The sequence below is a fragment of the Pauljensenia sp. 27098_8_83 genome (assembly GCF_041432695.1).
Classification (GTDB): domain Bacteria; phylum Actinomycetota; class Actinomycetes; order Actinomycetales; family Actinomycetaceae; genus Pauljensenia.
In genome coordinates this window covers 1-57,671 of record NZ_JAPWAD010000014.1, presented here as the reverse complement: position 1 = coordinate 57,671, position 57,671 = coordinate 1, and the positions used below count along the sequence as shown (strand labels likewise).

General features: G+C 65.0%; 42 protein-coding genes and 1 pseudogene (1 of these 43 running past the window's edge). 14 read left to right on the top strand and 29 right to left on the bottom strand.

The window, feature by feature from the left end; translation table 11 throughout:
* Window positions 1–853, bottom strand: partial view of a UPF0182 family membrane protein gene (locus tag O3656_RS06605; protein WP_500063193.1) — the 5' portion only. Its footprint begins 2,189 nt before the window's first position; only the first 853 of its 3,042 coding nucleotides appear in the window; its start codon is at window positions 851–853; the stop codon falls past the left edge of the window.
* Between the two features lie 176 nt (window positions 854–1,029).
* Between O3656_RS06605 and O3656_RS06600 the strand changes: the two genes are divergently transcribed.
* Window positions 1,030–1,599 carry a PPA1309 family protein gene (locus tag O3656_RS06600; RefSeq protein WP_500063188.1) on the top strand — a complete coding sequence of 190 codons (570 nt, stop codon included), beginning with the start codon at window positions 1,030–1,032 and terminating at the stop codon, window positions 1,597–1,599.
* Window positions 1,600–1,706: 107 nt separating this feature from the next.
* On the opposite strand, the gene O3656_RS06595 is transcribed toward O3656_RS06600, so the two are convergent.
* The gene (locus O3656_RS06595) at window positions 1,707–2,885 is read right to left on the bottom strand and encodes a YlbL family protein (protein WP_500063192.1); all 1,179 of its coding nucleotides are present in this window, start codon (window positions 2,883–2,885) and stop codon (window positions 1,707–1,709) included.
* 136 nt (window positions 2,886–3,021) lie between these two features.
* Between O3656_RS06595 and O3656_RS06590 the strand changes: the two genes are divergently transcribed.
* Both O3656_RS06590 and O3656_RS06585 read left to right on the top strand, forming a co-directional pair.
* Window positions 3,022–4,488, top strand: a complete 1,467-nt coding sequence (locus O3656_RS06590; RefSeq protein ID WP_500063187.1) for a zinc-dependent metalloprotease — start codon at window positions 3,022–3,024, stop codon at window positions 4,486–4,488.
* A gap of 110 nt (window positions 4,489–4,598) precedes the next feature.
* Window positions 4,599–5,501: a hypothetical protein gene (locus tag O3656_RS06585; protein WP_500063186.1), complete on the top strand. Its 903-nt coding sequence runs from the start codon at window positions 4,599–4,601 to the stop codon at window positions 5,499–5,501.
* Here the strand turns inward: O3656_RS06585 and O3656_RS06580 are convergent.
* Together O3656_RS06580 and nudC are read right to left on the bottom strand one after the other, a co-directional pair.
* Window positions 5,479–7,494: an ATP-dependent DNA helicase UvrD2 gene (locus O3656_RS06580; RefSeq protein WP_500063185.1), complete on the bottom strand. Its 2,016-nt coding sequence runs from the start codon at window positions 7,492–7,494 to the stop codon at window positions 5,479–5,481. The genes O3656_RS06585 and O3656_RS06580 overlap by 23 nt on opposite strands.
* 26 nt (window positions 7,495–7,520) lie before the next feature.
* Window positions 7,521–8,456, bottom strand: a complete 936-nt coding sequence (nudC, locus tag O3656_RS06575; protein ID WP_500063184.1) for an NAD(+) diphosphatase — start codon at window positions 8,454–8,456, stop codon at window positions 7,521–7,523.
* 36 nt (window positions 8,457–8,492) lie between these two features.
* On the opposite strand from nudC, the gene rph reads away from it, so the two are divergent.
* Together rph and rdgB are read left to right on the top strand one after the other, a co-directional pair.
* Window positions 8,493–9,260, top strand: a complete 768-nt coding sequence (rph, locus tag O3656_RS06570; protein WP_500063183.1) for a ribonuclease PH — start codon at window positions 8,493–8,495, stop codon at window positions 9,258–9,260.
* Window positions 9,257–9,871, top strand: a complete 615-nt coding sequence (rdgB, locus tag O3656_RS06565) for an RdgB/HAM1 family non-canonical purine NTP pyrophosphatase (RefSeq protein WP_500063182.1) — start codon at window positions 9,257–9,259, stop codon at window positions 9,869–9,871. Before rph ends, rdgB begins: the two co-directional genes overlap by 4 nt.
* Before the next feature lie 75 nt (window positions 9,872–9,946).
* On the opposite strand, the gene O3656_RS06560 is transcribed toward rdgB, so the two are convergent.
* Together O3656_RS06560 and O3656_RS06555 are read right to left on the bottom strand one after the other, a co-directional pair.
* Window positions 9,947–10,069 (bottom strand): hypothetical protein, encoded by a 123-nt coding sequence (locus tag O3656_RS06560; RefSeq protein WP_016460073.1) that lies wholly within the window; start codon window positions 10,067–10,069, stop codon window positions 9,947–9,949.
* Between the two features lie 272 nt (window positions 10,070–10,341).
* A complete protein-coding gene (locus O3656_RS06555; protein WP_048677472.1) occupies window positions 10,342–10,674 on the bottom strand; it encodes a CBU_0592 family membrane protein in 333 nt (110 codons plus the stop codon).
* Between the two features lie 86 nt (window positions 10,675–10,760).
* On the opposite strand from O3656_RS06555, the gene O3656_RS06550 reads away from it, so the two are divergent.
* Window positions 10,761–11,678 (top strand): LysR family transcriptional regulator, encoded by a 918-nt coding sequence (locus tag O3656_RS06550; RefSeq protein WP_500063181.1) that lies wholly within the window; start codon window positions 10,761–10,763, stop codon window positions 11,676–11,678.
* Window positions 11,679–11,724: 46 nt separating this feature from the next.
* Here the strand turns inward: O3656_RS06550 and O3656_RS06545 are convergent, their stop codons facing one another.
* From O3656_RS06545 to clpS, 4 genes are read right to left on the bottom strand one after another with little or no spacing between them, the layout of a single operon-like run.
* Window positions 11,725–12,525, bottom strand: a complete 801-nt coding sequence (locus tag O3656_RS06545) for an MBL fold metallo-hydrolase (RefSeq protein ID WP_500063180.1) — start codon at window positions 12,523–12,525, stop codon at window positions 11,725–11,727.
* A complete protein-coding gene (gene murI / locus O3656_RS06540; protein ID WP_500063179.1) occupies window positions 12,522–13,352 on the bottom strand; it encodes a glutamate racemase in 831 nt (276 codons plus the stop codon). The genes O3656_RS06545 and murI overlap by 4 nt, the downstream gene beginning before the upstream one ends.
* A gap of 17 nt (window positions 13,353–13,369) precedes the next feature.
* Complete coding sequence (locus O3656_RS06535) at window positions 13,370–13,942, bottom strand: DUF2017 family protein (RefSeq protein WP_500063178.1); 573 nt, start codon at window positions 13,940–13,942, stop codon at window positions 13,370–13,372.
* A gap of 3 nt (window positions 13,943–13,945) precedes the next feature.
* Window positions 13,946–14,233, bottom strand: coding sequence for an ATP-dependent Clp protease adapter ClpS (clpS, locus tag O3656_RS06530; RefSeq protein WP_500063177.1), 288 nt, complete (start codon window positions 14,231–14,233; stop codon window positions 13,946–13,948).
* 81 nt (window positions 14,234–14,314) lie between these two features.
* Here clpS and O3656_RS06525 point away from each other — a divergent pair, with 81 nt between their 5' ends.
* Window positions 14,315–15,658 carry a nicotinate phosphoribosyltransferase gene (locus O3656_RS06525; protein WP_500063176.1) on the top strand — a complete coding sequence of 448 codons (1,344 nt, stop codon included), beginning with the start codon at window positions 14,315–14,317 and terminating at the stop codon, window positions 15,656–15,658.
* Between the two features lie 106 nt (window positions 15,659–15,764).
* Here the strand turns inward: O3656_RS06525 and O3656_RS06520 are convergent, their stop codons facing one another.
* From O3656_RS06520 to O3656_RS06490, 7 genes are all read right to left on the bottom strand, one after another.
* Entirely contained in the window at window positions 15,765–17,507 is a 1,743-nt protein-coding gene (locus O3656_RS06520) for a DEAD/DEAH box helicase (protein WP_500063175.1), read from the bottom strand.
* Window positions 17,504–17,827, bottom strand: a complete 324-nt coding sequence (locus tag O3656_RS06515) for a DUF3039 domain-containing protein (protein ID WP_500063174.1) — start codon at window positions 17,825–17,827, stop codon at window positions 17,504–17,506. The genes O3656_RS06520 and O3656_RS06515 overlap by 4 nt, the downstream gene beginning before the upstream one ends.
* Before the next feature lie 134 nt (window positions 17,828–17,961).
* A complete protein-coding gene (gene nagB / locus O3656_RS06510) occupies window positions 17,962–18,735 on the bottom strand; it encodes a glucosamine-6-phosphate deaminase (RefSeq protein WP_007590223.1) in 774 nt (257 codons plus the stop codon).
* Between the two features lie 75 nt (window positions 18,736–18,810).
* The gene (locus O3656_RS06505) at window positions 18,811–19,491 is read right to left on the bottom strand and encodes a copper homeostasis protein CutC (RefSeq protein ID WP_500063173.1); all 681 of its coding nucleotides are present in this window, start codon (window positions 19,489–19,491) and stop codon (window positions 18,811–18,813) included.
* Window positions 19,488–20,420 carry an ROK family protein gene (locus tag O3656_RS06500; protein ID WP_500063172.1) on the bottom strand — a complete coding sequence of 311 codons (933 nt, stop codon included), beginning with the start codon at window positions 20,418–20,420 and terminating at the stop codon, window positions 19,488–19,490. The genes O3656_RS06505 and O3656_RS06500 overlap by 4 nt, the downstream gene beginning before the upstream one ends.
* A complete protein-coding gene (locus tag O3656_RS06495) occupies window positions 20,417–21,874 on the bottom strand; it encodes a M81 family metallopeptidase (protein ID WP_500063171.1) in 1,458 nt (485 codons plus the stop codon). The genes O3656_RS06500 and O3656_RS06495 overlap by 4 nt, the downstream gene beginning before the upstream one ends.
* Window positions 21,871–23,019: an ROK family protein gene (locus O3656_RS06490; protein ID WP_500063170.1), complete on the bottom strand. Its 1,149-nt coding sequence runs from the start codon at window positions 23,017–23,019 to the stop codon at window positions 21,871–21,873. Before O3656_RS06490 ends, O3656_RS06495 begins: the two co-directional genes overlap by 4 nt.
* Before the next feature lie 249 nt (window positions 23,020–23,268).
* Between O3656_RS06490 and O3656_RS06485 the strand changes: the two genes are divergently transcribed.
* From O3656_RS06485 to O3656_RS06465, 5 genes are all read left to right on the top strand, one after another.
* Window positions 23,269–23,421 (top strand): hypothetical protein, encoded by a 153-nt coding sequence (locus O3656_RS06485; protein WP_500063169.1) that lies wholly within the window; start codon window positions 23,269–23,271, stop codon window positions 23,419–23,421.
* Window positions 23,422–25,065: a peptide ABC transporter substrate-binding protein gene (locus O3656_RS06480; protein ID WP_500063191.1), complete on the top strand. Its 1,644-nt coding sequence runs from the start codon at window positions 23,422–23,424 to the stop codon at window positions 25,063–25,065. It abuts the gene before it with no gap.
* A 79-nt stretch (window positions 25,066–25,144) separates the two neighbouring features.
* Window positions 25,145–26,104 carry an ABC transporter permease gene (locus O3656_RS06475; protein WP_500063168.1) on the top strand — a complete coding sequence of 320 codons (960 nt, stop codon included), beginning with the start codon at window positions 25,145–25,147 and terminating at the stop codon, window positions 26,102–26,104.
* Entirely contained in the window at window positions 26,101–27,000 is a 900-nt protein-coding gene (locus O3656_RS06470; protein ID WP_500063167.1) for an ABC transporter permease, read from the top strand. Before O3656_RS06475 ends, O3656_RS06470 begins: the two co-directional genes overlap by 4 nt.
* A gap of 10 nt (window positions 27,001–27,010) precedes the next feature.
* Window positions 27,011–29,062 (top strand): ABC transporter ATP-binding protein, encoded by a 2,052-nt coding sequence (locus tag O3656_RS06465; protein WP_500063166.1) that lies wholly within the window; start codon window positions 27,011–27,013, stop codon window positions 29,060–29,062.
* 212 nt (window positions 29,063–29,274) lie between these two features.
* Here O3656_RS06465 and O3656_RS06460 read toward each other — a convergent pair whose 3' ends face one another.
* On the bottom strand, window positions 29,275–29,556 hold the full coding sequence (locus tag O3656_RS06460; protein WP_003790058.1) for an HU family DNA-binding protein: 282 nt from the start codon (window positions 29,554–29,556) through the stop codon (window positions 29,275–29,277).
* A gap of 593 nt (window positions 29,557–30,149) precedes the next feature.
* Here O3656_RS06460 and O3656_RS06455 point away from each other — a divergent pair.
* A complete protein-coding gene (locus tag O3656_RS06455) occupies window positions 30,150–32,090 on the top strand; it encodes a solute carrier family 23 protein (protein ID WP_500063165.1) in 1,941 nt (646 codons plus the stop codon).
* A gap of 974 nt (window positions 32,091–33,064) precedes the next feature.
* On the opposite strand, the gene O3656_RS06450 is transcribed toward O3656_RS06455, so the two are convergent.
* From O3656_RS06450 to O3656_RS06425, 6 genes are all read right to left on the bottom strand, one after another.
* Window positions 33,065–36,973, bottom strand: coding sequence for a S8 family serine peptidase (locus tag O3656_RS06450; protein WP_500063164.1), 3,909 nt, complete (start codon window positions 36,971–36,973; stop codon window positions 33,065–33,067).
* Between the two features lie 444 nt (window positions 36,974–37,417).
* Entirely contained in the window at window positions 37,418–41,329 is a 3,912-nt protein-coding gene (locus tag O3656_RS06445; protein WP_500063163.1) for a S8 family serine peptidase, read from the bottom strand.
* Between the two features lie 201 nt (window positions 41,330–41,530).
* On the bottom strand, window positions 41,531–44,146 hold the full coding sequence (locus O3656_RS06440; RefSeq protein WP_500063162.1) for a leucine-rich repeat protein: 2,616 nt from the start codon (window positions 44,144–44,146) through the stop codon (window positions 41,531–41,533).
* 521 nt (window positions 44,147–44,667) lie between these two features.
* A complete protein-coding gene (locus O3656_RS06435; RefSeq protein WP_500063161.1) occupies window positions 44,668–47,721 on the bottom strand; it encodes a leucine-rich repeat protein in 3,054 nt (1,017 codons plus the stop codon).
* Between the two features lie 187 nt (window positions 47,722–47,908).
* Window positions 47,909–51,340, bottom strand: a complete 3,432-nt coding sequence (locus O3656_RS06430; RefSeq protein WP_500063160.1) for a S8 family serine peptidase — start codon at window positions 51,338–51,340, stop codon at window positions 47,909–47,911.
* Between the two features lie 437 nt (window positions 51,341–51,777).
* Complete coding sequence (locus tag O3656_RS06425) at window positions 51,778–52,095, bottom strand: YbjQ family protein (protein WP_500063190.1); 318 nt, start codon at window positions 52,093–52,095, stop codon at window positions 51,778–51,780.
* A gap of 213 nt (window positions 52,096–52,308) precedes the next feature.
* Between O3656_RS06425 and O3656_RS06420 the strand changes: the two genes are divergently transcribed.
* Entirely contained in the window at window positions 52,309–53,094 is a 786-nt protein-coding gene (locus O3656_RS06420; protein WP_500063159.1) for an alpha/beta fold hydrolase, read from the top strand.
* Here the strand turns inward: O3656_RS06420 and O3656_RS06415 are convergent.
* The 5 genes and pseudogenes from O3656_RS06415 to O3656_RS06395 form a co-directional block, all read right to left on the bottom strand.
* Window positions 53,078–53,680, bottom strand: a complete 603-nt coding sequence (locus tag O3656_RS06415; protein ID WP_500063158.1) for a class I SAM-dependent methyltransferase — start codon at window positions 53,678–53,680, stop codon at window positions 53,078–53,080. The two genes, O3656_RS06420 and O3656_RS06415, sit on opposite strands and share 17 nt — an antisense overlap.
* Before the next feature lie 272 nt (window positions 53,681–53,952).
* Window positions 53,953–54,318 (bottom strand): iron ABC transporter, encoded by a 366-nt coding sequence (locus O3656_RS06410; protein ID WP_500063157.1) that lies wholly within the window; start codon window positions 54,316–54,318, stop codon window positions 53,953–53,955.
* 123 nt (window positions 54,319–54,441) lie between these two features.
* The gene (locus O3656_RS06405; protein ID WP_500063156.1) at window positions 54,442–54,621 is read right to left on the bottom strand and encodes a DUF8730 family Cys-rich protein; all 180 of its coding nucleotides are present in this window, start codon (window positions 54,619–54,621) and stop codon (window positions 54,442–54,444) included.
* A 214-nt stretch (window positions 54,622–54,835) separates the two neighbouring features.
* Window positions 54,836–56,512: an FAD-dependent oxidoreductase gene (locus O3656_RS06400; RefSeq protein ID WP_500063155.1), complete on the bottom strand. Its 1,677-nt coding sequence runs from the start codon at window positions 56,510–56,512 to the stop codon at window positions 54,836–54,838.
* 101 nt (window positions 56,513–56,613) lie between these two features.
* Window positions 56,614–57,671, bottom strand: a pseudogene (locus O3656_RS06395) (hypothetical protein); the annotation flags it as partial.

The following is a 57,671-nucleotide window of genomic DNA, read 5'->3' as shown; positions in this document are numbered from 1 at the left end:
CGAGGGCGGCGACGACGGTGACCGCCACGCCGGTGACCGGCAGGCGCCACGTGCCCTTGAAGGCCGCGACGACGAAGAGGACCGCGACGAGGCCGGAGATGACCGCCAGAATCGAGTGCGCCGGCAGCGTCGCGTTGATATCGGAGTACATGGCACCGTGAATGGAGCCGGAATCCGAGGTGAGCAGCTCGTAGCGGCCCAGCCAGTAGTTCACGCCGATAAACAGGGACAGGCAGGCGGCCATCATGCCGGTCTGCAAGCGCGCCTGCTTGGAGGCGTGAGGACGCGGGGTGAGGCGAATCGTCCCGTACAGGTAGGACACGATGATTGCCGCAACCAGGCCGATGGCGGTGACTGTCATGAGGAAGGAAACGAGCACCTTGAGTGCGGGCAGGACGAACACGAAAAAGGAGATGTCCAGCCCGAACTGGGGGTCAACCTGCCCGAAGGAGGAACGGTTGAGGAACTGCAGGAGCGTGCGCCATTCGGTGGCCAGGCGCGCGCCGTTGGAGAAGCCAAAGAAGAGGGCCACTCCCCAGAACGCAAGGCGACGCATAGGTTCGAGCGCCTCCTGGTAGCCGCGCAGGGCAGCCGAGGCCTCGCCGCGGGTCGAGGACGCACGATGCCGGTAGGCGAAGGACATCGAGAAGAAGATAAGGGCCGTCGCCACGACGAAGCCGACGACAAATAGGCCGATGTGCGCTCCCCACTGCGTGAGGATGACGCGTGTGGCGCTCATCTGACGGAACCACAGGATCTCGGTCCACACGATGGATGCCGCGTAGATGATGGCTCCGATGATCGCCAGTGCCACGATTGTGATGCCGGCGGGACCCGGCTTGCGGATGGTCAGCTGCCTGGGCGCACGATCAGGGTCTCGCGGAGCGCGCGCTCCGCCCGGCGGAAAGACTGAAAAATCGAAGCTCACGGCATTCCTCTCTGTCAAACCGATAGCTTCAATCCAGTGTAGCGGCGCACAGGTCTAACTTCGCCTCGGTCTAATTCGCTCTCCGTGAGATTATGGGAGGCATGACTGTTGAGATGATGCCGAGTGCGCGCGAGATCGCGCTGGCCAACGTGGTTGTCGATATCGAGAAGGGCGCTGCCCGGGTGGGCTGGGATCACGCGCCTTCCATCTATGCGCTGGTTCCCACGGCGACGCTGTTGGCCGACCCGAATCTGCCCGCCGACATCGCCGCACAGCTGCGCGCTGGCTGGGATGGCAGCGATGATCACCTGAGCGCCATCATCCAGGAGGATCTGGCCGACGACGACATCGAGCAGGTCCTGGCGCACCTCGCATGGCCCGAGACGGTGCCCGGTGCGGCGATCACGGTCGAGCGCATCGTCGTCCCCCCGGAGGTCGAGGACGAGGCCCCCGAGGACCCCGAGGAGGCCCTCGCATTCGTAGCCAACCACCCGCTGCGCACCGATGTGCGCCTGGCGGTGGGCGTCATGCGCACCGGTGAGTCCTGGTGTGCGCTGCGCACCCGCGCCTTCGACTCCGATGACAAGGTCGGGCAGGGCTCGAACCTCGTTCCCGCCCTGGTTGACGCCCTGCGCGCGTCCCTCGAGCCGGTGACGGACGAGCAAGCCTGAGAAGAAGAGGAGGCCCCGGCCTCGTCCCGGACCACAGTTCACACAAGGACGAGGCCGGGGCCTTCTCACACCCACCTGACCGAAGGCGGTGGGCGGGCTAACGAGCGCTACTGGCAGGTCGGCAGGCTATCCCCGGTGCCATCGGCGATCGAGTGAACGGCGGAGACGGCCTCGTCGAGGGTGGACACCGAGACGACGCGCATGCCGTCGGGGACGTGCCCGACGACCTCGTCGCAGTTGGTGGAAGGGGCGAGGAACCACTGGGCCCCATCGCGGTGTGCGCCCCACAGCTTCTGCTGGATGCCTCCGATGGCACCGACCTGGCCGTCATAGGACATGGTTCCGGTGCCCGCGATCGAATTGCCGCCGGTCATATCTCCGGGGGTGAGGCGATCGATGATGCCCAGCGAGAACATCATGCCGGCGCTCGGGCCTCCCACGCCCTCGATGTTGACGCTAATGGTGACGGGCAGGGAAGGATCGACGGAGAGGTAGATACCCAGCTTCGAGCCGCTTTCCGTCGCCGAGGCTGCCACGGAGTCGAAGGTGAGCTCCTGGGTCTCACCGTTCCTCTCGACCGTCAGCGTCATCGTCGATCCCGCGGGGACCGTGCGCATGAGCGAAAAGGGCGTCACTGCGTCCGCGACCTCGTGGCGGGTCCCGTCCGGAGTGGTGATGGCACGCAAGATATCGCCCTGCTCGACGATCCCCTCAGCGTTCGATCCCTCAACCGCCCCCTCGATGGTCACGGTCGCGGGAACGTCCCATCCCAGGTACTCGAGGGCCGCGACCTGGGACGTCGTCTGCGAGTTACGCATCATGGACAGCTGAGCGTCGCTCACCTGCTGGCGCGTGGTTCCTTCGGGATACACCGACTCGTAGTCCATGATCTTGCTGTGAGGGTCGAAGTACGCGGCGATGAGCTGAGCGAAATTCAGACGGGAGTCCGGACTGCCCGACTCGGAGACCGTCACCATGCGCAGCTGCCCCTGCCCGGGCTTCGCCGGATCGAGATACGAAGCGGACTCGGGCTCATCCTGTTGAATGGGTTCCCCCGTCGCTGGGTCAGTCCCGTCGATCTCGAGGACCGGGACACCCTTGTCCGACCCCAACACGTTGAACGTCGGGCCGGGGCTATTGACCACGAAGGGAACGGGGATCACAAAGAGGATCACGACCATCGCGAGGGCAGCCAGGATGGCTGTGAGGATACGCCAGCTGATGATCGGTCTACGTTTCGTCGGGGTCTGCTCGAAGGGCAGGATATTGTCGACTGACGAGGTCATGCGTGTGTCACTCACCGTGTCATTGTGTCCCACGCAGCGCGCGGTTGCACGCCCGCCGGGCCCAGCGCGTTCAGCTCTCAGCGTTTTCGCAGGGATTTGCCAGCTGAGTTGCACGAGCGCTCGCTAGGCTGAGCTCATGAACGAGAACGAGTCCGGCACCCCCTTTGAGGATTTCCTGCGCTCCGTGTTGGGCGACGAGGCCGCGGCCGAGGCCGCTCGCGCGCTACAGGCTCAGGGCTTTGACCCCGCGAACCTGCCCGCAGAGTTTTCCGATCCTGCGCGCATGCGCGCCGCGATGGGCCAGTTCCAGTTCCTCATGAACACGACGGCCGGCCCGGTCAATTGGCGCCTGGTGGAGGACGGCGCGAAGCAGGCCGCGTACGCCAGCGGCGACCCTGCCCCCACGGCCACCGAGGCTGAGGCTGCACGTCAGGCGATGACGGTCGCGGACCTGTGGCTCGACGCGGTCACGGATTTCGCGTCGGGCCCGGTGGATCGGGGCGTGTGGAGCAGGGTGTCGTGGGTCGAAAACACGATCCCCACCTGGAAGCGCATCTGCGAGCCGATTGCCCTGAACGTGTCGCGCGCGCTGTCTGCAGCGCTGTCTGAGCAGTTCGGGCAGGGCGGCCTCGACGATTCCGCTTCGCTTCCCGACGGCATGGCGGCGATGCTCGGCAAGACCCAGGAGATGATGCCGCGCCTGTCGGCGATGATGTTCTCCGCTCAGATTTCCCGCGTACTGGCTGCCCTGGCGGGCGAATCTTTCGGCACTTTTGACACGGGCATCCCCCTGTCGGATACCTCACACGCGGCGCTCCTCCCCCACAACATCGCCCAGTTCTCCGAGGGGCTCGACATCCCCTTCGACGAGGTGCGTCAGTTCCTCGCCGTGCGCGAGGCCGCGCACCGGCGCCTCTTCGCGTCCGTTCCGTGGCTGGAGGGCGACCTTGTGCGCGCCGTCGAGCGCTACGCCTCTCAGATCGCGATCGACACGGAGGCAATTACCGAGGCCGCCCGTTCTGTTGACCCCTCGGATCCGCAGTCTGTGGAATCGGCGCTCAGCGGCGGCGTGTTCGCGCTGTCCACGACGCCGGACCAGCGCCGCGCCCTCACGCGCCTGGAGACGATGCTCGCCCTCATCGAGGGCTGGGTCGAGGTCGTTTCGGCCCAGGCCACACTGCCCTACCTGCCCCACGCGGATGCGCTGCGCGAGATGATGCGTCGTCGGCGTGCCTCGGGCGGTCCCGCCGAAGAGATCCTGGGGACTCTCATGGGACTGAAGATGCGCCCGCGTCAGGCTCGCGGTGCAGCGTCCATCTTCACCTTGGTGGAGGCCGACGGCGGTCGCGAGGCGCGCGAAGCCCTGTGGTCACATCCGGACATGGTGCCCTCCGAGACAGAGCTGGCCACGCCCGACACGTTCCTCACCCTGCGCCGTGCGGCTGCGGAGGAGGACGCGGATATCGACGCTGCACTGACCTCTCTTCTCGACGGGACGCTCGGTTGGGCGGACGGACTGCAGCCCGGGGACGAGGCCTCGGCCGGCTCGGACGAGTCGTCCTCGGACACCGGGGAAGCGGACGAGCCAGGCGAAACGAACTGAAACGTTCTCAAGAGATCTGACAAGTTTTCCACAGATTTTCTAAACGCCCTCGCGCGAGCGCTCTATAGGTTCATCATGACTCCATCAGGTACAAACCGAAGGAGACTGATATGAACCTGGCACACAATACGGCGATCCTCTGGCGCGGACCGGGCAGCGTGCAGATCGGTGGCGACCGCAGCCGACACATCCTGCTCGACAACCTGCACGCGGGCGACCAGATCTGGCTCAGCAACCAGGCGCACCCCGCCCGCGAGCGTGAGGAAACCCAGGCCTCGCCGGAGCTTCTCGCAGCCCTGGCCGAGGCGCGCCTGACGGATCGAAGCGAGGCACTCCCCCACCTGGCACTCGGCATCGTTGGGGCAGTGCCCGCAACCCTCCTCGCCCTCCACAGCCTCGTCGACACATTCTCACTGTCGCTATCGATCGAGACCCACACCCTCGTCGACGAGGATTGGGACCGCGTGTTCGGAGGCCACTACACGGGTACACCGCGCCATCGGGCAGTGCGCCGCACCCTGCGCGATCTCATCCCACTCTCGCAGCTCTACGCACAGGGCGCACCCGAGCTTTCGATTGTTTCCGCGGACAGGGTCGTCGACCCGGGAATCCCCTTCGAACTGACCGCGCACGATGCTGCGCACCTCATCGTCACGCGCGGTGAGCACTCCTACGAAGTGGGCCCGTTCGTCATCCCGGGCGTCACCCCCTGCTACCAGTGCTCGCAGCACGCACGCGCTGCAGCGGACCCGTTCCATCTGGCACACCTGCGCGAGCTGGAAAGCTGGCCGCTCGCACCACTGGCTTTGCTCGCTCACTTTGCGGCCGCTCAACGCGTGGGTCAGCTGGTCATGGACTTCGTCTCAGGGGCGCTCACTCAATCGCAGTGCGCGCAGGTAGCCACGATCGGCGAGGACGGGTCGGTGCGCGTCGAAGAGGTGGAGCCCGCAACCGACTGCGTGTGCGGCATCAACGGGCTCGCGTCCTCGCTCACGCGCCTTCGTCGACGATGACCTCTTCGCCGCGCACAAGCGCGAGAACGGGAGCGGCGAAGCGCTGCACCTTCACGTCTCCGATGCCGCGGATGACGCGCAGCTGAGTCGTGTTCTTTGGCATGGCCTGCGCGATGTCGCGCAGCGTCTGATCCGTGAAGACCGCGAAGGGAGGCACCCCCGCCTGGCGTGACACCTCGAGGCGCCAGGCCTTCAGGCGCCCAAACAGCTCGATCGCCTGCGGTGAGGCCTCCTCTTCGAAGGCCTGATTGAGGGCACGCGTGGAGGCACGGGCCCTCTTCTTGGGGGCGCCCACGCGCGCCTCCTCGGGCCAGATGCCGTCGAGCAGGCGACTGCGCTTGCGCTTGCCGCGTCCATCGGCCCCCCGCGAGCGCGCCCACGACAGGGTGAGCAGGTCGCGCGCACGCGTGACGGCCACGTACAGCAGGCGGCGTTCCTCCTCGCGCGCCGCGGCAGTTTTTGCGTACGAGATCGGCAGCAGGCCCTCGGCGACGCCAACGAGGAAAACGGCGTCCCATTCGAGGCCCTTGGCCGCGTGGATGGTCGCGAGCTCGACACCGGCCTTATCCGGCTCGACCTGATAGGCGACGCGCTCGTCGAGTTCGGCGACGAAGGTCGACAGCGTCTGCGCCTGACTGTCATCCGCCCAGCCGACGATCGCGTTCATGTTCGACCAGCGCTCAGAACCCGCCTGACCGGAGGGGGCCTCGGGAGCCCAGCCGACGCCCGACAGGACGTCGCGCACGATCTCGCCCACGCTCCCGTCGTCGGTGGCGGCTGCTGCTGCGGCCCGCAGGCGCGAGATGGCGGTGCGCACGTCGTCTCGGGCGAAGAAGGGCTTCCCGCCCGCGACAGCTACGGGGATACCGCGCGCGCCCAGGGCTTCCTCAAAGGCCTGCGACTGGCCGTTGGTGCGCATGAGGACAGCAATGTCGTGGGGTTGGACGCCGCCAGCGATGAGGTCCGCAATCTGAGCTGCAACGCCCTCAGCCTCAGCATGATCATCGTCGTAGGTGCAGTAGCCGACGTGCGCTCCGCCGTCGCGCTGACTAGACAGGCGCACCGTGCCCTCGCGCTGGGAGGAACGAGCCAGAACGTCATTCGCCAAGCTGACGATCTGCGGAGTCGAGCGGTAGTCGCGAGTCAGCTCCACGATGCGAGCACCCGGATGCTTGCGCCCAAAACCCGTCAGGTAATCCGGAGATGCCCCCGTGAAGGAATAAATGGTCTGCGCGACATCGCCGACGACGCACACGTCGTGGCGCCCGCCCAGCCACAGGTCGAGCAGACGGGCCTGGAGGAGGTTAACGTCCTGGAACTCATCGACCACGAAGGAGCGGTATTGCTTGCGCACGATGGAGGCGACGTCCGCGCGTTCCTGCAGCATGCCGCACAGGTAGATGAGAATGTCCTCGAAATCGATGACGCCGCGCTCGTTCTTCGCGTCCTCGTACACGTCGAGGAGGCGCGCCATATCCCCCGCGTCCAGACCGGCAGGCACGTCGCGGCGCAGGCGCGCCACGCGCGACGCATAGTGCGCGGCGTCGATCATCGACACCTTCGCCCATTCGACTTCGGCCGCGATGTCGCGCACGTTCGTGCGGTCGATCGTGATCCCCAGGCGCGCGGCTGAGGCCGCAACGAGGGATGCCTTATGCGGGATGACGTCGGGCAGCGGCCCGCCCACGACGGTGGGCCAGAAGTGGCGCAGCTGGCGCAGCGCCGCGGAGTGGAAGGTGCGCGCCTGAGCCTTCGGGACCCCCAACTGCGCCAGGCGATGGCGCATTTCAAAGGCAGCGCGTTGCGTGAAGGTCACGGCCAAGACGTTCGATGGATCGAAGGCCCCGACGGCCGCCCCGTAGGCAATGCGGTACGTAATCGCGCGGGTCTTACCCGTGCCCGCGCCGGCCAGCACGGCTAGCGGGCCCGCAACCTGCGTCGCGACGGCACGCTGATCAGGATCCAGGGCGTTCAGCAGTTCCTCGGGGTTCATGGCCCCCATTCTTTCATCGCCCACGCTCACTTGCGTCCCGCACCCTCGGGCCCGCTCGGCAGGTCGATGCCATACCATTCCCGAAGGAGCGCGTAAGCGATTGAGGCGCGACCGGGCGCGCTAATCTCCCCGGATTCAAGCGCGCGCGTCAGCTCCTCGCGGCTGTAAAAGCGTGCCCACTCGATTTCCACGCCGTCCGCCTGCGGTGCCGGGTGCGCCTCGAGGGTTCGCGCGCGGTATCCCATCATCTGCGAACGCCCGAAAGGCCAGGGCTGCGTCGCAACGTACGTGGGCGTCTCGATATCGACGCCGACCTCTTCGGCGACCTCACGCGCAACCGTCACGTCCGGAGATTCTCCCGCCTCGACGTATCCGGCGATGATCGACACGAAACCGGGCTGCCACAGCGCGTTATGCGCCAGGAGCACGCGTCCATCGTGGTCCTGGACCAGGACGATGATCGCCGGATCCTGGCGCGGATACTCGAGGCGGTCACATGCATCGCATCGCGCGGCCCACCCGCCGGACACCAGCTGCACCGGTGCCCCGCAGCGCGAGCAGTGGCGGTAATTCGCATGCCAGAGCGCCAGAGCGAGCGCGGTCAGCGCCAGGGCCGCATCGTCGCCGTCAAGCTGCCAGCCAACCGCGCGCAAGTGCTCCCAGCGCCCCCAGGCCTCGTCCCGGCTGGTCTCGATCGCGATGACGCTGCGTCCACCCGCCACCCCGATGAACGAGGCCGTGGTTCCCTCGAGGCGGCGCGCGGCTTCATCCCCACTCAGGCGCCGCAGGGACGGCGTACCCGCACGCTGCGCCCCGGCCTCGTCGAGGAGGACGAAACCGGCAGCGTCAACGACGATGACATCGGCCTCACCGGCGCGCACGAGGGCGGCGGGAGCCACGGAATCGCGCAGCGCGACCGCCGGATCGACGTGACCGCGAACGAGAGGTAGATCAAGACTCATAACTCCACGGTAACGCGGTGGGCTACCCTAGGCACTATGACAAATACTCCCCTGCGCGCCGATGGGCGCACCCCGTCCCAGCTCCGTCAGGTCTCCATTACCCGCGGCTGGTCGGGTACCGGCGAAGGCTCCGCCCTCATTGAGTTCGGCAACACCCGCGTCCTGTGTGTCGCCTCTTTCACTGAGGGCGTGCCGCGTTGGAAGCGCGACTCCGGCGAGGGCTGGGTGACCGGCGAGTACTCGATGCTCCCGCGCGCGACCGAGCAGCGTTCCTCCCGCGAATCTGTCAAGGGCAAGGTGGGGGGTCGCACCCAGGAGATCTCCCGACTCATCGGGCGTTCTCTGCGCGGCATCGTGGACGTGGCCGCTCTGGGCGAGAACACCATCGTCCTGGACTGCGACGTCCTGCGCGCCGACGGCGGCACCCGCACCGCGGCCATCACCGGCGCCTACGTGGCCCTGGCCGACGCGGTGTCCTGGGCGAAGGACCAGGGCATCCTCAAGCCCTCCGCGAAGGTCCTCACCGATTCGATCTCCGCGATCTCCGTGGGTGTCATCGACGGCACCCCGATGCTGGACCTGCCCTACGTCGAGGACGTGCGCGCGCAGACCGACATGAACGTCGTGCAGACCGGCGACGGCCGCTTCATCGAGGTGCAGGGAACCGCCGAGCACGCGCCCTTCAACCGTGATGAGCTGGGCGAGCTCCTCGACCTGGCGACGCTGGGCAACGCCGAGCTCGCCCGCGCACAGCAGCTCGCACTCGAAGCACCCCTCATGGAGCGCGTCGAGGTGCGCCCGTGAGCGCGCGCCTGGTCTTCGCGACCTCCAACGCACACAAGGTCAGCGAGCTCGAGGCCATCCTGGCCCCCGCATGGGAAGGATTCGAGGCGGGCTGCGTGGCACGCATGAGCGACTTTGACGTGGCCTCCCCCGTCGAGGACGGGGTGACCTTCGAGGAAAACTCGCTGATCAAGGCCCGCGCCCTGGCTCGCGCCACCGGCCTGGCGGCCATCGCCGACGACTCCGGCATCACGGTGGACGTGCTCGGTGGGGCACCCGGCATCTTCTCGGCGCGCTGGTCCGGCTCCCACGGGGATGACGAGGCGAACCTTCATCTGCTCCTCGATCAGCTCTCCGATGTGCCCGACCGCCACCGCGGCGCAGCCTTCGTATCGGCCGCCGTCCTGGTCACCCCCGACGGGCGCGAGTTCGTCAAGCGCGGCGAAGTACGCGGCACTCTGACGCGTTCCCCCCGCGGCGAGGGCGGATTCGGCTACGACCCGATCTTCGTCCCCGAGGGCTTTGAGGTCACGACCGCGCAGATGAGCGCCGAGCAGAAGAACGCGATCAGCCACCGTGGCATCGCCTTCCGCGCGCTCATGCCCCACATCGTGGAGTATCTGCGCGGCTGATACGTAGCGCAGACACAATCGTGCCGGGCACCCGAGGGTGTCCGGCACTTGTGTGATGCGCCCGCAGGCGCGCCATCAACGGGCGACGAGGTTACCGAAGATGGGGCGGTCCATCGAGAACTGCAGGGGATTGGTCTCTTGACGCACCCTGAAGTGATGGGCGAAGCGACGAAGGATATCTGCGACAAAACGAGACATGGTGTGCTCCTCTTTGAGTACCGTGCGATGGATCTGTCACCGCATCGTACTTTTATGGTGCGCTTAAAATCGCGCATTTTCCATCGATATTTTCTAATTTTTCTGTGAAGTGTAACTTACAGACTTTTCCTTGAAACCACTTGATAAAGTCTTGACTATGAAACGCTGATCACCTTAATTAATCCGACGGTGGATACAGGCCCATAACAATAGACACAGTGAGGGGGCAGGCCCTGGGCCTGCCCCCTCACTACCCCCAATTCAACGTCGAGTCAGCGGGCGCGCGCCAGTCGCACACGGCGCGGCAGGTAGCGGCGCACATCGAAGAAGCGAACGACCTGCATGATGCGGCGCGCGAGACGGTCGCGCACACGCCAGATCATGGTGCAGCCAACGCCGATGAAGATGGCGTTCGTCAGGAAGGAGGGCCATGCGCCGGTCGATGCACAGGCGATCGCCAGCAGGATGCAGCTGGAGACATTCAGGGAGTGGTAGCGCAGCGAATCAGGTGCGAAGCGCTTGGAGGAGACCAGGTAGTAGGCGGCGATGGAGGCGGCCGCGCCAACCCATCCGAGGATCGTGATTGCGAGAGAGAAGATCGTCATGACTCATATGATGCACCTTCCGCTAGTCAAGCACAATTGAATGGTTCTATAGTTATCTTACAGTTTCGCTTAACAAAGGAGTTCGCGTGGACATCGACCCTCGCCGCCTGCCTTTCCTGCTGTCCGTCGCACGTGAGGGCGGCATCGTTGCCGCCGCAGACATCCTCATGGTCTCGCCCTCAGCAGTATCCCAGCAGATCCAAAAACTCGAGGAAGAAGTCGGCCTCAAGCTCGTTGAGCGCACCACCTCGGGAGCCATCCTCACCCCCGCCGGCACCATCGTCGCCGAGGCCGGGGAACGCATCAACGCAGACATCGCTGAGGCCCTCAAGGCCCTGCGCCCCCTGACGGGACAGGTCACAGGAACGGTCACTATCGGCGCTTTCCTGACGATCTGCCGCTCCACCCTGATTCCCGCACTCCCCGACCTCGTCGAGGCCCTCCCAGGCGTCGACCTGCGCATTGAGGAAACCGAAGAGACCCCCGGCATGGCGGCGCTACGCACCGGCCACTACGACATCCTCGTCATCGAACGAGACGAGGACCCGGGCCTACCCCCGCGCGGATACACAGACATCCCATTCCTCGACGAACCCTGGGTGCTCGTCACCCCCGACTCCGCTCCCCCGATTGGTTCAATCGAAGACCTGGCCGACCTGACATGGCTACGCGTCAATCCCGGGACCAGCGGCGATCACGTCATGCGCCGTATCACCAAGGCATTCCCGGATACACGCTGGGCACCGCACCTGTACACGACGTACGAGGCCGCACGCTCCCTCGTGCGGGCACGCACAGGCTCGACAATCCTTCCCGCGATGGCGCTGGCGGGGGCACACACGGAGGGGATGCGCATCACGCCTCTTCCGTCGCTGGGCACACGCAAGATCCTGCTGCGGCACAAGAATCACGGCTGGTCCACGGCCGGCGGCCCCGCACGCGTCGCCGCCTACCTTGCTGAGTGGAAGCGCCACAACGCCACCTACTCAAAGCCCTCGGACTGATGCCTTCGGAGTCCGCGCCCCGCCGATCGACGGGGCGAAGGACTGCTCAGAGGCTGACCTCCATGCCGGACGTCGCGAATTCGAGGGGCCCCTGCCATGCCTGGCGAATCTCCGATGCAACCCGCTCACGAGGCGTCCACGGCTGAATATGGGTGGCGATCATGCGCTCCACCGCAGCCCTCGTCGCGAGAGTTCCCGCGCGCAGACCATCCATGTGCATGTCCGGCTCAGTTTCGTCGCTCGTAAAGCCAACCTCACTGAGGAGCACGTCGACACCGCGCGCCCCCTCGATGATCGTGTCGCACAGGTCGGTATCACCCGTGTAGAACAGGGACACACGGCGGGACGGATCGTCCTCGGCAGGCCCCTCGATGCGCAGGCCGAAAGCCTCGACCGGATGCAGGGCACGGAACGGACGAATCGTCATGGGCCCCACAGCATACGATTCACCCAGCTGCATGTGGGTGAAGGCGAACTCAGCCTCATAGCTCTCATCATCGGCCGCACCCTCGATCTGACGGACGCGACGAATCGTCTCCTCGGGACCAAACAGCGACACTGGCCGGAGGGCGCAGGAGCCGGGACCCCACTTGCGGTAGACCTGCAGCGAGATGATGTCACCCATGTGGTCGGCGTGGCAGTGAGACAGTACCAGGGCGTCAAGCTCGCACGGGCACACGTGCGTCCACAGCGCCCCAAAAGAACCAGGTCCCAGGTCGCACACGAGCGAAAACACGCGTTCCCCGCCCGATTGGGGGTCGATGCCGCGCGCTTGAATGAGGTAGGAGGATGCGGGGGACTCGGGCCCCGACATCGAGCCTGTCGCACCGATGACGGTCAGCTTCACGCGATACCACCGCCGGTGCTCACGCGAACGACGGACCCCACCTCGGGCCCGAGGAAGCGCCTGGCCAGGCGCGGGAAGGCGTCGGACGCGCCCGTGGCCAGGAACTGATGCTGCGGCCCCTGCCCAGCGGGCCACGGGTCATGCAAAAGCCCCCGGTCCACCAGCTCGTTGTAGGTCACGTTCGCAGTCGCCTCCGAGGAGGTGACCAGGGTGACGCCCTCACCCATGACGCGTCCGATCACGCCGGTGAGAAGCGGGTAGTGCGTGCAGCCGAGGATCAGCGTATCCACGCCCGCCTCCTTCAGCGGGGTGAGGTACTCGCGCGCCACGGACTCGATTTCTTCGCCCGTGGTCACCCCGGCCTCGACGAAGTCGACGAAAGCGGGGCACGCTTGCTGGCTCACCGTCAGCCCGGGGACCGCCGCGAGCGCACGCAGGTAGGCCTCGGACTGGATGGTCGCCTTCGTTCCGATGACACCGACATGGTGGTTGCGCGTCGCGATGACGCTCTGTCGGGCGGCCGGAGTAATGACCTCAATGACGGGGATGCCGGCGTCGATCCAGTAGCGTTCGCGAGCGTCCGCGAGCGCTGCCGCTGTCGCAGTGTTGCAGGCAATGACAAGGGCCTTCACGCCGCGCGAGGCCAGCTCGTCGAGAGCGGAGAGCGTCAGCGAGCGCACCTGCGCGATAGCGCGAGGGCCGTAGGGCGTGTGCTCGGTGTCGCCCAGGTAGATGATCTCTTCGTCGGGCAGTTTATCGATGACTGCGCGCGCCACCGTCAGCCCACCTAGGCCCGAGTCGAAAATTCCGATCGGGGCGTTATTCATATATCCGACTTTATGCGTTACTGGGAATTATTGACGGCTTCAAGAAGTGAGTCCTGCCACCATGTGACGAGCATATAGATCGCAGCAACAGTCTGTGAGCGCTCCCCCGTCGGCTCGCGCATCGCCAGCTCTTCGATCCGCTGCGCGTCGCTTTCATCGGATAGGTCCAGTTCACCCGCCAAGCCGAGCCGAATGTCGTTGAGGGCACCCAGCCACGACCACACGTCGCCGGGCCGCACAACGAGGGTGTTCGTCTCCCCGTGAACGATGTGGTCAAGATCGCTGACGATTGAGCGCAGCCGGACCGACTTCTCGCTGCGCAGGAGGTCCTCGGTGAGGGCACGCATCCGGGCAGCATCGTCCCCGTCCTCACTCATGGAGGGGAGCAGCATGCGCAGCGTGCGCTCGCGCGGAGCCTCCCGGCGCTGTTCGGTTTCCGTGAATGCGCTGAGCATCGACGAGGTCACACCGAAGTCGCCCGGGTCGTCGAGGACGACGAGGACCTCGGTGGCCAGCTGGCGCAGGAGAAGCGCTTCGCCGCTACTCATCGACGAAGCGAAGCCGCCGTCTCGAGGAGCGAAACCTTCCATCTTTTAGTCTCTGTCCTCTTCAATGGTGGCGCGCAGCCCATAGGAGTGCATCGCCATGACGTCGGCCTCGATACGTTCGCGCACTCCCGTGGAGACGGTGGCGCGCCCGCGCGTATGGACGGCCATCATCAATTCCTCCGCGCGAAGTGCGGAATAGCCGAAATATTGCCGAAAAACGGCGCTCACGTAGCTCATGAGATTGACGGGATCGTCCCACACGACGGCACGCCAGCGCGGCACCGCAGTGGGTGCTTCCTGCGCGCGGGACGCTGGCTGGAGGATCGTTGTCATATGCCAACAGTACGGTGAAAGGATGTGTCTGGGAAGCGAAATCGCACCGCGGTGACACGCTTCTCAGGGTAGGCTCACAGTATGCCTGCATCGACATCCACTTCATTGCTGACTGATATGTACGAGCTCACGATGCTCGACGCCGCCCTCAAGGATGGCACCGCGCATCGTCGCTGCACGTTTGAGCTGTTTGGCCGCCGCCTTCCGGCAACGCGTCGCTTCGGCGTCGTGGCCGGGACCGGTCGCATTCTCGAGGCCCTGGAACGCTTCGAGTTTGACGCTGAGCAGATCGATTGGCTGCGCGACCAGGGGATCATCTCCGAGGAAGCCGCGCAGTTCCTGTCCTCGTGGCGTTTCACGGGCGACATCTGGGGCTACGCCGAGGGCGAGTGCTACTTCTCTGGTTCTCCTCTGCTCACCGTCGAGGGCACCTTCGCGGACTGCACCCTCCTGGAGACGCTGCTCCTGTCGGTCCTCAACCACGACTGCGCGGTTGCCTCGGCTGCCTCGCGTATGACAATCGCGGCCCACGGCCGCCCCTGCATGGACATGGGTGCGCGCCGCGCCCACGAGCGCGCTGCGGTCTCCGCCGCTCGCGCCGCCATCATCGGTGGTTTCCAGGGCACTTCCGACCTCGAGGCTGCGAAGCGCTACGGGATCCGCTGCATCGGCACGGCCGCCCACGCTTTCACGCTCCTGCACGACACCGAGCGCGATGCCTTCGATTCCCAGGTCGCCAAGCTGGGCGCGGGCACGACTTTGCTCGTGGACACCTATGACATCACGCAGGGTGTCATTAACGCCGTCGAGGCCGCGCGCGCTGCGGGCGGCGAGCTGGGCGCGGTGCGTCTGGACTCGGGCGACCTGGTCGCCCAGGCGTTCAAGGTGCGCGGTCAGCTCGACGCGATGGGCGCGACGACCACGAAGATCACGGTGACCTCCGACCTGGACGAGTACGCGATCGCCGCCCTGGGCGCGGCCCCCGTGGACTCCTACGGCGTGGGTACCAAGCTGGTGACGGGCTCGGGTGTGCCGACGGCTGCCCTGGTCTACAAGGTCGTCCAGCGCGAGGATTCCAACGGCGAGACCGTTCTCGTCGCCAAGAAGGCCGAGTCGAAGTCCACGGTCGGCGGGCGCAAGGTCGCCGGCCGCGTCCTGGGCGAGGACGGCTACGCGACCGAGGAGCTCCTGCTCGTCGGCACCTCCTTCGAAGAGGGCCAGGCCCTCCTCGCCGAGCGTGGCGCCCGCCCGCTGCAGGTCCAGCTGGTTCGCGGCGGCCAGATCGACGCCGCCGCATGGGGTTCCGAGGCGCTGTCCCGTGCCCAGGAGCACCACCTGCGCGCCCGCAACGAGCTGCCCTACCAGGCGTGGCGCCTCTCCGAGGGCGAGGCTGCGATCCCCACGCGCTACGAGAAGGTCGACTGACCGCTTCACACACTGCGGCCAGGCCCCGGCCTCGTCCTTCGCTGCGAGGGACGAGGCCGGGGCCTCGTGATATGTCAGTGTGCGCCGAGTGCGACGCGGCCGCGCGTCAGTGGCGGCCAACGAACCACTCGCGCAGCAGGGCGATACGCGCCTCAATCTGCTCGGTCGTGGCCTGGGCGACCTCGGGGCCGCCGCAGCGCGAGCGCAGGCGCGAGTGGATGGTCGCGTGGGTCTCACCGGATCGACGCGACCACGTGGAGACCAGGTGCTGGAGTTCCTTGCGCTTGGCGGCACGCAGCTTGTGAGCCGGGATGCCGGCGTTCTCCTCGCGCATTTTCTGGGCGGCGCGGTTCTTCTTCTGGGCGGCAACCTGGTCGGCCTGGCGAGCGCGCAGCAGGGTCGTCACCTGGTCGGCGTCCAGCAGGCCGGGAATACCCAGGTATTCCTGCTCTTCCTCGGATCCAACCTCGGCACCAGCGCCCCATGCGGCACCGTCGAAGAGGACACCGTCGAACTCGGCATCCGCGCCCAGGACCTCGAACTGGGAGAGCAGGTCGGAGGACGCCTTGTCCTCGCGGTTCGCGGCAGCGACGAGGGCATCCTCGGGGTTCCACATGTCGTCTTCGCTGGCTTCCTCGCGCTTGGGGCGATCCAGCGCGTGGTCGCGCTCGATCTCCATGCCACCGGCGAGGGTCAACAGGGGTACGACGGATGGAATGAAGACGGTGGCCGTCTCGCCGCGGCGGCGCGCTCGCACGTAGCGACCGATCGCCTGGGCGAAAAACAGGGGCGTGGATGCATTCGTGGCGTAGACGCCGACAGCCAGGCGCGGAACGTCAACGCCCTCGGACACCATGCGCACGGCGACCATCCACCTGTCGGCGGAGTCCGCAAACTCGGAAATGCGGTCGGAGGCGTCCGCGTCGTCGGACAGGACGATCGTTGGGGCCTTGCCGGTGATGAGGCGCAGGTGGCGGGCGTAGGCGCGCGCGTGCTCCTGGTTCGAGGCGATAACGAGGCCGCCCGCGTCCGGCACGGCTCGGCGCACCTCCTCGAGGCGCAGGTCGGCAGCGCGCAGGACGGCGGGGATCCACTCGCCCTTGGGGTCCAGCGCGGTGCGCCAGGCCTGCTTCATCATGTCCTTGGTGAGGGGCTCGCCCAGGCGGGCGCTCACCTCGTCGCCGGCGTTGGTACGCCAGGCCATCTGCCCCGAGTAGGACATGAATAGAACCGGGCGCACGACGCCGTCCTTGAGGGCGTCACCGTAGCCGTAGGTGTAGTCCGCGCGCGAGCGACGGATGCCCTCCTCGTCCTCCTCGTAGGTGACGAAGGGGATCGGAGAGGTGTCGGAGCGGAAGGGCGTGCCCGTCAGGGCCAGGCGGCGCGTCGCGTCCGTGAAGGCCTCGCGCACGCCGTCGCCCCAGGACAGGGAGTCGCCGGCGTGGTGGATCTCGTCGAGGATGACGAGGGTGCGGTAGGCGCGGGTGCGCGCCGCGTGGACGGCCGGGTTGGAGCCGATCTGCGCGTAGGTGACGGCCACGCCGTCGAAGTGCGAGCCGGCCACGCCCTGAGAGTTCGTGAAGTCAGGGTCGATGTGGATGCCAAAGCGCGCCGCGCTCGAGGCCCACTGCCCCTTGAGGTGCTCGGTGGGGCACACGACGGTCAGCTTGTCGACGACGCCGCGCGCAATCAGCTCGGTCGCAAGGGTCAGGGCGAAGGTCGTCTTACCTGCACCCGGGGTCGCGACCGCCAGGAAGTCGCGCGGGGAGGCAGCCATGTAGCGATCCAGGGCAGCGGCCTGCCAGGCGCGCAGCCTGCCAACGGGTGCGCGCCGGGTTGTCTCGCTCACTTGTCGGAGCCCTTTCCTCCGTCCGAGAAGGGCCAGTGACGCCCGTTCTTACCCATCGAGTCACGCAGCTCCCTGCAGGTAGGGCACACCGGGTACTGCGAGGCGTCACGGGTGGGGATCCACACCTTGCCACACAGGGCGACGACGGGCTGGCCCGTCACCATGGAGGAGTTCGCCTTGTCCTTGCGCACGAAGTGGGCGAAACGATCGCCGTCCCCGTCCGTGCGCTCCTTGCGGGTCTCGGTACGCTCCAGCAGACCGGTCGAGGACGCGGTGGAGGGACCGGAGGGGCCGGTAGGTTCGTCGAGGGCATTACGCATGGTTCCTATTGTACGTGCCTGGGGATGCTTCCAACGGGTGGCACGCGTGCGCCGGGAGCGAAGAAGCGACGCTCACAATAAGGCCCCGACCTCGCATTCACGAGGCCGGGGCACGGTCGGATGGGGAACCTATCTCACAGGTGTTCCTTCTCCCAGACCTCCTTGTAGAAGTCTGCGAGCTCGAGCTTGGAGGCGGCGGCCTCGTCGAGGAGCACGGTGACGTCGGGGTGGTGCTGGAGGATGGACGCGGGCCAGCGCTGGGTCACACCGCCCTCGATCATGGCCTTGACCGCGTCGGCCTTGCCCTCGCCGGTGGCGATGAAGATGTGGGCGCGCGAGTCCATGATCGTGCCCAGGCCCTGGGTCACGCAGTGCGTGGGGACCTGGTCGATGTCGCCATCGAAGAAGCGTGCGTTGTCGCGGCGGGTCTGCTCGGTCAGGACGCCCACGTGGGTGCGCGAGGCGAGGGTGCCGCCGGGCTCGTTGAAGCCGATGTGGCCATCGCTTCCGATGCCGAGGACCTGGATGTCGATGCCACCGTCGGCCTTGATGGCCTCGTCGTAGGCGGCAGCGCCGGCCTCGAGGTCATCGCACCAGCCGTCGGGGCCGTGTGCCGCACCCTCGGGCATGTCGACGAGGTCGACGAGGTTGCGGTGGATGAAGTTCGCGTAGCCCTCGTAGTGATCGCGGGGCAGGCCCACGTACTCGTCGAGGTTGTAGGAGCGAACCTGGGCAAAGGAGATCTGACCGGCCTCGTAGCGGCGCACGAGCTCTGCGTAGAGCTTCAGCGGCGAGGAACCGGTGGCCAGGCCGAGCACAAAGTTCGGCTTAGCGCGGTAGACCTCGAGGATGCGGTCCGCTGCGAGGGATGCGATCTGATCTTCGTCGTTGAAAATTCCAATTCTCATGTGTTTAACCTTACACTGTCGACGTCGATTTGTCAGACGAATCAGCGATGATTTTTCAGAAATGTGTGAGCTGGGTTATCCGTGCAGCGCAGCGACGATTCGCTCGACCTCCGCCTGATAGGTCCCGGAGGTCCCCGGCGCACGCATGTGGACCTCGCGAGCACCCGAGGCTGCCACGACCTCGGCGACGTTGTGGGCACGCAGACCGCCCGACACCAAGATGATGATGTCGTCTCCCCCGCGCTCAACCAGCCGGGCGAGAGCCTCCGGCTGCGCGACCGCCGGATCGCCGCCCGTCGTCAGCACTCGGTCGTAGCCGAGCTCCATGAGCACGTCGAGCCCACGATCCTGGTCCACGACCTGGTCGAAGCCGCGGTGGAAGGTCAGCGGCGCATCCTCGGCCACGTCGCGCAGGCGGGCGGCCGCATCCACGTCGATCTGCCCATCGCGCGTGATGATGCCGACGACGAAGCCGAGGGTCACGGGCGCTCCGCGACCGATCGCCGCCAGGGTCACGATATCCGAGGCGATACGGTCGACCTCCTCGCGAGAATGGACGAAGTCCCCGGGGCGCGGGCGCACAAGCACCTGAACGCCGCCAGCGGGCGCCACCGCGAGGGCGGCCGCCACCTCGTCGAAAGCGGGAGTCAAGCCGCCGCACGACAGGTCGGTGCAGATCTCGATGCGATCCGCTCCCCCGTCGCGTGCACGGCGCACGCCGAGCGCATCTTCCACGCAAATCTCAACAACGGTCACGGCTGCCACCTTTCGTAGCACGTCGAGCCGCCCACGCGGGCGGCCAGGATCGCCGCACCCCAACGGCCGCCCGCTCCCCCGAGGGAAGCGCGGACGATCTCGGGGGCGTCACGGAATGTCAGCATCGAGGCAAATTCCTCGCGCAGCGGCGCCAGCAGATGCTCGCCCGCGTGCGACAGGCCGCCGCCGATGATGATGCGCTCAACGTCGATGGTGAGCGTCATGTGGGTCAGCGAGAGGGCGAGGGCGCGCACGGCCGTGTTCCACACCTCGGTCGCGACCGGGTCGGTGCCGATGCCGGCCTCGACAGCCTTCGCGCCGATATTCTCGCCGGTCGCCTGCTCATAGCGTCGGGCAATCCCCTTCGCCGAGGCATAGACCTCCAGGCACCCGCGCGAACCGCAGCGGCAGGACTCACCGCCCGGGAAGACGGGGGCGTGCCCGACTTCTCCGGCGCTGAACGTCGCGCCACTCCACAGGCTATCGCCCAGCATGAGGGCCACGGAGATACCGGTGCCGATGGGCATCATCAGGAAGGAGGAGGCCCCACGGCCCGCGCCGAGAAGCCCCTCGGCCAGGCCGGCGGCGCGCCCGTCGTGCATGAGCGCGGCGGGCACTCCCGTGGCTTCCTCGACCGCGCGGGCCAACTGGACGCCGCGCAGCTCCAGGTTGGCCGCATACACGACGGTCCCACTCTCCTCGTCGACGAGGCCGGGGCAGATCAGGCCGAAGCCGACCAGTCCCGGGTAGTCGCTGGCAAGCCGAGCACCGATGCGCCCCACCTGCTCGGCCACGGCCTCGCGATCGGTGGGCTCGTTGCCCTGCGTGAGGATCGATCCCGCCTCGTCGACGATCATCCATTTGATGGACGTACCGCCGATGTCAATGCCGGCGAATACCGGACCCTGGGAATCCTTCACGGCACTCATGGTTCGACGACCTGTGCATGCAGATCAGGATCTGCCATGTCGGGATCGAAGGGGAACATCGGGCGGTCGATCTTGTGGTGCCCGAGGCGGATGAGATCCTGATCGACACCACCCGGAGTCAGCGCCATGAGCCAGCCCTTCTGGGTCTCGTACAAGTCGGGCTCCAGGTAACCGATCTTGACAACGACGACGTCGGCGGCCGTGATGTCCACGCCGAGCAGCTCAAACTGACAGAACATCGTGTACTGGTTGCGGTTCGTGGTGACGATGAAGCGCAGGCCACCCGTGCGCAGCAGCGCGGTGTGGCCGCCCATCGGGTCGTCGGCGAGGGCCTCGACAGTCGCGTGCACGCTCAGGGTTCCGGGCTCGCGGGTGTCAATGTGTCCGCCGACCTCGAGATCCACCTCGGCACCCACGCCGGCCTCCCATGCGACCGCGGCCGCGGCGGGGTCGATGATCGAGGCGTAGATGACGTCGAGCGTCGCTTCCTGGACGGGCTTCCACGCGAGGAGGGCCGCGAGCGCAACCGTCACGTCGTCGGCGCCGCCGGCACCCGGGTTGTCGCCGGAGTCAGAGATGAAGAAGGGCTTGGGTCCCACCTCGGCAGCGGCCAGGCACTCTTCCATCGAGGCGACGGGGGCGACGAACTCGAAGCGGTCGTGGACATCCCAGAAGTACTGGCCAATACGCTCGGCCTGCTCCTTGACGAGTTCCGCATCGTCGCCGGTCACGACGACCGCGCCCTTGCAACGCGGCTGGTCCGCCCACGCGAAGCCGATCCAGATCGCGGCATCCAGGATGCCATCCATCGCTTCGATGGGGTCGATCATCTTGTACAGGGACTTGGCGGGCTCGATGCGGGTCGAGGTCTTCTCACCCGGCAGCAGGACGGGGACATGCACGAGGGCCTTGACGGGCTTGGGCTGCCCGTTTAGGAGGCGCATGCCCAGGTTGTAGGCGGCGCGACGGCGCGACTCGAGGGCGTCCTCGTGGGGTGCGAGGCGGTAGCAGGTGAGCAGGTCGCAGCCGTCGAAGAGGTCCTGAGAGACGTTTCCGTGCAGGTCCATCGAGGCGCTGACCATGGGCTCCGGGCCGATGACATCGCGGATAGCGTTGATAAGGTCGCCTTCCGCATCGTCCATGCCCTGGACACTCATGGCACCGTGGATGTCGAAGAAGAGGCCGTCGAGGGGACCGGCAGCGGCGAGCCCTTCGAGGATTTCGGCCTTCCAGGCGTCGTAGGCGCCGCGCTCGACGACGCCGCCGGGCAGGGCGCGCGAGTGCAGGACGGGGATCCACTCGATCTGGGTGGCCCAGTCCTCATCGCGCCAGTAGAAGCGGTCCATCAGTTCCTCGCCACGCGTGACGATGAAGTCGTCGGCAGTCGAGATGTAGGGGGTGAACGTCGAGGATTCGATGTGAATGCCGGCAACCGCGATGCGGGGCTTGGTCATGAGCGATTCTCCTTTGAGATCTTCGAGGGGGTAAGTGTGGAGAGCCCCCAGAGCGCGGCTTCGCGCCCTGATCGGGACGATTCGATCACGAGGTGTTCCATGATCGAGGGGAGGCAGGATTGGTGGAGTGCGGCGCGCACTCCCGCGGTGAAGGCGTCGACGGCGGAGAGGGCCCCTCCGACGATGACTCCCTGAGGTGCCAGGAAGGACACGAGGTGGGCGACGCTGTGGCCCAGAAGGGTTCCCGCCTGGCGGATGGCCGTCGCAACTTCGGGAATACCGTCGCGTGCGGCGGCGAGAAGCTGTGCGTTGTTCTCATAGACAAGGCCTGCGGCGGCCAGGTCCGCGCGGATCGAGTCGGCGGACGCGATTGTTTCGAGGCAGCCGACGTTACCGCACTTGCAGGGGCGACCAGAGGCGGCCTCAACGGGGATGTGCGAGATATCCCCGGCCAGCCCACCCTGGCCCACCTGGGGCACGCCCTCCACGAGGTAGGCACCACCGATAGCGGAGCCTGCCTTGATATAGATGAGCGTGTCGATGGGGGCAACGCCCTCCAGCCGACGCCGGTAGACGGATTCGCCGACGGCTCCCGCGCGGGCGTCGTTTTCGATGAGGGCGGGCAGACCGCACTGCTCCGTCACGGCCTCGGCGACGTTGATTCCGTCCCATCCGGGCATTCGGGCGGGACGGATGACGCGCGAGCGATCCGCGTCCACGGGACCGGGAACCGCTAGGGCAATGCCGCCGACCCGCACGCCGGCAGCTTCTTCCTGGCGGAACACTTCCTCCATGACAGCGTCCAGTACCGCCTGGGGACCTTCCGCGATGTCGATAAGGAGACTGCTCGCCACGCCGACTCCGCGCGCGGAGTCCGTCAGGGCGACGAGGCCGTGGTGCGCTCCCAGTTCCACGAGAGCAAGAGCGCCGACTCCGTCAGAAGTAACGAGTCGGCGCGCCCTGCGCCCGCCGGTCGAAACAGACTCGTCCGCTTCTGCAACTTTGCCCGCCTCAACGAGGCGGGAGACGGCCGCCGAAATCGTTGACGGTGCAAGGCCGGTTTGCTTGACAATTGCGGGACGCGTATCCGCCTGACCGGATCCGATCAGCGTCAGGACGGTCTCATCGACGTCATGCGTGGCCATGACACCTCCTTCACATAGATATGCGGTAACTTCAACGTTACACAGCGCTCATCGTCGAGAACACCCCAATTATGCCCCATCGAAGAAAGTGTGGCACTTCTTTCGCCAAAATTCTTCGTTATTTTTTCGCAACATTCCGAATTTTGGTCATAGCAGCAACATTGGCCGACAAACTGTCATATGATGTATGCCATCTGGCAGGGCCCACTCCCGTCAGTGTCCCCCGATCAACGTTGATTTGGAGCAGTCATGAATCTCAGTAAGAAGCGGTGGATCGCCACCGGAGCGGCGCTCGCAATGGTCGCCACTCTGGGCCTGTCCGCCTGTGGTGGCAGCAACCGCGCGGCCACCTCGGAAACCGGAAAGAACGAGGTCACGATGGCCTCGCGCACCCCGAACTAGATCTTCCCGGTCTCCGCCAAGGGCTACACCCAGGGCGAAAACGGACAGTTCATCCAGGCGATGTACCGCCCCCTCTTCGCCTACAAGTCCACCTCCGACACCCCCTACAAGATCAACCTGCCCAAGTCCCTGGGCACGGTCCCCGAGGTCTCCGAGGACGGTAAGACCTTCACCATCAAGCTGCGCGACGACGCCAAGTGGTCCGACGGCACCCCCGTCACCACCCGCGACGTTGAGTTCTGGTGGAACCTCGTCACCAACAACAAGGACGAGTGGGCCTCCTACAAGAAGGGCTTCTTCCCCGACGGTGCCGAGCTGAAGATCGTCGACGAGCACACCTTCTCTATCACCACCGAGGATAAGTTCGCGCCGGCCTGGTTCATTGACAACCAGATCAACAAGGTTGCCCTCCTCCCCCAGCACGCCTGGGACAAGTCCAGCGCCGACGAGGCCGTCTCCGACCTCGACCGCACCCCCGAGGGCGCCCAGAAGGTCTTCTCTTACCTGCAGGGCGAGGCCAAGAACCTCTCCTCCTACGCCACCAACCCGCTGTGGCAGACGGTGAACGGCCCCTGGAAGCTCTCCTCCTTCACCCCCGACCAGGGCCTCGAGCTCGTTCCCAACGAGAACTACTGGGGCGAGGACAAGCCCAAGATCGACAAGCTGATCTACAAGGCCTTCACGGGTGACGACGCGGAGTTCAACTCCGTGCGCTCGGGTGCCATCGACTTCGGCTACATCCCGGCCGCTCAGTACAACCAGCGCAAGGCCGTTGAGGACAAGGGCTACCAGGTCTTCCTGTGGCCCGGCAACTCCATCACCTACCTGGCACTGAACTTCTACGACAAGGCCCCCGGCTCGAAGTTCATCAAGCAGAAGTACATCCGCCAGGCCATGCAGGAGCTCATCGACCAGCCGACCCTGTCTGAGAAGATCTGGTCCGGCACCGCTTCCCCGACCTGTGGCCCCGTCCCCATGCCTGCTGACAAGGTCGGCACCACCGAGGGCTGCGTCTACAAGTTCGATCCCGACAACGCCAAGAAGCTCCTCGAGGACCACGGCTGGAAGATCAACCCCGACGGTGCCAGCACCTGCGAGAACCCCGGCACCGGCGAGGGCCAGTGCGGTGAGGGCATCGCAGCCGGCGACGCGCTGAACTTCAAGCTCATCTCCCAGTCGGGCTTCGTCTCCACGCACCAGATGTTCGAAGAGATCATTTCCCAGTTCGGTAAGGTCGGCATCAAGATCGACATGAACGAGGTTCCCGACTCGGTCGGCGCCTCGCAGGCATGCGACGACGAGACCCCCTGCACGTGGGACATGTCCTTCTTCGGCTCCCAGACCTCGTGGGGCTTCCCGATCTACGCCTCCGGCGAGCGCCTCTTCGCCACTGACGCTCCCGTCAACCTCGGCCAGTACTCCAACCCCGAGGCCGACAGGCTGATCGAAGAGTCGACCCGCTCCTCCGAGCCCGACGCTCTCCAGGCATACAACGACTACCTCGCGGAGGACCTCCCCGTTCTGTGGATGCCCAACCCGTACTACCAGATCACCGCGGTGAAGAAGACGCTCAACCTGGGCGACATCGACGCCACCGGCGACACCTGGCCCGAGGATTGGTCGTGGTCGACCGAAGGTAAGTAACCCTTCGCCTTGACGCCTCATGGGGCAGGCGCCCGCACCCGCACATGCGGGCGCCTGCCCCCTTACTGTGGAGTTCGCAATGATCCAATTCATCCTCAAACGCCTCGGCCAGGCAGTCATCGTCGTCTTCCTGGTCACCATCATCACCTTCATCCTTCTCCAATCCCAGCCGGGCGGCGCAGCCCGAGCGGCCCTCGGTAAGGATGCGACCAAAGAACAGCTCGCGGCCTTCGACCACGAGAACGGATACGATCGCCCGATCCCCGAGCAGTACGTCAACTACCTGAACAAAATTGCGCACGGCGACTTCGGATACTCCTACCAGCACAACCAGTCCGTGAACGACCTGCTGGCCGCCCGCCTGCCGCGCACCATCTTCCTGTCCCTCCTGTCCACCATCCTCGCCCTCATCGTCGCGATTCCCCTCGGCGTGTGGCAAGCAGTGAAAAGAAATAAAGCGCCCGACTACGTGGTCACGATCGCGTGTCTGCTCGCCTACTCGACCCCCATCTTCTTCGCGGGCCTTCTGCTGATCGTCCTCTTCTCCCAGGTGTGGCCCATCCTGCCCAACGATGCGCCGCAAGGCGAGGATCTCGCGGTCATGTGGGAGCAGTGGGATCACCTGATTCTGCCCGTGTGCGCCCTCTCGATTGGAACGATCGCCGCCTACGCGCGCTACGTGCGCTCCTCCATGGTGGACAACCTCAACGAGCAGTACGTGCGCACCGCCCGTGCGAAGGGCCTGTCGGAGTTCCGCGTTGTCTTTGTCCACACCCTGCGCAACGCCATGTTCCCCGTCATCACGATGATCGGCTTGTACATCCCCGCGATGTTCTGTGGTGCCCTGGTCATCGAGACGCTCTTCAACTTCAACGGCATGGGCTACCTGTACTACCAGGCGACCGGCAGGCGCGACTACCCGATCCTCCTCGGCGTCGCCCTGATCGTCTCCTTCGCGACCGTCATCGGCGCGCTCCTGGCAGACTTCCTCTACGCCCTCGCTGATCCCCGCATCCGACTGGCAGGACGTGCCAAATGACCACAGCAACCGCACCCGTGAGCGCGCCCGTGAAGGCGCGCACCGCCCGGAAGTCGACGAAGCTTCAGGGCCTGCAGGTCTTCATGGAAAACAAGCTCGCCGTCTTCGGCGTGTGCCTGATCCTCATCCTGATGGCCTTCTCGTTCATCGGCCCCATGTTCTATGTGACCGACCAGGTCCACACCGACCTGGCGAACTCAGCGCTGGCCCCCTCCGCGGAGCACCCGCTCGGCACCGACATGGTCGGCTACGACCAGCTCGGACGCCTCATGAAGGGCGGCCAGACCTCGATTATCGTCGGCCTCTTCGCAGGCATCTTCGCGACAACGATCGGCACCCTCTACGGTGCGATCGCCGGCTTCGTGGGCGGCTGGATCGATGCGGTCATGATGCGTATCGTTGACGCACTCATGTCCGTGCCCGTCCTGTTCCTCTTCATGCTGATCGCCACGATGATCCCCCCGACCGTCCCGGTCCTCATCATCATCATGTCGGCACTGTCCTGGCTGGGCACATCCCGATTGATTCGAGGCGAGGCCCTCTCCCTGCGCACGCGCGAGTACGTCGTCGCGATGCGCGGTATGGGCGGATCGATGCCCCGAGCGATTCGGACGCACATCGTGCGCAACACGATCGGCACCGTCATCGTCAACGCGACCTTCCAGGTTGCAGACGCCGTCCTCTACGTCGCCTACCTGTCGTTCCTCGGCCTGGGCGCGCAGCCTCCCGCCACTGACTGGGGAGCGATGCTCTCCAACAGCCAGTCGCACGTCTACTCGGGCAATTGGTGGCTGCTCTACCCGCCGGGCGTCCTCATCATCCTCCTGGTCCTGTCGTTCAACTTCATCGGCGACGGCCTGCGTGACGCCTTCGAAGTTCGACTGCGCAAGAGGTGAGCACTGAACTATGAATACTCCACTCCTTCAGATCAAAGATCTGCACACCGACATTGAGATCCGTTCCGGCGTGGTCCGTGCCCTCTCTGGCGTCGACCTGCACGTGAACACCGGCGAAACCCTCGGCATCGTGGGCGAGTCCGGCTCCGGCAAGACCATGACCGCCCTGTCTCTCATGGGGCTTCTCCCCCAGGGCGGCAAGGTCTCCTCCGGGTCGATCATCCTCGACGGACAGGACCTCACCCAGCTGCCGCTCAAGGAGAAGCGCAAGCTGCGCGGCACCAAGGTCGGCATGATCTTCCAGGATCCGCTCACCTCCCTGAACCCGACCATGAAGATCGGCCTTCAAGTGTGCGAGCCGCTGCGCGTGCACGAGGGCCTGTCGAAGAGGGAAGCCCTCGAACGCGCCGTCGAGATCCTCAAGCGCGTCGGTATGCCTCGTCCCGAGGTGGTCATCAATAACTACCCGCACCAGCTCTCGGGCGGTATGCGTCAGCGCGTCATGATCGCCATGGCCCTCGTGTGCAAGCCGCGCATCCTCATCGCGGACGAACCCACGACGGCCCTGGACGTGACGACGCAGATGCAGATCCTCGACCTCATCGACGAGCTGCGCGACGAATACAAGATGGGCGTCATCCTCATCACCCACGACCTGGGTGTTGTGGCCGGTCACACCGACCGCGTTGCCGTCATGTACGCCGGACGCATCGTTGAAACCGCACCGACGAAGACGCTGTTCACCGAGCCGAAGCACCGCTACACGAGCTCGCTCATGGCAGCCCTGCCCGAGCGCGCCCTCGCGGCCGGCACCAAGCTCTTCTCCATCCCTGGCGCTCCCCCATCGCTGACCAACCTGCCGGTGGGCTGCCGCTTCGCGGCCCGCTGCCTGTGGGCCACTGACGAGTGCCGCGCGGGCTACCCGGACCTGAGCGGCGACGAGACCCACACCTTCTCCTGCTTCCACCCGGTTCAGGAAGGCGACGAGTCTCCCGCGGTCCTCCAGGGCAAGCTGGATTCCAACAAGACCGACGGTGCGGCCGCGGACGTCCCGCAGATCTCCCACGAAACGCTGCTCGACGTCAAGGAGGCTTCGCGCGAGTACGAGTCGGCCGGATCGGGCTTCTTCAAGCGCGAAAAGGGCGTCGTCTCCGCCGTCGACCGCGTCTCGATCACGGTCAAGAAGGGCGAGACCTACGGCCTTGTCGGCGAATCTGGCTGTGGTAAGTCCACGGTGGGCCGTCTCATCGCAGGCCTTGAGCCGCCCTCGGGTGGTGCCATCGAGCTCGATGGACGCGACCTGGCCACGCTCAAGGGACGCGACGCGGTGCGCATCCACCGCGACGTGCAGATGATGTTCCAGGACTCCTACGCGGCGATGGACCCGCGCATGCGCATCGACCAGATCCTGGCCGAGCCCATGAGCATCCAGAAGACCGGCAACGCTCGTCAGATCGCCGAGCGCATCATGGAGATCCTCGAGCAGGTCGGCCTGACCGAAGAGATCCTGGACCGCTACCCGCACGAGTTCTCGGGCGGACAGCTCCAGCGCATCGGCTTCGCCCGTTCGCTGACCCTGGCGCCCGACCTGATCGTGGCGGACGAGCCCGTTTCCGCGCTTGACGTCTCCGTCCAGGCACAGGTTCTCAACCTCATGAAGGACCTGCAGCAGGAACTGGGCCTGTCCTACCTGTTCATCAGCCACGACCTGGCGGTCGTCCAATACATGGCGGACCGCATCGGCGTCATGTACCTGGGCCGCATCGTCGAGGAGGGCCCAGCTTCCGAGGTCGTCAAGAACCCGAAGCACCCCTACACGAAGGCGCTCATCGACTCGATTCCCGTGCCCGACCCGGAGTTCAAGCACGACGAGAATGCCATCAAGCTCACCGGCGAGCCGCCGAGCGCCATCAACCCGCCCGAGGGTTGCCGCTTCCGCCCGCGTTGCCCGTTTGCGGGCGAAGAGTGCAAGGTGCAGCCCATGCTCACGGATGAGACGCACCGCGTGGCCTGCCACCACCCGCTCCTGCAGCTGAGCGTGAAGGAAAAGGTGGACGCCTGACACATACGTTCATGCGAGCTCCAAGCGGTGCCCCCGGCCTGAGTCATCAGGCCGGGGGCACCGTCATGCGCGGAACCGACACCATCCGTCGCCTGCTGCTACTAGCGCGGAATTGGAGCACGCTGCTCTACCGAGGCGGATCGCGGCCATAGAGACACGTGTGGGGCACGACCACGCGGCCGCGCCCCACACGCTTCGCTGTCGTCAGCGCGTCACTTGGAGACGGCCTTCTTCAGGGTGGAGCCAGCGGAGAGCTTGACGCCGTAGCCAGCGGGGATCTTGATCTCTTCGCCGGTGCGGGGGTTGCGGCCGGTGCGGGCGGCGCGCTCAACACGCTCAACCGAGAGCAGACCGGTCACCTTGACGGCCTCGCCCTTGGCCAGGGACTCAACGAGGACGGCCTGGAAGGCGGCCAGGGCCTCGTCGGCCTTCGCCTTGGTCAGGTCGGCACGTTCGGCAATCTGAGCGACAAGCTCGGTACGGTTCACGGACATTGAGAAACCTCATTCCTGTTCGTTCTTGGTTACCACTTTCGTGGCCACGAATGACACACTACGAAATCTTCGACGATTTCGCCGACTTTAGGGCAGGATTTCGCGGATTTCACGAAAAATACTCGTTTTTTTGCCCAAAAACCGTCAATTCTGTGTCTCAAGTCACTCAAACTTGCCGAGTGGTTGTTATTTCACCACCTTCAAATGCGGTATCACCGGCACGTTTCCCAGTAACAGGAATGCCTCCCACAACCGAGGACAGACCCCTCTCATAACACCTGACAAACATCGATGGCCAATCGCTCCCCGAGGACGTCCGCACGTCCCCCGCTTCACACCCCATCGTTCACGAAGCGAGACGGAAACCAACGACAGGCGACGACTAAGTCCACCACCTCACAACCATCAACGGAGGGACAAAACGCGACATTTCAACCCCGACCTCCAACAACTCGCCCACGTCACACCTCCCACGACAAGGAGAAACAAGATATAACTCGCCACACTTTTTAAATAACTCATAAAATCTGCCCCCTGATCACAGAGAATGGATGAGTCCCTTCAACACTTGGATAAAGGTCCAGGAGACACAGATGGCATCAAGCCCCTCGTCCGCTCCCCATCCCGTCGATCAAGTTCCCCCCTTTGGGAAACTCACCATTCTGGGTATTCAGCACGTCCTCGCGTTTTACGCAGGTGCCGTGGTCGTCCCCCTCGTTATCGCTTCCGGACTCAATCTCGATAATCAGACGCTGGTCCACCTCATCAACGCGGATCTGCTCACCTGTGGCATCGCCACCATCATCCAGTCGGCCGGCATCGGTCGCTTCATCGGCGTGAAGCTCCCCCTTATTCAGGGCGTCACCTTCACCGCCGTCTCCCCCCTCATCGCGATCGGCGCGGCTGCTACGCCCGCCGGTGCCGACCCGAGGACCGGTCTGGCCACCATGTACGGCTCCATCATCGCCGTCGGCCTCATCGTCTTCCTCGTCGCCCCGTTCTTCGCCAAGCTCCTGCGATTCTTCCCACCGATCGTCACGGGCACCCTGCTGACGGTCATGGGCACGACACTCCTGTCCGTCTCCGCCGGAGACATCGTCGCCTGGGCCGATAAGGCGACTGATGATGCAGCGAAGACGGCCTCGACGTACGAGGCTCTCGGCCTCGCATTTGGCACCATCGCCATCATCATCATCATTCAGCGCCTCTTTAAGGGCTTCATAGGAACGCTCTCCGTCCTCCTCGCGCTGCTGATTATGACGGCCGTCGCCTTCGCCATGGGCAAGACCGACTTCTCCGGCGTCGATGAGGCCCACTGGGTGGCTATTACCACGCCCTTCTACTTCGGCATCCCGAAGTTCTCGCTGACAGCAATCATCGCCATGATCATCGTCATGGCGGTCACCGCCGTGGAGACCACGGGCGACGTCTTCGCCACCGGCGAGGTCGTGGGCAAGCGCATCGCCCCGCGCGACATCGCCAACGCCCTGCGCGCCGACGGCCTGTCCACCCTGCTGGGCGGTGTCCTCAACTCCTTCCCCTACACCTGCTTCGCGCAGAACGTCGGCCTGGTGCGCCTGACCCGCGTGAAGTCGCGCTGGGTCGTCACCGCAGCAGGTGTTTTCATGATCATCCTCGGCCTGCTGCCCAAGGCAGCGGCCATCGTCGCGGCGATCCCGCAGCCCGTCATCGGCGGCGCCTCCCTGGCCATGTTCGCAAACGTCGCGGTTGTTGGCATCCAGACCCTGTCGAAGGTCGACCTGCGAGACAACCGCAACGCGGTCATCGTCTCCACGTCAATCGGCCTCGCCCTCCTCGTGACGCTGAAGCCCAGCATCGTCACGGTCATGCCCTCCTGGCTGCAGATCATCTTCGGTTCCGGCGTGACCATCGGCTCGCTGACGGCCATCATCTTGAACCTCCTGTTCTTCCACATCGGACGCCCCGCCTCGCCGGACGTGGCCGTGGTGGACGGCAGGAAGATCAACCTGGACGACGTCAACGCGATGGATCGCGACCAGTTCGTCGCGACTTTCTCGTCGATGTTCTCCTCGCACACGTGGCCGGTCGAGCGCGCCTGGGAGTCCCGTCCCTTCGCTTCCGTGTCCGAGCTGCGTTCCTCCTTCGAGGACGCGGTCCTGTCGGCTTCCCCCGAAGAGGCCGAGGAGCTCATCGCCTCCTACACGGACGTCGTTTCCCTGGTCCTCGACGGCGCGGGCGACGAGCAGGCCAGCTCGGATACCTCGTCACTGTCCGTGGGTGAGGTGTCCTCCGAAGAGGCCGAGGAGATGCGCGCCCTGGCCGCCGCGTACCGAGAGAAGTTTGGCCGCCCGCTGGTCATCTGCGTGGACAACGTGGTGGACCGCAAGCACCTGCTGTCCTCGGGCTGGCGCCGCGTCGAGCACTCCCCTGCTCGCGAGGCTCGCTTCGCGCTCGGCGAGGTCATCGACATCGCCGACCTGCGCTTCGATCAGCTGGTCGCCGACGCGAACCCCATGCGCGCAGCGTGGGACGCCGGTTTTGAGCGCCTCTGAGTAAACCTCAGCGTCATTCAGTGACGAGGCCGGGGCGCGTCGGGCGATATGCCTGGCGCGCCCCGGTTTTTCACGCCCAGCACAGCCCGCTGCATTGGCCTGCAGCACAGCCCGCAGCACATGCGAGCCTCACTACCCAAAGTCGCATGCAATTCCAAAACACAAGTGACACACAAATGCGAACTGAAACAGACTAATATGATTTTTGGAGGGAATTGCATGCGAAATTGCTGGAGGAGAGCCTCGATGGGGAAATTGCGCCACGCAGGGCGGTGACACGCCGACGACACGCCGTCAGCTGGCTTCGCATGGCGCAAAACCCCCAACGGCGACCAGCGCGGAGGCCACCGATAGGCCTACAACACCCCCGCCATAACCACAACCAGACAAAACTCGCACGTAATTCGACTGCATGAACATTCAACAACATCCAGAAACGTTGCAATTCCAACGACTACAATTCAATGTTTGAAGCAGTCGCGAGGGAATTACGTGCGAAATTGGTGGGCGCTGAGAAGCACATCCGAAACAGCGGGCCTGTCAGCAGAGCAGACTCCTCACCACACTCGGTACCACAGGCCCCACCACACGCACTCAGCTGCACAGACGACGAAGCTACCGCCAACACGTCACGCTCTTCACCCACAGTTCCCACGAGTCGCTCCAGATGCAGATACGCCGAGGGGCCGACCTGGCGGTCGACCCCTCGGCGTATCCCATCAACACAGTGCAAGTAGTCCCAATAAGCTCCTCAACATGTCTCTCGTCGGCATCGCTTGAGCCCGAGTGGCTCGTGCCGTATTCCCTTGTGATGGCACCTAGTGTAGGACCCCAACCTTGCGGCAACAGCAAGGGCGGCTGAGAAATCCCTGGGATTTTTACCCCGCAGACAATTGGGAGCACAACGAGTATGCGCCCCCGGTCTCCCGGGGGCGCACACGACCTCGTACGAGCTCAATGCCTCGCGTCAGGCGTCAGCCGTTCCACTGGCCATTGTCGGCGAAGTAGTACCACTTCCAGCCAATCCAGTGACCGCCGGTATACATCGCGCCAGAGTCGGTGCTCAGGTAATACCAGGAACCACGATCCAGCACCCAACCAGTGGTGAGTGCCCCACTGGGAGCCATGAAATACCAGGACGAACCATCCTTGACCCACCCAATCGCCATCGCACCACTACCGGGCATCAGGTAGTACCAGGTCGGACCATCGAGCAGCCAACCCGTGGCCATCCGACCCGACGCCGGATCCAGGTAATACCAGGACGAACCATCCTTGACCCAGCCACTCGCCTGAGCACCCGACGCATGATGGTAGAACCACGCACCGTCCTCACTCACCCAGCCGGTACGCATGTAACCACGCGCATCAAAGCGATACGTCGAATTGCCGATGTGAACCGCCCGGCCAGCCGGGAAAGTCCCATCCGCGTAGCGATACCACCAACCAACAGAATCACTGATCCACGCCCCATCCTGAGGAGCGGGAGCGGGTGTCGGGTCCGCAGAAGGCACAGGCGCGGGGTCGCCCTGGAGGCGAACCTCCTGCTTGGCGGGGTTGACGCCCCAGTCCCAGGCGTACAGGTAGGGGGTCATCGGGGCCTCGTCGGTGCGCCCCTGCTTCACCCACGCGCTCGTGAGCTCGGAGACGGGCACGTCGAAGTGGTAGCGGTGCGAGCCGTCGGCCAGGATCTCGCCATCGTCCTCGACGAGCTTTCGGTAGTACCACGCGCCGTCGGCATCCTCGTGGAAGTCGATACCGGCCACGGGCGAGGAGTCGGTGACGTCGAAGGATACGGTGCGCGCGTCGCCCTCGCCGCTCACCGTCAGGTTGGAGACGACGGGTGCGCTCGTGTCCAGCGTGAACTCGTAGCTCATCTGCTGCGTTCGCGAGGATGGTCCATCCGTCGCAGCCTCGATCGTCAGCGTGTAGCGTCCGTCGGGCAGCGCGTTTCCGGACTGGTCGTAACCGTCGAAGAAGGGCTCCTCACCGGCGAACTCGCCCGGCTTCGTCCAGCCGGTTTCGAGGTCGTAGAGGGACTTGCGCACGCGGTTGATCGTGTAGGAGCGCACGGACTGACCCGCGGAGTTGCGGTAGGTGAGCGTCATCGAGGGGACGGAGCGCAGCATGCCGGTCATCGGCGCGATCTTGTCGGGGGCTCCCGCCCACTTGGCGCGCGAGGTGATGAGGCGCTGCGTGTTGATCGTGGTAACCAGGTTCGAGTCCTGCTTGTCCGACAGCGGGTTCAGCGCGCCCAGCGGGATGGACGAGTGGGAGTTGACCAGCGCGGAACGGTAGACGTGCACGGGCGTCGTCTCGTTGTCCGACCACTTGCCGTCGAAGACGCTAGGGGCGCCCCAAGAGCCGTAGAAGCCCAGGTAGGGCACGGTCAGGCTCGGTGTCTCGTCACCGCTCGTGAAGGTGACGGCACCGTCGATGAAGGTTCCCTTGGGGGTGTTGCCCGAGGCGAAGGCCGCGAACTCAGCCTCTGGGGTCACCGTGACGCTCACGGTCGCGGTCGATGCAGCGGGGACCGTGACCTGCTGGGTGCCCCCGGCCTCGGCGAGGCCATCACCGGAGAAGGACAGCGAGATGCCCGCGCCCGCCCAGTTCTGCGAGTGCTCGAGGAAGAGGCCTTCCTCGACCATCTCGGACAGGGCCTGTCCGCCGAGCGTGTAGGTGTGGGCGGCGTCGGAGAGGTTGGTCAGGCGCACCTGGAAGGTCCAGCCGTTCGTTCCGTCGCCGAGGTCGGCCTTGGGTCGGGAGGTATCGGCGGCTCCGACGACGGTCGGGTAGACGGTCGCGGTGGTGGCGGCAACCGCGTCAACGGCACCCGCACCGACCTTGCGCGGCGAGTAGTAGGTGCCGTCCCCCAGCTCGACGTCGATGAGCGGGTGGGCGGTGCCCATGAGGAGGTTGGTGACGACGGCGTTCTTCTCCTTGGCGCCCATACCGGAGAAGGCGGGGTCGCCCGCGATGCGCTGGCGCACGAGTGCGCTGATGCCGGCGACCTGCGGGGAGGCCATCGAGGTGCCCGACAGGCGCTGGTATTCGTTGCCGAGGTACGCGGACATGATGTCGCCGCCGGGGGCCGCGATCTCAGGCTTGAGCGTCAGGTCGGGGGCCACGCCCCACGCGGAGAACTCAGAGGCCGTCGGGTTGTTCGAGGCCAGCACGATGCCCGAGTGCGTCACGGTCAGGTACACGTCCGCGCCATTGGCAGCGGCCAGGGCCTCACGGATCGCCTCGCCGTCCTTCTTGGTGATGGTCACCGTCGGCATCGAGGTCGTGGTCCCCAGGATCGACTGGTAGGGCGTGGTCGATTCGTCGGTGTCGGCGATCATGAGGGCCGCGGGCGTTGACGGGAAGCCCGTCAGGTACGAGGCTTTGAGATCGTCAGTCATCGCCGTACCGGTCCGGGTATCGGTACCGCCTTTGTCTTCGAGAACAATCGCGTCAGCGAGGCTCAACCGGTTGGTGCCCGCGTACTTGTCGAGCTCGTCGCCGCCGCCAGCGCCGGCATCGACGACGCGGTAGCTCTTCTCGGGGATGTCGCGCAGGCCGCGCACGGCCTCGCCCTGGCCGTCGAGGGCGGTGCGGTAGGCGATCTTGCGATCGCCCAGGCTCACGTAGGACAGGGCCTCCTGGTTGTCGACTGAGGCGACGGCCAGGGTGGACTTGTAGGAGGCAGGTTCGCCGAGCGTGCCCGTGTCGGGGTCTGTCGCGAACGGTTTGTTCTGGCCAGAGTTGTTGCCGTACGCGTTGGAGAAGGCGTTGCCGCTCGCTGCGTTGACGGTGATGCCAGCGGCATTCAGCTTCTCGTACACCCCGGCGAAGACGCTGCCGGCGTCGCTGCTCATGCCAGCGTCGTCGCCTAGGGAGAGGTTGATGACGTCGGGCTTGATGACGAGCGCGTCGTCGAGGGCGGCCAGGAGGGCACTATCGGGCATCGACCCATCCGCGTCGGAGGCCACCTTGGCGACGACGATCTGTGCGTGGGGCGCGGTGCCCTGCAGGACGTCGGCGTTGGCGGCCGCGATCGCGGTGACGTGCGTGCCGTGGGACAGGTCCTTCTCGGAGTGGGGAACAACGTCAGCGTCGTTGTCGGCGTAGTCGTAGGCGAAGGGGATCTTGCTGTTGACGTAGGTTCCGGACGACCCGTGCGGCAGCTTGCTCGCGAAGGCCTGAACGTCGGCCTGGCTCAGGCGCACATCAACACCGTCCATCGAGCCGGCGAAGGCGTCGTGGTCGGTCTGCAGTCCGGAGTCGATGACCTCGATGACCTGACGGTCGCCCTTCTGGGTAGCCTCGGCCGCGCGCGTCATTGCCAGGGAGGAGGCGTTCTTGAGGACGGGTGTACCCGCTCCATCCGCGCTGGTTTCCAGCGGCTTGTGCACACCCTCGATAAACGCAGCCTTCACACCCTGGACCTTCTGGATGGCGGAGAGGGCGGAACCGGGAGCCTCGATAGCGAAGCCGTCGAGCGCGTTCGTGTAGTCACGCACGGTGGTGACCTGCGCGCCGGGCACGGCCGCCTGAACCGCCGAGGCAATGCGGGCCTTGGCCTCGTCGCGCGTGGCCGTTGCAGAGCCGCCGGCCGCCCCCTCCTCGAGCTGGACGATGATCGTCGTCGGGGTGTCGTCGGCCGCCTCCTGCGCAGAGGCGGCGTCGGGCAGGATCACTCCCCCGGCCTCGGCCTGGCGAATGGAGAGGAGCGGGTCCTCGACGCGCGTGCCCGTGCGCGCCTCGGGGGACGAGGCCTGGGCAGGGTTGGCGGGGAGGACACCGCCCGGCTGGGGGCTCACCGCGAGCGCCGGGACGCTCACGCCGGTCAGGGCAAGGGCGGCGGCCAGTGCGAGTGCCGGGGTGGAGTGATGGGGCATCAATGGCTCACTTACGTATCGATAAGGTGGCGATGACATGCGCGTCCGTATGGCGCGCCGTCCCATTATGCGCAAGTTCTCCCAGTTGTGCAGTATGCATGTCCGCTCGACCATCGTCGCGTCCACCCACTGACATTTTGTGCACGGCAGCGCATAAGCCGAGGGGCCGACCTCGCGGTCGGCCCCTCAGCCTATCCCATCAACACAGTGCAAGTCTTCCCAGAAAGCTCCTCGAAAAAGTCTCGTCGGCATGTCCCGGACCCCCGTGGTCCGTGCCGTATTCCCTTGTGATGACATTCAGCGTAAAGGGCGAACCTTGCGACAACGACAAGACAACCTGAAAAAACCCTGGGAATTTTAGCGCTCACGTCCTTGACAGACGCCCAGGCCCGCGAACCCGGCACGATGCTGGGTCCGCGGGCCTGGAGCCACCTCAGTGGCGTTCTAGCTGATCAGCTGTCCCGTCTCCGAGAAGGTGTACCAGGTCCAGAAGATGCGCAGGCGACCCGTGGCCATCGCGCCGCTTCCGGTCTTCAGGTAGTACCAGGCGCCGCCGTCTTTGAGCCATCCCGTCATCATCTTGCCGGTGGTGGGATTGAGGTAGTACCAGGTCTCACCGTCCTTGACCCAGCCGGTCGCCATGGCACCCGTGGCCGGATCCAGGTAGTACCAGGAGATGCCGTCGAGGACCCATCCGCTCGCCTGCGCGCCCGAGGCCTTGTGGTAGTACCAGGAGCCCTGCTCGAACACCCAGCCGGTACGCATGTAGCCGCGCGCGTCGAAGCGGTACGTGGCCCCGTCGATGGCGAGGGTCGTGTCGGCGGGGTAGGTCCCGTCCTCGTAGCGGTACCACCATCCGCGGCCGTCCCGCTTCCACGTTCCGTTCTTCGCCTCGGGGGCGGGAGCGCTCACGTGAATGGTGGCGCTGGCAGTCACGCTGGGCTGCGTCGGGTCGGTCACGGTGATGGTCGCGTCGCCCGCGCCCACCGCGCTGACCTCGCCGGTCGCGCTGACGGTTGCCACGGCCTCGTCCGAGGAGGACCAGGAAAGCGCCGTCACGTTGGCGTCCGCGGGTTCGTGGGTGGCGCTCAGCGTCACGGTCTCACCGACGCTCAGCGTTGCGGAGGTCTGGGAGAGCGCCAGCGACGTCATGGGGATCGCCTTGAGGGCGACCGGAGCCGTCCCCTTGTTGGCGGGCCAGTCCCACACGTGCAGGTAGATGGACGACGGGTCACCCCCGATGCTGGCCAGAGTATCCTTCAGCGCAATGTCGAAGTGGCGGTGAACCAGCCCATCCTCCCCGCGTTCGGTCGGGTAGACCTCGGCGCCGCGTTCGACGATGGGACCATCGGCGGTGGCCGAGAAGCCGACGGCCGATATGGGCGAGGAGTCGGCGACGTCGAAGGAGAGCGTGCGCTCATTACCATCGCCACTGACCGTCACGTTCGAGATGACGGGGGCCTTGGTGTCCAGCGTGAGGCCGTAGCTGATCTGCTGGGTTGAGGGCGAGGGTCCCTCGGTCGTCCCCTCGATCGTCAGCGTGTACCGTCCGTCCGGCAGCTCGCTTCCATCGGGCGCGTAGCCGGAGAACCAGGGGGCGCATCCGGACACAGAATCTTCAACGGTACGCGGCGAGCGCTCCTGCACGTCGTAGATGGACCGATCCGCGCGCCCACACGTGAAGGTGCGGATGGTTTGGCCTGCCTCGTTGGCGAAGGTGTAGGTCAGGGAGGACACGGAGCGCAGCAGCACGGTACCCGGGCGCACGCCCCTGCGCGCGTTCTCATCCGTCGAACGGGTGATGATGAAGAGGTCGGGATCGACCCCGTTGATCATCCGCTCGTCCTCGACGTCGAAGGGGCTCTGCTGTCCGAACGGGAGGTTTCCGTCCATGAAGGTCGACCCGTAGCCGCTGATGTGGTTGTTCGGGGTGACCTGGTCGAAGATCGCCGGGGCGCCCCAGGAGCCGTAGAAGCCCATGTAGGGGACGGTGAGGTTCGGAGCTCCGTCGGTACTCGTGAAGGTGACGGCGCCGTCGATGAACGTTCCCTTGGGGGTGTTCGCAGCCGCGTACGAGGCGAAGGCCTCGCGCGGGGTCACGGTGACGGGCACGGTCGCCTCCCCCTTGGCGGGCACGGTCACCGAGTCCGCGGAGAACGTCAGGTCGATCCCCTTCCCCGCCCAGTTGGTCGAGTGGTGCGACAACAGCATGCTCTCGACCTTTTCGGACAGCGCCTGGCCGCCGAGGGTATAGGTGCGCGCACTGTCGGAGACGTTCGTGAGGGTGACCTGGAAGCTCCAGCCGGAGGTGCCCTCACCCAGGTCAGCCTTGGGACGTGACGGGTTGGCCGCGCCAACGACGCTCGGGTACACGAACGAGGTCGTGGCCCCCGCAGCGTCGACCAGGCCGGCACCCACTCGGCGAGGCGAGTAGAAGGTACCGTCATCCTGCTGCGCATCCGCGATCGGGCGGGCGGTGCCCATCAGGAGCTTTGTGACCACGGCGTTCTTCTCGGCGTCCGACAGACCCGCGAAGGCGGGGTCGGATGCCACGCGCTGACGCACGAGGGTAGCGACCGCGGCGGCCTGACCCGAGGCCTCGGCCGTGCCGGACTCGTTATCGTAGTCGTTTCCGGGCGTGGCGGACGCGACCCTGCCGCCGGGTGCTGCGATCTCGGGCTTGAGCCGCAGGTCAGGGGTGGCACCGGTCGAGGAGAAGTCCGACGCGGACAGGCCCTCGGGCACGGTGAGAGTCGTGGAGGGCGAGACGCTGACCTCGATCGATCCGGTGCCGGAAGCCTTGATCGCGTCGTAGAGGCGGTTGCGATCCGAGGTCGTGATGGTGCCCATCGGGATGCTAAACCAGCGGTCGACCGACCACTTCACAGGGGTTTCGGTGTCGTACCAGTGGCCGAGCAGAACGCCTGCAGGCTTGCTCGTCAGGGACTTCAGGGCCTTGATCTTGTGCTTGACCTCCACGTCCTTGCCCCGCGAGTCGGTGCCTCCCAGCTCTTCGAGAAGGATCGTGTGGGACAGGTCCCCATAGTCCGCGCCCAGGTACTTCGTCAGGTCCTCGCTCGAGCCGTTACCGGCGTAGACGACGCGGTACGTTCCCTCGGCGAGAGAGTCAAAGCCCGGTCCGTCGCCCTTGCCCATGCGGGTCACGGGACGATATCCGATCAGGTGATCGCCGAAGGTGATGGCTCCCATGATCTCCTGCTCGTTGACCGAGGCCACCGCGAGGGTCGAGGAGAAGGCGGCCGGGAAACCGAGCGCGCCATTGTCCGGGTCGTCCGCGCGCCCATAGCGCTCAACGTCCCCGGCGGGCGCGTAGACGGTCGTGCCCTGCGCACCGAGGGTTTCGTAGACCTGGGAATAGAGGGACGCGGCGGCGTCGCTCATTCCTTCGGTCTTGGAGAAAGACACGGAGATGACGTCGGGGCGCAGGATCATCGCGTCGTCGAGCGCCGCCAGCAGGTCGACATCGCTGGCGTGATTGCCCGGATCCTTCGTTACCTTCGCGACGATGAGCTGCGCCTGGGGTGCCGCCCCGGAGAACTGTCCCCCATTGGCGGCCGCGAGGGCGGCGACGCGCGTGCCCTGGGTGTTCGCAGCGCGCGCATGATCGTCTCCTTCGTCCGTGGCGAGCACGTCCGTGTCCCCGTCACCGTAGTCGTAGGCGAAAGGAATCTTGGGGCTGACCCAGACTCCCGCCTTGCCCGCGCCCAGCTGGGAGGTCAGGGAAGCTGCCGCATCCTGCGTGAGGCGCAGTGACGCGGCATCCATGTCACCGGCAAAGGCCTCGTGCGAGGTATCGATACCACTGTCGATAAGCTCGATGACCTGGCCCTGCCCCTTCTGGGAGGCCGCGTTGGCTCGCATCATCTGCGCCGCCGCCCCGGGCGTGATGCCGGAGTCTCCACCGCCAGCGGCGCGGTACTGTCCGTTGATCTCCTCGTCGGTGACGAAGGAGTTGTCTCCATCGAGGAAAGCGCCCTTGACGCCAGCCGTCGCCCGGATCGCACCGAGAGTCGAGGCAGGTGCCTGGATCGCAAATCCATCGAAGGCGTGGAGGTAGTCGCGCACATCGGAAATGGTGGTGCCCGGACTGGCCGCAGCCACGGCCTCGCCAATGCGCGTCTTCATCTGCGCGTAGTACGCGGCGCGGTCGACTCCGTCATCACGCGCGTCGAGTTGGACGATGATCGTGCTGGGCGAGTCATCGCCGGCCTGCTGGGACGACGAGGCCTGGGTTGCGTCGGCGTCGGCCCCGAAGGCCGCGGGCACGCCGGTCGTCGTGAATGCGAGGGCACCGGCCGCTATCAGCGTGAGTGCTACGCGTCGGTAGTGGAACATTGTCGGCTCACTTTCTTCACACCTAAAGTGTTGAGCTGCATGAGGGTGAGTGATCGCGCGGCACATCCGCGTGGACGCACGATGTAGCGGGCGCAGCGAGAGGTTGCGCCTCACGTGTTCCCCTCGCGGGCGCGCCCGCTCCCCCGGAGCGAGTCCGGTGAGGGCGGGCGCGACGCGTGGGTATGCATTGCCGTCAGGCGCTTAGTGGATCCACTGGCCCGAGTCGGAGAAGCGGTAGTACTTCCATCCGATCCAGACGCGACCCGTCACCATCTGGCCGCTTCCGGGCTTCAGGTAGTACCAGGCATCACCGTCCTTCACCCAGCCAGTCAGCATCTTGCCGTTGGCAGGGTTCAGGTAGTACCAGTGCGCGCCATCCTTGACCCATCCCGTGACCATGGTGCCCGTGGCGGGATCCATGTAGTACCAGGAGATGCCATCGAGGACCCAGCCGCTGGCCTGCGCGCCCGAGAGGGTGTGGTAGTACCAGTTGCCCTCGTCAAAGACCCAGCCGGTACGCATGTAGCCATCCGCGTCGAAGCGGTACACCTGGCCGTCGATGGTCTTGGCCGTGTTCGAGGGGTAGGTACCGTCCGCGTAGCGATACCACCAGCCGCGAGCACCCCACGCCCACTGGCCGCCGGAGGGCACGGAGTCAGAGGCATCCTTGACGGTGACGGTCGTCGAGGTGACGGCGTGGGGGTCCTGACGCACGTCGACGCGCAGGGAAACATCAGCGCTGGTCGGGGTCCACGTGTAGGAGTCGGTGGACGCACTCTCGTCCGAGCTGCCCTGCATCGACTCCCAATCCTGGAGGACCGTTTCGGTGCCGTCAGCGCCGACCTGCACGACGCGCAGCTCGCGTCCGCCCAGGGTGCCGCCCTGCGCGGAGACGTTGACGGTCGTCGGCGTGCCCACCGCGCTGGTGAGCGTGTACCCGGCCCCGGCCTCGTTGATGCCGGTGCCCGACACCGTGACCTGGGGCTTCGCGTACTCGAAGAGGTTGGCCGTGTTGTAGCCGGCGTCCTTCATGGCAGTCTCGGTGAGCGTCCACGCCTTCGAGCCCTTGGGGGCGGCGACGTAGATCTCGGTGCCCGCCTTGAGGTCATCGTCCATGTCGGCGGCGAGCTTGATCTCCTCGACGGTCGAGGGCAGCACCAGGACGCGGGGCGTGTCGAACCAGAAGGTGAATCGGGTCATCCCCTCGCCGAAGAAGGCACTGTCAGGACGGCCGTTGGAGGCCTTGCCCTCGTAGTAGAACTCGCCGTCGTTACCGCCGCCCACGATGATGTGGCGCGGGGTGGTGGTCGCGCGCGGGGTCATCCACAGTTCCGTGACCTGCGAGCCCAGCTCGATCGTGTCCAGGCCGTTGTTGACCAGGCCGCGGGCGACCGTCACCGAGTCGGGGATGACGAGGTCGGTGAGGTTCGCGTCGCCGTCGAAGGCACCGTAGCCGATGGTCGTCAGGCCCTCGGGCAGGACGACGCGGCGCAGGGAGGAGTTGTTCGCGAATGCGGCATCAGCGATAGCGGTCGTCCCCTTGGGAACCGTCACGTCTGTGTCCGTCTTCGTGGGCAGGTACAGGACCAGGGTACGGCCAGCGTCGCCCTTGCCGTACAGGGCACCGTCTTCCACGGAGTACACCGTGTTGGCGGGGTCCACGGTCAGCGAGGCGAGGTTGTTCGCGTCCACGAATGCGGATTCTCCGATGGTGGCAATGCCCGAGCCCAGGTGGACAGAGGTCAGCGCGGTGTCGTTGGAGAAGGCACCCTTACCGATCGAGGTCACCGAGTCGGGGAGTGTGGCGGAGGTGAGCGCGGTGGTATCGAAGGCGTTGTCGCCGACCTCGGCCAGGCGATTCAGGTCGGGACGGAAATTCACCTCGGCGAGGGACTTGTCGTAGCGGAAGGCACTATCCGGCAGCATCGTGGCACCACCCAGGTCAACGCGCTCCAGCTTGGGCATGTACCAGAAAGCCGTGTCGTCCATGGACTCGAAGGCGTCAGGCAGGGTCAGGGACGTGATCCGCGCCCCCACGAACGCACCCTTGCCAACGTTACGCAGATGCGAGGGCAGGGTCACGGAGGTGATCTGCGCAGAGGCGAAAGCACCCTCGTCGATGAATGCGGTTTCCTCGGCAACGGTGTACGAGCCGCCCGAGTTCTTCGCCTGCGGGTATGTCGCCAGGTGCGTCAGATCCTTCGTGTACAGGACACCGTCGAGGCTCTGGTAGTTCTGGTTCGCCGCGTCAACCTCGATGCTCTCCAGGAGCGGGGTGCGCGCAAATGCTGCGAACAGGCCGTCGGCCTGGACGTTCGGGCCGACGTGGACGGAGCGCAGCTTGTCCATATCGCTGAAGGTCTCGAGGCCTGCCGTCTTGAGGGATCGAGGCAGGGTGACGCTCTCAAGAGGGGTGTAGGCGAAGGCGCGCTCTCCGATCGTCTCCAGCTGCGAGGGGTGCGCGTCCTCATCCTGGAAGGTGACTTGGGTGAGCGGCTGGCCGGCGAAAGCAGAGTCGTCGATTGCGCGAACACTCGCGGGGATCCACATGCTGGTCACCTGCGTACCGCTGAAGGCGTTCGTGCTGATCTCGGTCACCCCCTCGGGGATGCGCACCTGTGTTGCGCTACCCGTGTACGACACGAGGACGCCGTCGTCGATGGTGAACCCATCGGCATCGGCGCGCAGCGGGGCGGCAGCATTGACCTGACCGAATGCGCCCGTGTCGGCCGCGAGCGCGGCAGGGACACCTACCCCGGTCAGGGACAGGGCGCCGGCGAGCGCAAACGCCAGCACAATTGAGTTGCGATGGGACATATGAAACCCCTTCTATTGACAGCTGGTAAGGGTGGGATCCGTGTTAGCAACGCGATACCCGATGTCAAACATATCCCTTCGAAGGGTTTTCAGATACCCCCTGAGACTCACCTTCTCACCATGTGTCGGTGAGTGTATCGCTTCTTTGCATGGGGTACCCTGCGTCAACCCACACGATCGGAGAGCACGCAGGGATCGGGCACGGGCATGATTGCGCCCAATTTATCTAGGGTTTCACAGCATCTTTCCAACGCATCTGACAAATCGACCGAGCGCGCAGATTATGGTGACAGGACCCAACAATTAGCCGCAAACACGTGTCCCCCTTGTCGATGAATCGACCTAATGGTCGAAGTGGCAATGAACGAGTCTCTTTTCCAACCTCACTCTTCCTCGCGTAGACTCCCCTGACATCCATCGACCAGATGGCTTGGTGTATGGGTGAGAAAAGGCCCGCGCCCCCGGAGATTCTCCGGGGGCGCGGGCACATGGTTTCCCAACTCAGCCTCTCGCGTGAGGCGTCAGCTCATGAGGCGTCCCGAATCGGCGAAGTTGTACCACGTCCAGCCAATCCAGTGACCACCCGTGTACATCGCTCCCGAATCAGTGCTCAGGTAATACCAGGAACCACCATCCATCAGCCAACCGGTCGCCATCGCACCACTGGACCTCAGGTAGTACCAGGTAGAGCCATCTTTGACCCAGCCGGTTGCCATCGCCCCACTGGGCATCAGGTAATACCACGACGAACCATCGAGCAACCAACCCGTGGCCATCGCCCCACTAGGCATCAGGTAATACCACGTCGAACCATCCTTGACCCAGCCGGTCACCATCGCCCCACTAGACGTCAGGTAATACCACGTCGAACCATCGAGCAACCAACCCGTGGCCATCCGACCCGTCGCCGGATCCAGGTAATACCAGGACGAGCCATCCTTCACCCAGCCACTCGCCTGAGCACCCGACGCATGATGGTAGAACCACGCACCATCCTCACTCACCCAGCCGGTACGCATATACCCGCGAGCGTCAAAACGATAGACCGAGTCGCCAATCCGCACCGACACACCAGCCGGGTACGAACCATCCGCGTAGCGATACCACCAACCGATAGAATCACTGATCCACGCCCCACCCTGCGGCGTGGGCGCAGGCGTCGGATCCGGAGTCGGAGCAGGCGTGGGCGCCGGAGTCGGCTCAGGCGCAGGAGTCGGAACCGGGTCCACAGTCGGCTCGGGCGCAGGAGTCGGAACCGGGTCCACAGTCGGGTCGGGCACCGGAGTCGGGTCCACAGTGGGCTCAGGCGCAGGCGTCGGATCCGGAGTGGGCGCAGGCGTCGGATCCGGAGTCGGCTCAGGCGCAGGGGTCGGGTCGGGCGTGGGAACTGGAGTACCGATTATCGCCAGGTTCGTCGAAGTCACCAGGTACGAGGCATCGCGCGCGTCGACTCGCAGGTGGATATCTTCACTGGAAGGCGTGACCGTGATGCCCATTGAGGCAGAGTCCGCCCCATCATCCTGCGGCATGTCGCTCCAATCCTGAAGGACCGACTCATGACCGTCTGCACCGATCTGCACGACTCGCACCTGTCGCCCACTCGGCACTCCACTCGCCACGGTAGCTGTCACGGTCGCAGGCGCGCCCGACGGTGGCTTCATGGTGTAGTTTGCCCCCGCCTCGGCAACGCCTGAACCAGACAGCGTCAGTGATGCCGAAGAATAGGAGTGCAACTGCGACACGTCGTAGCCCCCAGCTACCATTGCGGCCTTCGCAACCGACCACGCGTGAGATCCTTCGGTTCCCGCCACATAGACGTGCGTATCTCCTGGGAATTCCCAGTTGTTGTAGCCACCGAGGTAAAAAGTCGTAAGGGTCGACGGGAGGATGATGAAGCGCGGGGCGATACCCCTATAGGAAATACTCGTCATTCCCTCACCGAAGAAAGCGCTCTCTCCGCGCTTGTCATCTGCAGTCCCGGTGTGCATAAACGAGCCATTGACACCGCCTCGTACGACGAGGTGAGGAGTTTGTCGCACAGGCGAATCGTATGTCTTCATTTCCTTGATCTGCGTCCCAAACACAAGGGTTTCCATCTCCAGATCACCAAAGCCGTTGGCGACCTGCAGAGAGTCGGGAATGACAATGTTATTCAACTTGGTGCAGCCCGCAAACGCTCCGTCTTCAATGGTTGTCAACCCATCGGGCAAATCGATGCTCGTCAGAAACGCGTTTCCTGCCATGCCCCGCTTACCGATGGAAAGCAGTGTGGAAGGCAGAGTGATAGAGGAGAGATTCGTGTCCAAAAGGGCGTAATCGTCTATTACCTGGGTTCCCTCCACAACCGCATAGGAGCCACCGATATCCATGCGTCTCGGGAAAAGAACTAAGTGCGTGTGGTCCTTCGTGTAGAGGACACCGTTGACAGTCTCGTAGTTCGGATTATCCGCATCCACCTCCACGTGGGACAGGCACCTGAATGCTAAAGGATCAGCACTCAGCGAACCCATTTCAACTTTGGGCCCAACATGAAGGGACTTCAGCAACCCCATGCCGCTAAACGCGCCCTCTTCAAGCTGCTCGACCGAGCGCGGCAGAACGAGGGCCTCAACCCTCGTATAATCGAACGCTATGCCCTCGATGCGCTTCAGCTGGGACGGATGTTGATCGTCATCCTGGAACGTGATCGTCCTCAGTCTGGAACCGCTGAATGCACTGTATTTCAACTCCTGAACGCTAGCGGGAACCCAGACATGTTCAACGTACGTTCTCTCGAAGGCCTCTTCGCCGATCACGGTCACCCCATCAGGGATCGCAATATCCGTCGCCTCACCCGTGTACTTAGTGAGGACGCCGTCCGAAATCACATAGTCATCTGTCGAAGGGGGACGCACGTCAACCACGGCCGAGGCGACTTTGACCTCACCCGCTGGAGTCGTCACGGTAGCCGTCAGCGTCGCACTCGCTGGCCCACGCGTGGCATGCACCGTGGCGGTCGGCCGATCCGAATCGGTAGTCAGCGTCCCCACCGAGGAAGAGTCAAGTGCCCAAGACACCTGACTCCCTTGAAGTGAAGGGGCTAAAAGCGCGTTGACGAGCAGTTGCCGTCCACCTGCGACCGTCAACGCGGATTCCGGCAGCTCGATCCCAGTCTCCTCGGATACGGAACGAACCTGGATTCGAACAGTATCCGTTATAACTTCCATGTCCCCATAGGTCGCGCTCACCTGCGCATCGCCCGGGGTAAGGGCGGTAACGACACCGTTCGCATCCACGGTCGCGACGGACTCGTCCGAGGACTTCCAGGTGACAGGTGCGGAATCCGGATGCGAATTCTCAAAATCGACAGGCTCGACGGCGATGCTCTGCCCCGGGGCCAGAGCCGTGCTGTGTGGCTGTAGTTGCCAAAACGGATAGGGGGCCGGATCGCGTGAGATCTTGCATTCCGCTGAGCGGTAACCGACCGGATCGATGTCTTCAGTAGCGGCACCATTGGCTGCTGGGACACCGACAATGGTGAAAGCTAGAGCACCGGCCGCGGCGAGCGCCAGCGCCTTCAATGTTCGTTGGGACATCGTTGTCTCCCCTTGTGCTACACGTGGGTCAAGGATAGGTGTGAGCCGCGACTACGCGGCCACCCTCTCACAATAGGACATCAAAGATTCCTCCGTAAGCCTTTTGGTTATTTTCACGGATATTGCCCCGCGCCCCCGGACACAGTGTCCGGGGGCGCGGGGCAGGATCAGCCATCTCAGTCGCTGACTAAGCGATCAGCTGACCATTATCAGCGAAGTGGTACCAGGTACCCCAGATGCGCAGCCAGCCAGTTGCCATCGCACCGGAGGGGCGATTCAGGTAGTACCAGTGTCCGCCATCCTTGAGCCATCCCGTCGCCATCGCGCCGTTGGCGGGCGACAGGTAGTACCAGGTGGCACCAACTTTCACCCACCCAGTGGCCATGACGCCGCTTTGCGGGCTCAAGTAATACCAGTGCACACCGGAGAGCAGCCAGCCGCTGGCCTGCGCCCCGGAGGCCGCGTGGTAATACCACTGCCCGCCGTCGAGCACCCAGCCGGTACGCATGTAGCCCGACGCATCGAAACGGTACACGTTCCCGTCGATGACGACGGCCTCTCCCGAGGGGTAGGAGCCGTCCTCATATCGGTACCACCAGCCTCGACCATTGCGCTTCCATGTGCCCGCCTTGTGCGCAGGGGTCGGGGCGCTGACGTGGATCGTGGCGCTCGCCGATACGAGCGAGGGCTGCGTCGGGTCATAGACGGTCACCGTCGCGTCCCCCGCGCCCACCGCCGTCACCGTGCCGTCCTGACTGACCGTGGCCACGGCCTCGTTCGACGAAGACCACGCCACTTCAGTCACGCTCGCATCCGCGGGTTCGTGGGTGGCATTCAGCGTCACGCTCTCCCCGACGGACAGCGTCGCGTCAGTCTGGGAGAGCGCAAGCGACGTCATGGGAACGGCCTTCAGATCCACCTTCACCGTCCCCTTGTTCACCGGCCAGTCCCAGACCTGCAGGTACACCGTCGAGGGATCACCGCCCGAACGCTCGGCGATCTGAGACAGCGGCACCTCGAAGTGGCCGTAGTGCAGACCATCGTCCCCGCGTTCGTCCGAACCGTAGAACTTCTCGCGCATGAAAGGCTCACCGTCTGCGCTCCACGAGAATCCGTACGCGGCAATAGGTGAGGAATCGATGGCGTCGAAGGAGAGCTTACGGTCGTCTCCCTCGCCCGATATCGCCACGTTGGAGATGACGGGAGGTGCCGTGTCCAGCGTTACCACGTGGGTGAGGCGCTCGGTACGAGGCGAGGCACCGCCGGTCGTGCCTTCGATCGTGAGCGTATAGCGTCCGTCGGCCAGCGCACGCCCTTGCTCGTCGTATCCATCAAAGATCGGTTGACTACCGAACGTAGCTTCCGCGGTGCTCACCTCGGAGTAGCGTCCATTGAAGACAGTCCGACTCTTGGGCGCTCCCCCGTAGGTGTATGAGCGCACGACGTCGCCGGCCTCGTTGCGGTAGGTGTAGGTCAACGACATGACGTCGCGCAGGAGTACCGTCGCCGGCGTCGCGTATGTCCGGGCGTTTTCTTCCGTCGACCGCGAGATGATGTAGAGATGACGGTCATTCGTGCTGATCGCGGCGGCCTCCTCCACGTCAAACGGGTTCAGCTGCCCGAGTGTCAGCCCGTGGAAAGTCATCGTGGACGTGCCGATCGTTCCCTCGCCGTACACGGGGCTGTCGAAGATCGGGGTCTCATCCGCCGACCCATAGAAACCGAGGTACGGGACCGTCAGGTCGGGTTGCCCATCCGCACTCGTCAACGTCACCGCGCCGTCAATGAACGTGCCCTTGGGCGTCTTCTCAGAGGCGTACGAGGCGAACTGCGGCGTCGGGTTCACGCTGACGGTCACGGTCGCGCTCGATGACGCCGGCACGGTGAGCGTGTCTGCAGAGTAGGTCAGGTCGATCCCCTTGCCGGCCCAGTTCGTCGAGTGCTTCGTATAGAGCAGACCGTTGACGTTTTCGGACAGCGCCTGTCCGCCCAGCGTGTATGTGTGGGCGGTGTCGGACAGATTGGTCAACTGCACCTGGAAGGTCCAGCCGCTGGTGCTCTCGCCCAGCTCAGCCTTCGGTCGCGACGGGTCCGAGGTGCCCACAACGCTCGGGTACACCGACGAGGTCGTGGCTGCCTGCGCATCCACCATTCCTGCGCCAACCCAGCGCGGGGACCAGAAGGTGCCATCCGCTGCAGACGGATCGACGATCGGGTGGGCAGTGCCCATCAGGAAGCTGGGAACCAACGCGGACTTATCTTCGTCGCTCAGCCCCGCGAACATCGGGTCAGTCGCCATGCGCTGACGCACGAGGGCGGCGACACCGGCAACTTGAGCCGACGCCTCGCCAGTGCCCGGCATCCGTCGATAGTCATTGCCGGGGATGGCAGCGTTGACGTTGCCGCCGGGCGCGGCGATCTCCGGCTTGAGCCTCATGTCAGGGCCTGGACCCCACGAGGAGGAACTCCACGGCGCGAGGCCGTCTGTCCCCTGCATCGTGGAGCCGCCGACGGCAGCCACGGCGAGTACAGAGGAGTAGGAAGCGGGTGCACCGATTGCACCCAGGTCACGCACGCCCGTGCGCCACTCGGCTCGCCCGCTGTCTCCCGCTGGCGCGTCAACCGTGATACCCGCGCCGGACAGCCGGGCAAAGACGTCGTCGTACAGTGCCGACGCTTCACCGTCGAGATCACGATTCGCCATGAAGGACACACAGACCGTGTCGGGCTTTAAGACCATCGCATCATCGAGGGCCGCCAACAGGTCACTGTCACGCACGGTCCAAGTGCTATTAGAGAGGACCTTGGCGAGGATGAGCTGCGCATCGGGCGCACTCCCCTGATAGGTCGCTCCGTTGGCTGCCGCGAGCGCCGCCATGCGAGTGCCATGAGCGTGCACGGTAAAGTCTTGCGGACCATAGCCATAGCCGATGGATGGGTTCGTGTCACGGTCCGCATAGTCGTAGACGAAAGGAATCTTGTCACTGACCCATGCGCCGCCCTGACCGGCATCCAGCTGGGACGTGAGGGACTCCATCTCTGCCTGCGGGAGGCGCAGCGCGGCGGTGTCCATCGTCCCGGCGAAGGCCTCGTGCGAGGTATCGAAACTCGCGTCAATGACTTCGATGACGCGCCCGCGTCCCCGACCAGCTACCTGATCGGAGCGAGTTTCCTTCGCCGGATCGGCAACTGCCACGCCGCCGTCCCCCCACATTTCGGGATAGAAGACCGGCTCACGCTCCCCGTCGACGAACGCGTCCTTGACCCCCTGCACACTCTTGATGGCCCCGAGTGCAGACGCGGGAGCGGAGATCGCGAAGCCGTCAAGGGCATGGTGGTAATCACGCACGTCCCCGATAGTGCTGCCCGGGGACACCTGGCTGACGGAGCGCGCGATACGCTGCTTGACGTCCCTGTACGCGCCGGCTCGGTCGTCGCCGACAACGCCCGGCGCAAGCTGGACGATGACGGTGGACGTCCCATCCGCCGCGGTCGCACCGGGCACCGCAGCCTCGGTACTGTCCGTATCGGCCGCAAACGAGGGTGCCACGCTCATGGCCGTGATAGCGAGGGCGCCAGTGGCGACTAACGCCAGCGCCGACAAACGCCGATGACACATCTGCAACTCACTTCCTTAACACCTGGTTCAACGGGGAGCGCATAGGCGCAGCTCTCCTGCTTTTAGAGTAAGCCCTGATCGCCCATTGCAGGATAGTTGTCACGAATTTCTCACATCATCGACAAATAGGCCTTCGCATCCTTTTGTCGCACCACACATTACCTTGTTGCGTCCCGCGCCGACATGATGAAGGTCTGTCCCAGCCACCTTGTCGGGCCACCGTCAAGGACTTACCGCAAGTTTGACCCCATGTACAAAATAGAGCGTATCGGAGTATCGGAAAGCTGTATCACTGACCATCCGAGGCCTGTGCACTGTACCGACGCTGCCCGTCCTCGCCTGCGGCGACTGACATAGCAACAACCCGCCACGGAGGCCTTGCGTGGGCCTACCCTGGCGGGCTGTTCCGCGCGAGCGACGCAGCGCGCAGACGAGCGTCAGAGGATGACGGCGGTGCCCGTCGCGATGGCGGCAAGCATGCCATTGTCGGTGCCGGCGGTGAAGTAGTCGACCTTGACGCCGACGACCGCGTTCGCACCCATGGACTGCGCGCGTGCGCACATCTCGTTGACGGCGGTCGCGGCGGCATTACCAATCTCTTCCTCGTACTGGGAGGCTCGGCCACCGAACATGTTGGACAGGCTCGCTCCGAAGTCCTTGAACACGTTCACACCGGCGATGGTCTCGCCCGACACCATGCCGATGTAGCGCTTAATCGGTGCACCCTCAACGGTCGGGGTCGTCACAACGAGCATCATTCACTCCTTCATGCGGGGGTAACGGATCAACACTACCCGCCATCCCGCGCGGAGGCTAGTAGGCGCTCATCAGCTGCTTGGCTCAGTTGGTCCCCTCGCCCGTTTGCTGCGTTAAAGCGAGCCCCTTCGAGCCGCCACAGCGCTACCATTCCATTCATCATTCCCATCCGGGCGCATCGGCGCGCCCGGCGACTTGCACGGAGCGATGCCATGAAAATGCACGTCTACGAGTCCGGCGGGGAAGACTCCCCTGCCGTCCTCATCATTCACCCGATGCTGTCCTCGGCCTCGAGCATGAGGGCCGCACTCTGCGACCACATGGGGCCCGGACTGCGTTTCCTCGTGCCGGACCTGTCGGCCCACGGGGACGAGGCCTCGGCCCCCTACGTGTCGGCGGCGGCCGAGGCGGCGTCGATCCACGAGTGGCTGACCTCCCACGGCTTGTCTCGTCTGTCCCTGGGTTTTGGGGCGTCGCTCGGCGGTGTCATCCTGTTCGAGCTGCTGCGGTTCCCGGACCTCTCATTCGATCAACTGTTCATCGAGGGCGTGAGCTTCTACTCGGGCGGCCCCGTGGCCCGAGTCGGCGGGGCCATTCTCAGCCGCGTGATGGTCGCGAAGCACCGGAAGGCCGCGCGGGATCCCGAGGCGGGGGCACGCAAGCTTGCGCACCTCTACGGCGAGCAGAGAGCACGCGCGATGGCCTCGAGCTTCGCCGCGATGAGCGAGGACAGTATCCGCGCGATCGTGCGCGACTGCTCTCGGGTCAGGCTGCCGCCACTCTCCCCTGACATTCAGCGGCGCTGCACCTTCGCCTATGGGGAGAAGGACTCCGACCTGCGGCTCGCGCGCCGCGTGATCCCGCGACTCTATCCGGAGGCCGAGCTGCGCATCTGGCCGGGCTCGGGGCACTGCGAGCACATGAGCCGCGACTCGGTCGACTACGGGGCGATGCTGCGGAACATCGCCCTGGGCTCGGCATCTACTGATCGTTCGTGAAGGAGGCGATCACGCAGGGAATTCGACCTCGCACGACGCGGTAGGTGACGTCCATACAGCCCATACGCTCAAAGAATGCCCGGTACGAGGCCGGGGTGAAGTGCTCCTGAAAGCGCACCCCCAGGCGCGACAACAGTCGCGGAATGGGGTTGTTCGCACCATCTGTGAGGCTCACGTAGGTGGGCACGATGATCGTGCCACCCGGGCGCACGACCCGCTTGAGCTCCTTGAGCGCGTCGCCCGGTTCAGGCAGCAAGTGGATGACGTTGCCCGCCACGACGGCGTCGAACGAGTCGTCCGCGTAGCGCAAGTCGGTGATATCCGCCTGCTCGACGGTGACGTTCAAGTGTTTCGCGAGCTTCTTGCGTGCCTGCTTGAGCATCCCCTCGGAGTAGTCCGTGGCGACCAGGCGGGCGCACACCGGGGCAATGGCGACGCTGATCGCGCCGGTGCCGCACGCGCATTCGAGGACACGGTCGTCGGGGCGGATCATGCGTGCGACCGCCTCGCCCGTACCGTCATAAACAGTTCGGTTGAACGTGTTTTCGAAGAAGTCGTAGAGCGGTGCGACCCGATCCCAAATCATGCCAGCACCTCCGTGTGCTTGTGCGTTGCGCGGGCCTTGAGCCGTCACGATACAGGAAATGCTACGCCCGAAAAGGCGGCGGCGGGGCGAAACGGGGTTCTGCGCACGGGGACATATCTGCGGGGGCACATGCGGATAGGTTATGCGGATACGGATAGGTTATTCGCATGCGGATAGGTTAATAAGCTATCCACATCGTCATAACCTATCCGCATGTTCATAACCTATCCGCGTAGTCGCGTGCAGCGCGCGGATCAGCTCGTTACACGCGATTATGCCCGCCGCACACGGCGCGCGTGGATGACGGCACCGACGCCGTGGGCGGCGAAGCCGAGCAGGCTGTAGCCTGCCCCGTAGATGAGAGCGCTGTCGTTGAGGAACAGGAACATCGGTGCCAGGAAACACACGAAGGGTGCAAGCAGCCACAGGAGGCTAAAGCCCTCCTTCACGCCATCCCATGCGCCGAACCCCATTGCAAGGATCGGCAGGATCGCGAGCAGGATCAGGAACACGAGGCTCTTCACGATCTCCATCGAGTCCGAGACGCTCGAGACACCAAACCACGCCGCCGGTACCAGCAGGTAGATGCCGAACAGCCCGGCGATACGAATCCACGTTGATTTTGTCGCCCACCTCATGACTCAATGATAGCCGCGTCGCATGAATAAAAAAGCTCTTTGACACGTCCACTGTGCGGGCCGCGAAATGGGCGTACATGAACCAGCGTCGCGGCGCGCGCGACGCTACCTGAGGGGTGACGCCTACTTGCAGAAGCTGCCGAAGAAACCACGCTTCTTTTCGGCGGCGGCGTACTCCTCGTCGGTATGGTTCTTATCGCACCACTGATCCGGGGGAACCTGTTCCTTCACTGAGTCGATGTGCTTGCCGCAACCCTTCCAGGTAGTCTTTCCGCATACCTCGCAGGTGGTGGGTCGACACATGATTGCCTCCTTCGTTGTCGCGCCTCGAGCCCCTCGTTGGACCCGCTGCATGGTGTTGCGAGCATCCGCTCTCGGGCTGGTTGCGCCATCGCATGAGGCCAGTCGGAGGACCGAGTGCTCGGGTTTGTTGATCGGGACGCTCCCGGTTGTGACTAGAGATTCTACTGCTTCATTCTCCGACGCGGGGTCGTTTGCGAGGCAGGAATCCTCATGCTTAGCCCTCTCCCTTCACCAGCACGGCCTCGGCCTTCTCTCCGAGCCACGCCCGCAGCGTCTGGATGCCGCCCGACAGCATGGTGACGTTGAAGCCCGCGTGGCGCACGATGCGGTAGCCGATCCAGGAGCGCACGCCTGCGGCGCACATGACGACGAAGGGTTGGTCGCCGACGCTCTCATCCACCCAGGCGCGGACTTCATCGAGGCGGTCGCGCAGCTGGGTGTGGGGGATGTTGAGGGAGTTGGGCATGTGCCCGGCCGCGTACTCCCCTACCGTGCGCACGTCGAGGACCGGCATGTCTTCGGTGAGGTCCTCGGGGCCGGTGAGGACAAGCTGGCCGGTCAGGACGTTGTGGGCGACCATGCCGGTCTGGTTGATGGGGTCCTTGGCCTGGCCGTAGGGCGGCGCGTAGGCGAGGTCCAGGTCGATGAGGTCCGTCGCCTTCAGGCCGGCTCGCATGGCGGTCGAGATGACGTCGATGCGGCGGTCCACGCCGTCGGCGCCCACAGCTTGCGCGCCGAGAATCTGTCCGTCGGTGCCGACGTGCATGAGGATGTGCACGGGCTTGGCGCCGGGGAAATAGCCCGCGTGCTGGTTGGCGTGCGTGTGCACCGTGAAGTACTGCGTGCCCGAGGCATCGAGGGTCGCGCGGTTAGCTCCGGTCATGGCGGCAGTGAGGCTCCCGATCCGGACTACCGCCGTGCCCTGGGGGCGCGGGATGGGGCGCGCGGCGGCCTCGCCGTGCTGCGCGTCAGCGATCGCGTCGGCGACGAGGCGTCCCCCGCGGTTCGCGGGTCCGGCCAGGGCGACGGGGCGGTCGTGGTCGCGGCCGACCGTGCCATCACCGACCGCGTAGACGTCGTCGGCACTGGTGCGTCCATGCTCATCAACGAGGATGTAGCCGCGGTCAGTCTCAATGCCTGCGGCTTCGACGAAAGCCGTGTCAGGGCGGATGCCGGTCGACAGGACGATGACGTCGGCGGTTAGAACGGTGCCGTCGGACAGCGTCACGGAGTCGTAGTCGTCGCCGCGGGTGATGGACTGGGCGGCGACGCCCGCATGGACGTGCACGCCGAGGGCGCGCAGCTCGCGGGTGACCAGCGTGGCCATCTCGACCTCAAGGGGCGGCAGGACGTGCTCGGCGAACTCGACGAGGTGGGTCTCGAAGCCTCGCTGCGCGAGTGCCTCGGCGGCCTCGATGCCGATAAAGCCAGCTCCGAGGACGACGGCTCGCGTGCCCGAGGCCTCGCGCAGGGCGAGGGCGTCGTCGACCGTGCGCAGGGTGTGCACGCGCGGGGAGTCGAGGCCGTCGATGGGCGGGCGGGCGGCCAGTCCTCCAGGGGAAAGGATCAGGTGGTCGTAGGTGAGCGTGTAGGCCTCGCCGGTCTCAGTGTCGGTGACCTGGACGCTGCGGGCACCCGGGTCGATCGCCGTGACCTCGGAGTTGATGCGCACGTCGAGGTTGAGCGAAGCCTTGAGGGTTTGCGGGGTGTGGAGGAGGAGCTTGGCGGGGTCTTCGATCTCGCCGTCAACGTAGTACGGGAGCCCGCAGTTCGCGAAGGAAACGTACTTGCTGCGCTCCAGCACGATGATCTCGGCACCCTCGTCGCGCCTGCGCAGGCGGGCCGCCGCGCTCATGCCACCAGCGACTCCTCCGACGACTACGACTCGCATACGCGGCTCACTTTCTGGCTCGAGGGACGGTCTTCTTCGACTGCTCCGACCATACCCCCGGGGGCATCTCAACTCAATAGAGGTCAGCACACTTGCCCAAACTAGCCCAGGGGGAATCCTCGCTCCATCCACGAGAGTATCAAACGTCCTCGCGCATGATGCGCGTACGCCACCAGGCGACACAGCAGCACACCAGCTAGTGTCAACGCATGGACTATGACACGGTGACATCGTTTGTTCAAGACGCAATCGTAGAGCTCGAGCAGCGCAACGCGCTCGAGGAAGCTGAATACCTGCGTATGATGCTCGAGTGCGACGGCCCCGACGTTGACGGCGCAGTCTCGTCGCTCGTCAAATACGGCGCGGTCACGGTCGCCTGGGTTGAGCGGCTCGCAGCGATCAACAAAGAATCTGCGGGGTTCTTCGACGAAGAACTGGCGGAGCTGCGCGAGGGGCTCTCGGGCGCCTAGGCTCACTTCACGCCAAAGCGGAACGCCCGAAACGCAAACAAACCCCGGGCTTCCAACGGAAACCCGGGGTTTAAGGTGGGTGGAGCCAAAGGGGAAGCAATCGAACTTGACGGCTTCCCCTTCAGCAAAAAGGTCTTCCGCCTCCCCGTTCAGCACCTCCATCGGCACCTCGCGGTTGTCCTCCGAGTACCACGACGTCACCACGAGCCTGTCCTCATGCAGATAGATTTTGTCGACAAAGTATTCCAGAACGGAGTCTCTCACCTCTGGATTGTCGAAGTCTGCATGGAGGAACCTGTCGAAGTACGCCCTTATCGAGTGCTCGTCCTCGAAGAGCGGCTGACTGACCGTCTCAGTCTCTATGGCGTCGTTCAGGGTGTCCTTGCGCTCCTGAAGCTCTGCCATGGGCCTCTGCGTGGTCTCGTTGAATATGCCCACTTCTATCGCGTTGACGAAGTTGGCAAGCCCCTTCTCGACGTCTCTGCGCTGCTGCTCAAGGCTGGAGAGGTACTCGATGCTCTTGTAATTGTCCTCATAATACTTTGCCTCGTCAACGGCGATGGACGCGAGGTTCTCGCTGTCGTCCAGAAGCCCCTTGAGAACGCCCGTGACGGCGTCCTCTATCCACTCCTTGCGCACGGGCCTCTTCGCGCACCTCTTCGCCCTCTGCTCCTTGCAGTAGTAGTAAT

Coding starts and splice junctions, on each gene's coding strand:
- O3656_RS06450 (WP_500063164.1), bottom strand. CDS start 36,973: ATGCCCCATCACTCCACCCCGGCACTCGCACTGGCCGCCGCCCTTGCC.
- O3656_RS06595 (WP_500063192.1), bottom strand. CDS start 2,885: ATGACCTCGTCAGTCGACAATATCCTGCCCTTCGAGCAGACCCCGACG.
- nudC (WP_500063184.1), bottom strand. CDS start 8,456: ATGAGTCTTGATCTACCTCTCGTTCGCGGTCACGTCGATCCGGCGGTC.
- murI (WP_500063179.1), bottom strand. CDS start 13,352: ATGAATAACGCCCCGATCGGAATTTTCGACTCGGGCCTAGGTGGGCTG.
- O3656_RS06475 (WP_500063168.1), top strand. CDS start 25,145: ATGATCCAATTCATCCTCAAACGCCTCGGCCAGGCAGTCATCGTCGTC.
- O3656_RS06590 (WP_500063187.1), top strand. CDS start 3,022: ATGAACGAGAACGAGTCCGGCACCCCCTTTGAGGATTTCCTGCGCTCC.
- O3656_RS06465 (WP_500063166.1), top strand. CDS start 27,011: ATGAATACTCCACTCCTTCAGATCAAAGATCTGCACACCGACATTGAG.
- nagB (WP_007590223.1), bottom strand. CDS start 18,735: ATGAGAATTGGAATTTTCAACGACGAAGATCAGATCGCATCCCTCGCA.
- O3656_RS06490 (WP_500063170.1), bottom strand. CDS start 23,019: ATGGCCACGCATGACGTCGATGAGACCGTCCTGACGCTGATCGGATCC.
- O3656_RS06535 (WP_500063178.1), bottom strand. CDS start 13,942: ATGGAAGGTTTCGCTCCTCGAGACGGCGGCTTCGCTTCGTCGATGAGT.
- O3656_RS06555 (WP_048677472.1), bottom strand. CDS start 10,674: ATGACGATCTTCTCTCTCGCAATCACGATCCTCGGATGGGTTGGCGCG.
- O3656_RS06435 (WP_500063161.1), bottom strand. CDS start 47,721: ATGTCCCAACGAACATTGAAGGCGCTGGCGCTCGCCGCGGCCGGTGCT.
- O3656_RS06600 (WP_500063188.1), top strand. CDS start 1,030: ATGACTGTTGAGATGATGCCGAGTGCGCGCGAGATCGCGCTGGCCAAC.
- O3656_RS06410 (WP_500063157.1), bottom strand. CDS start 54,318: ATGAGGTGGGCGACAAAATCAACGTGGATTCGTATCGCCGGGCTGTTC.
- rph (WP_500063183.1), top strand. CDS start 8,493: ATGACAAATACTCCCCTGCGCGCCGATGGGCGCACCCCGTCCCAGCTC.
- O3656_RS06420 (WP_500063159.1), top strand. CDS start 52,309: ATGAAAATGCACGTCTACGAGTCCGGCGGGGAAGACTCCCCTGCCGTC.
- O3656_RS06425 (WP_500063190.1), bottom strand. CDS start 52,095: ATGCTCGTTGTGACGACCCCGACCGTTGAGGGTGCACCGATTAAGCGC.
- O3656_RS06495 (WP_500063171.1), bottom strand. CDS start 21,874: ATGACCAAGCCCCGCATCGCGGTTGCCGGCATTCACATCGAATCCTCG.
- O3656_RS06580 (WP_500063185.1), bottom strand. CDS start 7,494: ATGAACCCCGAGGAACTGCTGAACGCCCTGGATCCTGATCAGCGTGCC.
- O3656_RS06445 (WP_500063163.1), bottom strand. CDS start 41,329: ATGTTCCACTACCGACGCGTAGCACTCACGCTGATAGCGGCCGGTGCC.
- O3656_RS06585 (WP_500063186.1), top strand. CDS start 4,599: ATGAACCTGGCACACAATACGGCGATCCTCTGGCGCGGACCGGGCAGC.
- O3656_RS06500 (WP_500063172.1), bottom strand. CDS start 20,420: ATGAGTGCCGTGAAGGATTCCCAGGGTCCGGTATTCGCCGGCATTGAC.
- O3656_RS06430 (WP_500063160.1), bottom strand. CDS start 51,340: ATGTGTCATCGGCGTTTGTCGGCGCTGGCGTTAGTCGCCACTGGCGCC.
- O3656_RS06460 (WP_003790058.1), bottom strand. CDS start 29,556: ATGTCCGTGAACCGTACCGAGCTTGTCGCTCAGATTGCCGAACGTGCC.
- O3656_RS06470 (WP_500063167.1), top strand. CDS start 26,101: ATGACCACAGCAACCGCACCCGTGAGCGCGCCCGTGAAGGCGCGCACC.
- O3656_RS06440 (WP_500063162.1), bottom strand. CDS start 44,146: ATGTCCCATCGCAACTCAATTGTGCTGGCGTTTGCGCTCGCCGGCGCC.
- clpS (WP_500063177.1), bottom strand. CDS start 14,233: ATGACAACGATCCTCCAGCCAGCGTCCCGCGCGCAGGAAGCACCCACT.
- O3656_RS06525 (WP_500063176.1), top strand. CDS start 14,315: ATGCCTGCATCGACATCCACTTCATTGCTGACTGATATGTACGAGCTC.
- O3656_RS06415 (WP_500063158.1), bottom strand. CDS start 53,680: ATGATTTGGGATCGGGTCGCACCGCTCTACGACTTCTTCGAAAACACG.
- O3656_RS06515 (WP_500063174.1), bottom strand. CDS start 17,827: ATGCGTAATGCCCTCGACGAACCTACCGGCCCCTCCGGTCCCTCCACC.
- O3656_RS06485 (WP_500063169.1), top strand. CDS start 23,269: ATGAATCTCAGTAAGAAGCGGTGGATCGCCACCGGAGCGGCGCTCGCA.
- O3656_RS06405 (WP_500063156.1), bottom strand. CDS start 54,621: ATGTGTCGACCCACCACCTGCGAGGTATGCGGAAAGACTACCTGGAAG.
- O3656_RS06400 (WP_500063155.1), bottom strand. CDS start 56,512: ATGCGAGTCGTAGTCGTCGGAGGAGTCGCTGGTGGCATGAGCGCGGCG.
- O3656_RS06560 (WP_016460073.1), bottom strand. CDS start 10,069: ATGTCTCGTTTTGTCGCAGATATCCTTCGTCGCTTCGCCCATCACTTC.
- O3656_RS06455 (WP_500063165.1), top strand. CDS start 30,150: ATGGCATCAAGCCCCTCGTCCGCTCCCCATCCCGTCGATCAAGTTCCC.